At 72.1% G+C, this 57671-nt stretch carries 52 protein-coding genes and 1 riboswitch (2 of these 53 cut by a window edge); of the genes, 45 read left to right on the top strand and 7 right to left on the bottom strand.

Annotated elements, in window-relative coordinates:
- On the bottom strand, nt 1–737 hold the 5' portion of the coding sequence (locus ACIO3P_RS29075) for a DUF349 domain-containing protein (protein WP_401854397.1). 493 nt of this gene lie to the left of the window's left edge; 737 of the gene's 1230 nt are visible here — the first part of the coding sequence; its start codon is at nt 735–737; its stop codon lies off the left edge, out of view.
- Between the two features lie 149 nt (nt 738–886).
- Nucleotides 887–1678, bottom strand: a complete 792-nt coding sequence (locus ACIO3P_RS29070) for a peptidylprolyl isomerase (protein ID WP_401793171.1) — start codon at nt 1676–1678, stop codon at nt 887–889.
- Nucleotides 1679–1881: 203 nt separating this feature from the next.
- Here ACIO3P_RS29070 and ACIO3P_RS29065 point away from each other — a divergent pair, with 203 nt between their 5' ends.
- From ACIO3P_RS29065 to ACIO3P_RS29050, 4 genes are all read left to right on the top strand, one after another.
- A complete protein-coding gene (locus ACIO3P_RS29065) occupies nt 1882–2595 on the top strand; it encodes an MBL fold metallo-hydrolase (RefSeq protein ID WP_329821677.1) in 714 nt (237 codons plus the stop codon).
- Nucleotides 2596–2608: 13 nt separating this feature from the next.
- Nucleotides 2609–3871, top strand: coding sequence for a histidine--tRNA ligase (gene hisS, locus ACIO3P_RS29060; protein ID WP_401854399.1), 1263 nt, complete (start codon nt 2609–2611; stop codon nt 3869–3871).
- Nucleotides 3872–3980: 109 nt separating this feature from the next.
- Nucleotides 3981–4616 carry a vitamin K epoxide reductase family protein gene (locus ACIO3P_RS29055; protein ID WP_401854401.1) on the top strand — a complete coding sequence of 212 codons (636 nt, stop codon included), beginning with the start codon at nt 3981–3983 and terminating at the stop codon, nt 4614–4616.
- An 88-nt stretch (nt 4617–4704) separates the two neighbouring features.
- Complete coding sequence (locus ACIO3P_RS29050; protein WP_329828449.1) at nt 4705–6060, top strand: replication-associated recombination protein A; 1356 nt, start codon at nt 4705–4707, stop codon at nt 6058–6060.
- Between the two features lie 68 nt (nt 6061–6128).
- Here the strand turns inward: ACIO3P_RS29050 and ACIO3P_RS29045 are convergent, their stop codons facing one another.
- Nucleotides 6129–6815: a DUF2470 domain-containing protein gene (locus ACIO3P_RS29045; RefSeq protein ID WP_401854404.1), complete on the bottom strand. Its 687-nt coding sequence runs from the start codon at nt 6813–6815 to the stop codon at nt 6129–6131.
- Nucleotides 6816–7000: 185 nt separating this feature from the next.
- On the opposite strand from ACIO3P_RS29045, the gene rpsD reads away from it, so the two are divergent.
- The 15 genes from rpsD (at nt 7001) to nusB (ending at nt 21442) form a co-directional block, all read left to right on the top strand.
- A complete protein-coding gene (gene rpsD, locus ACIO3P_RS29040; protein ID WP_329828447.1) occupies nt 7001–7615 on the top strand; it encodes a 30S ribosomal protein S4 in 615 nt (204 codons plus the stop codon).
- A gap of 253 nt (nt 7616–7868) precedes the next feature.
- The gene (locus ACIO3P_RS29035; protein WP_329828446.1) at nt 7869–8315 is read left to right on the top strand and encodes a DUF948 domain-containing protein; all 447 of its coding nucleotides are present in this window, start codon (nt 7869–7871) and stop codon (nt 8313–8315) included.
- An 8-nt stretch (nt 8316–8323) separates the two neighbouring features.
- Nucleotides 8324–8650 (top strand): DUF6167 family protein, encoded by a 327-nt coding sequence (locus ACIO3P_RS29030; protein WP_329828445.1) that lies wholly within the window; start codon nt 8324–8326, stop codon nt 8648–8650.
- Entirely contained in the window at nt 8650–11319 is a 2670-nt protein-coding gene (gene alaS / locus ACIO3P_RS29025) for an alanine--tRNA ligase (protein ID WP_401854407.1), read from the top strand. Before ACIO3P_RS29030 ends, alaS begins: the two co-directional genes overlap by 1 nt.
- 12 nt (nt 11320–11331) lie before the next feature.
- Complete coding sequence (gene ruvX / locus ACIO3P_RS29020; RefSeq protein WP_401854409.1) at nt 11332–11805, top strand: Holliday junction resolvase RuvX; 474 nt, start codon at nt 11332–11334, stop codon at nt 11803–11805.
- Nucleotides 11806–11927: 122 nt separating this feature from the next.
- A complete protein-coding gene (mltG, locus tag ACIO3P_RS29015) occupies nt 11928–13718 on the top strand; it encodes an endolytic transglycosylase MltG (RefSeq protein WP_401854412.1) in 1791 nt (596 codons plus the stop codon).
- The gene (locus tag ACIO3P_RS29010; RefSeq protein ID WP_401854414.1) at nt 13718–14542 is read left to right on the top strand and encodes a shikimate dehydrogenase; all 825 of its coding nucleotides are present in this window, start codon (nt 13718–13720) and stop codon (nt 14540–14542) included. The genes mltG and ACIO3P_RS29010 overlap by 1 nt, the downstream gene beginning before the upstream one ends.
- Nucleotides 14543–14698: 156 nt before the next feature.
- Nucleotides 14699–15883, top strand: coding sequence for a chorismate synthase (aroC, locus tag ACIO3P_RS29005; RefSeq protein WP_329828439.1), 1185 nt, complete (start codon nt 14699–14701; stop codon nt 15881–15883).
- Nucleotides 15880–16482 carry a shikimate kinase gene (locus ACIO3P_RS29000; protein ID WP_401854416.1) on the top strand — a complete coding sequence of 201 codons (603 nt, stop codon included), beginning with the start codon at nt 15880–15882 and terminating at the stop codon, nt 16480–16482. The genes aroC and ACIO3P_RS29000 overlap by 4 nt, the downstream gene beginning before the upstream one ends.
- Nucleotides 16479–17573: a 3-dehydroquinate synthase gene (gene aroB, locus ACIO3P_RS28995; RefSeq protein ID WP_329828436.1), complete on the top strand. Its 1095-nt coding sequence runs from the start codon at nt 16479–16481 to the stop codon at nt 17571–17573. Before ACIO3P_RS29000 ends, aroB begins: the two co-directional genes overlap by 4 nt.
- Complete coding sequence (gene aroQ / locus ACIO3P_RS28990; RefSeq protein WP_329828435.1) at nt 17570–18010, top strand: type II 3-dehydroquinate dehydratase; 441 nt, start codon at nt 17570–17572, stop codon at nt 18008–18010. Before aroB ends, aroQ begins: the two co-directional genes overlap by 4 nt.
- Before the next feature lie 128 nt (nt 18011–18138).
- Complete coding sequence (locus ACIO3P_RS28985; protein WP_401793195.1) at nt 18139–19137, top strand: AAA family ATPase; 999 nt, start codon at nt 18139–18141, stop codon at nt 19135–19137.
- Nucleotides 19138–19221: 84 nt separating this feature from the next.
- Complete coding sequence (locus ACIO3P_RS28980) at nt 19222–20325, top strand: aminopeptidase P family protein (RefSeq protein WP_329828432.1); 1104 nt, start codon at nt 19222–19224, stop codon at nt 20323–20325.
- 119 nt (nt 20326–20444) lie between these two features.
- The gene (gene efp, locus ACIO3P_RS28975; protein WP_329828431.1) at nt 20445–21011 is read left to right on the top strand and encodes an elongation factor P; all 567 of its coding nucleotides are present in this window, start codon (nt 20445–20447) and stop codon (nt 21009–21011) included.
- Between the two features lie 2 nt (nt 21012–21013).
- Complete coding sequence (gene nusB / locus ACIO3P_RS28970) at nt 21014–21442, top strand: transcription antitermination factor NusB (protein WP_329828430.1); 429 nt, start codon at nt 21014–21016, stop codon at nt 21440–21442.
- A 207-nt stretch (nt 21443–21649) separates the two neighbouring features.
- On the opposite strand, the gene bldD is transcribed toward nusB, so the two are convergent.
- Nucleotides 21650–22150: a transcriptional regulator BldD gene (gene bldD / locus ACIO3P_RS28965; protein WP_329828429.1), complete on the bottom strand. Its 501-nt coding sequence runs from the start codon at nt 22148–22150 to the stop codon at nt 21650–21652.
- 277 nt (nt 22151–22427) lie between these two features.
- Here bldD and pyrR point away from each other — a divergent pair, with 277 nt between their 5' ends.
- The 14 genes from pyrR to ACIO3P_RS28895 all read left to right on the top strand — a co-directional run bounded on the left by pyrR (nt 22428) and on the right by ACIO3P_RS28895 (nt 39378).
- A complete protein-coding gene (gene pyrR, locus ACIO3P_RS28960) occupies nt 22428–23057 on the top strand; it encodes a bifunctional pyr operon transcriptional regulator/uracil phosphoribosyltransferase PyrR (RefSeq protein WP_329828428.1) in 630 nt (209 codons plus the stop codon).
- A gap of 100 nt (nt 23058–23157) precedes the next feature.
- Entirely contained in the window at nt 23158–24195 is a 1038-nt protein-coding gene (locus ACIO3P_RS28955) for an aspartate carbamoyltransferase catalytic subunit (RefSeq protein ID WP_329828427.1), read from the top strand.
- 2 nt (nt 24196–24197) lie between these two features.
- A complete protein-coding gene (locus ACIO3P_RS28950; RefSeq protein WP_329828426.1) occupies nt 24198–25484 on the top strand; it encodes a dihydroorotase in 1287 nt (428 codons plus the stop codon).
- Complete coding sequence (locus tag ACIO3P_RS28945) at nt 25481–26077, top strand: hypothetical protein (RefSeq protein WP_329828424.1); 597 nt, start codon at nt 25481–25483, stop codon at nt 26075–26077. Before ACIO3P_RS28950 ends, ACIO3P_RS28945 begins: the two co-directional genes overlap by 4 nt.
- Entirely contained in the window at nt 26074–27258 is a 1185-nt protein-coding gene (gene carA, locus ACIO3P_RS28940) for a glutamine-hydrolyzing carbamoyl-phosphate synthase small subunit (RefSeq protein WP_329828422.1), read from the top strand. Before ACIO3P_RS28945 ends, carA begins: the two co-directional genes overlap by 4 nt.
- Nucleotides 27251–30562 (top strand): carbamoyl-phosphate synthase large subunit, encoded by a 3312-nt coding sequence (gene carB, locus ACIO3P_RS28935; RefSeq protein WP_401854422.1) that lies wholly within the window; start codon nt 27251–27253, stop codon nt 30560–30562. The genes carA and carB overlap by 8 nt, the downstream gene beginning before the upstream one ends.
- A gap of 32 nt (nt 30563–30594) precedes the next feature.
- On the top strand, nt 30595–31749 hold the full coding sequence (locus tag ACIO3P_RS28930; protein ID WP_401793388.1) for a quinone-dependent dihydroorotate dehydrogenase: 1155 nt from the start codon (nt 30595–30597) through the stop codon (nt 31747–31749).
- Between the two features lie 23 nt (nt 31750–31772).
- Nucleotides 31773–32627: an orotidine-5'-phosphate decarboxylase gene (gene pyrF / locus ACIO3P_RS28925; protein WP_401854513.1), complete on the top strand. Its 855-nt coding sequence runs from the start codon at nt 31773–31775 to the stop codon at nt 32625–32627.
- 233 nt (nt 32628–32860) lie between these two features.
- A complete protein-coding gene (locus ACIO3P_RS28920; protein ID WP_329828420.1) occupies nt 32861–33184 on the top strand; it encodes an integration host factor in 324 nt (107 codons plus the stop codon).
- A 38-nt stretch (nt 33185–33222) separates the two neighbouring features.
- The gene (gene gmk / locus ACIO3P_RS28915; protein WP_329828419.1) at nt 33223–33786 is read left to right on the top strand and encodes a guanylate kinase; all 564 of its coding nucleotides are present in this window, start codon (nt 33223–33225) and stop codon (nt 33784–33786) included.
- 177 nt (nt 33787–33963) lie between these two features.
- Complete coding sequence (rpoZ, locus tag ACIO3P_RS28910) at nt 33964–34236, top strand: DNA-directed RNA polymerase subunit omega (protein WP_003970369.1); 273 nt, start codon at nt 33964–33966, stop codon at nt 34234–34236.
- A 146-nt stretch (nt 34237–34382) separates the two neighbouring features.
- Entirely contained in the window at nt 34383–35591 is a 1209-nt protein-coding gene (gene coaBC, locus ACIO3P_RS28905) for a bifunctional phosphopantothenoylcysteine decarboxylase/phosphopantothenate--cysteine ligase CoaBC (protein WP_329828418.1), read from the top strand.
- Between the two features lie 302 nt (nt 35592–35893).
- A complete protein-coding gene (gene metK, locus ACIO3P_RS28900; protein WP_329828417.1) occupies nt 35894–37102 on the top strand; it encodes a methionine adenosyltransferase in 1209 nt (402 codons plus the stop codon).
- Nucleotides 37103–37233: 131 nt separating this feature from the next.
- Entirely contained in the window at nt 37234–39378 is a 2145-nt protein-coding gene (locus tag ACIO3P_RS28895) for a primosomal protein N' (RefSeq protein ID WP_401854424.1), read from the top strand.
- A gap of 181 nt (nt 39379–39559) precedes the next feature.
- Here ACIO3P_RS28895 and ACIO3P_RS28890 read toward each other — a convergent pair whose 3' ends face one another.
- Nucleotides 39560–40102: a hypothetical protein gene (locus tag ACIO3P_RS28890; protein ID WP_329828411.1), complete on the bottom strand. Its 543-nt coding sequence runs from the start codon at nt 40100–40102 to the stop codon at nt 39560–39562.
- A 315-nt stretch (nt 40103–40417) separates the two neighbouring features.
- Here ACIO3P_RS28890 and fmt point away from each other — a divergent pair, with 315 nt between their 5' ends.
- The 9 genes from fmt to ACIO3P_RS28845 all read left to right on the top strand — a co-directional run bounded on the left by fmt (nt 40418) and on the right by ACIO3P_RS28845 (nt 51282).
- Nucleotides 40418–41362, top strand: a complete 945-nt coding sequence (fmt, locus tag ACIO3P_RS28885) for a methionyl-tRNA formyltransferase (RefSeq protein ID WP_401854427.1) — start codon at nt 40418–40420, stop codon at nt 41360–41362.
- A 32-nt stretch (nt 41363–41394) separates the two neighbouring features.
- Nucleotides 41395–42828, top strand: a complete 1434-nt coding sequence (locus ACIO3P_RS28880) for a transcription antitermination factor NusB (RefSeq protein WP_329828409.1) — start codon at nt 41395–41397, stop codon at nt 42826–42828.
- Between the two features lie 147 nt (nt 42829–42975).
- The gene (gene rpe, locus ACIO3P_RS28875; RefSeq protein ID WP_329828408.1) at nt 42976–43659 is read left to right on the top strand and encodes a ribulose-phosphate 3-epimerase; all 684 of its coding nucleotides are present in this window, start codon (nt 42976–42978) and stop codon (nt 43657–43659) included.
- A 79-nt stretch (nt 43660–43738) separates the two neighbouring features.
- Nucleotides 43739–44788: a sugar-binding domain-containing protein gene (locus ACIO3P_RS28870; RefSeq protein ID WP_329828407.1), complete on the top strand. Its 1050-nt coding sequence runs from the start codon at nt 43739–43741 to the stop codon at nt 44786–44788.
- A gap of 213 nt (nt 44789–45001) precedes the next feature.
- Entirely contained in the window at nt 45002–46444 is a 1443-nt protein-coding gene (locus tag ACIO3P_RS28865; RefSeq protein ID WP_329828406.1) for a GuaB1 family IMP dehydrogenase-related protein, read from the top strand.
- A gap of 91 nt (nt 46445–46535) precedes the next feature.
- Complete coding sequence (locus ACIO3P_RS28860; protein WP_401854430.1) at nt 46536–46973, top strand: Lrp/AsnC family transcriptional regulator; 438 nt, start codon at nt 46536–46538, stop codon at nt 46971–46973.
- A gap of 186 nt (nt 46974–47159) precedes the next feature.
- Nucleotides 47160–47993, top strand: coding sequence for a carbon-nitrogen hydrolase family protein (locus tag ACIO3P_RS28855; RefSeq protein ID WP_401793233.1), 834 nt, complete (start codon nt 47160–47162; stop codon nt 47991–47993).
- Between the two features lie 87 nt (nt 47994–48080).
- Complete coding sequence (locus ACIO3P_RS28850; RefSeq protein ID WP_329828403.1) at nt 48081–49787, top strand: NAD(P)/FAD-dependent oxidoreductase; 1707 nt, start codon at nt 48081–48083, stop codon at nt 49785–49787.
- A gap of 340 nt (nt 49788–50127) precedes the next feature.
- Entirely contained in the window at nt 50128–51282 is a 1155-nt protein-coding gene (locus ACIO3P_RS28845; protein WP_401854515.1) for a glycoside hydrolase family 6 protein, read from the top strand.
- Here the strand turns inward: ACIO3P_RS28845 and ACIO3P_RS28840 are convergent.
- A complete protein-coding gene (locus ACIO3P_RS28840; RefSeq protein WP_401854432.1) occupies nt 51261–52676 on the bottom strand; it encodes a uracil-xanthine permease family protein in 1416 nt (471 codons plus the stop codon). The genes ACIO3P_RS28845 and ACIO3P_RS28840 overlap by 22 nt on opposite strands.
- A gap of 171 nt (nt 52677–52847) precedes the next feature.
- Nucleotides 52848–54125 (bottom strand): MFS transporter, encoded by a 1278-nt coding sequence (locus ACIO3P_RS28835; RefSeq protein ID WP_401854434.1) that lies wholly within the window; start codon nt 54123–54125, stop codon nt 52848–52850.
- Between the two features lie 132 nt (nt 54126–54257).
- Here ACIO3P_RS28835 and ACIO3P_RS28830 point away from each other — a divergent pair, with 132 nt between their 5' ends.
- The 3 genes from ACIO3P_RS28830 to ACIO3P_RS28820 form a co-directional block, all read left to right on the top strand.
- Nucleotides 54258–55439 (top strand): ROK family transcriptional regulator, encoded by a 1182-nt coding sequence (locus tag ACIO3P_RS28830; protein ID WP_401854436.1) that lies wholly within the window; start codon nt 54258–54260, stop codon nt 55437–55439.
- Between the two features lie 294 nt (nt 55440–55733).
- Nucleotides 55734–55864, top strand: a riboswitch (FMN riboswitch).
- Nucleotides 55865–56049: 185 nt separating this feature from the next.
- On the top strand, nt 56050–57234 hold the full coding sequence (gene ribD, locus ACIO3P_RS28825) for a bifunctional diaminohydroxyphosphoribosylaminopyrimidine deaminase/5-amino-6-(5-phosphoribosylamino)uracil reductase RibD (protein WP_401854517.1): 1185 nt from the start codon (nt 56050–56052) through the stop codon (nt 57232–57234).
- Nucleotides 57235–57671, top strand: the 5' portion of a protein-coding gene (locus ACIO3P_RS28820) for a riboflavin synthase (protein ID WP_329828399.1). It continues 184 nt past the right edge of the window; only the first 437 of its 621 coding nucleotides appear in the window; it begins with the start codon at nt 57235–57237; its stop codon lies beyond the right edge, outside the window.

The following is a 57671-nucleotide window of genomic DNA, read 5'->3' as shown; positions in this document are numbered from 1 at the left end:
AGATCGTCCTCGGCCTCGCGCTGTGCGCGGCCCGCCGCCTTCCAGTCCGTCATCAGCTCGCGGTAGCGCGCCGCCGTACCGCCCCAGTCGGTGGAGCCGGAGAGCGACTCCGCCTCGGCGACCAGCTTCTCCTTGGCCTTACGGGCCTCCTCGCGCTGCGCGTCGAGCGCCGCGAAGTGGGCCTTGCGCCGCTTGGAGAACGCCGAGCGCGCGTGCGAGAAGCGGTGCCACAGCTCGTCGTCGGACTTCCGGTCCAGCCTGGGCAGGCCCTTCCAGATGTCCACCAGCGCCCGCAGCCGCTCACCGGCCGACCGCCACTGGTCGCTCTGCGCCAGCTCCTCCGCCTCGGTGACCAGCGCCTCCTTGGCGTGGCGCGCCTCGTCGGTCTGCTTGGCCCGCTGCACTTTGCGCGCCTCGCGGCGCGCCTCGACCGTGGCGACCAGCGCGTCGAGCCGCGTCCGCAGCGCGTCGAGATCACCGACGGCGTGGTGCTCCTCCACCTGCCCGCGCAGATGGTCGATGGCCGTCGTCGCGTCCTTCGCGGACAGGTCGGTGGTCTTCACGCGCTTTTCCAGGAGGCCGATCTCGACCACCAGGCCCTCGTACTTGCGCTCGAAATAGGCCAGAGCCTCTTCCGGAGATCCTGCCTGCCACGATCCGACGACCTGCTCGCCCTCGGCCGTCCGCACGTACACGGTGCCCGTCTCGTCGACGCGGCCCCACGGGTCGCTGCTCACAGCGCCTCCTCCACCTGATGCCCGTGAGGGGAATGGCCCCCGGGCATCATCCACAGTTCCTGGGACGGGCTGCGCCCGCCCTGCACAACGCCAATCTAGGCGACCGGCCGCCCGGCTGTCCGCACTCAGCGCGGCCGAAATTCACAGGGTCACGCCGTGTCGACCGTGCCCTTCTCCACGGTGACGGTCTTCTTGGGCGCGCCGTCGCCCGCCCCACCGTCCACGCCGGCCTTCCCCACGGCCTCCACGGCCTTCAGCCCGGCCTCGTCCATGGTCCCGAACGGGGTGTAGCTGGGCGGCAGTTTGGTGTCCTTGTAGACCAGGAAGAACTGGCTGCCACCGGTGTGCGGCTGGCCGGTATTGGCCATGGCCACCGTGCCCGCCGGATACGTCACGCTGCCGTCCGCGCCGGCCTTGCCGAGGGACGTCAGGTTCTCGTCCTCGATCGTGTAGCCGGGGCCGCCGGTCCCGTCACCCTTCGGGTCGCCGCACTGGAGGACGAAGATCCCCTCGGTGGTCAGCCGGTGGCACTTCGTCTTGTCGAAGTACCCCTTGTCGGCGAGCGCCTTGAACGAGTTCACCGTGTGCGGTGTCTTCTTCGCGTCCATGGCGATCGCGATGTCACCCTGGCTGGTCTTGAGGTCCAGCGTGTACTTCGCGTTCTTGTCGATGGTCATCTTCGGCTCGGGCGCGGCGCTCTCGCTCTCCGAGGGCGACGCCGACGGGCTCGCCTCCGACGCGGCGTCGTCCTTCGAGCCGTCGCCGTCGCTCAGACCGATGGAGAAGTACGCCGCGCCTCCCGCGAGCACCACCACGGCCAGTACGGAAGCGATGATCGCGTTGCGCCGCTTCGCCTTCTGCCGGGCCTCAACCCGCCGCTGCTGCTGCCGCTCGAACTTCTCCCTGGCGAGCTGCCGCCGCCGCTGATCGCTCTTGACCACCGGGTCCACTCCTCGTGTCTGTGTGTGATCCTGTTCGGTCCCATCCGGCCTGACCAGTGCCACGACCGGGCAAACCTTTCCGGGAGGGGCACCGGATGCGTACGGTATATGGGTTGGCTGTGGAATGAGGAGCGCCGGTATCCTCTCCGAACAGCCGCATTCTCCGCCGGACCATGCGCGCCGGACGACATATAAGGACGATCGTGCTCATTGCCGGGTTCCCCGCCGGAGCCTGGGGGACCAATTGCTATCTGGTCGCCCCCGCCGCGGGTGAGGAGTGCGTGATCATCGACCCGGGCCACCAGGCCGCCCCAGGGGTCGAGGAAGCGGTCAGGAAGCACCGTCTCAAGCCCGTCGCGGTCATCCTCACCCACGGGCACATCGACCATGTCGCCTCCGTCGTCCCGGTGTGCGGCGCGCATGACGTACCGGCGTGGATCCACCCCGCCGACCGCTACATGATGAGCGACCCGGAGAAGTCCCTCGGCCGTTCGATCGGGATGCCGCTCATGGGCGAGCTGACGGTCGGCGAGCCGGACGACGTGCGGGAGCTCACCGACGGCGCCGGGCTGGCGCTGGCGGGCCTGGAGTTCACCGTCGCCCACGCGCCCGGCCATACGAAGGGGTCGGTGACCTTCGCGATGCCCGAGGCCGCGGACATTCCGCCGGTCCTCTTCTCGGGCGATCTGCTCTTCGCCGGCTCCATCGGACGCACCGACCTGCCCGGCGGTGACCACGGAGAGATCCTGGCGTCGCTGGGCCGCGTGTGCCTGCCGCTCGACGACTCGACCGTGGTGCTCTCCGGCCACGGCCCCCAGACGACCATCGGCCGGGAGCGCGCCACCAACCCGTATCTCCGGGACGTGGCCACCGGCCAGGGAGACGGCACGCACGCCGCTCCGCGACGAGGAATGTGAAACACCGATCTCCATGAGCACTTTCCAGGCACCCAAGGGCACCTACGACCTGATCCCGCCCGTCTCGGCGACCTTCCTCGCCGTACGCGAGGCGATCGCCGCGCCGCTGAAGAACTCCGGCTACGGCTATGTCGAGACGCCCGGATTCGAGAACGTCGAGCTGTTCGCCCGCGGCGTCGGCGAGTCCACCGACATCGTCTCCAAGGAGATGTACGCCTTCGAGACCAAGGGCGGCGACAAGCTGGCCCTGCGCCCCGAAGGCACCGCCTCCGTCCTGCGCGCCGCGCTGGAGGCCAACCTCCACAAGGCCGGCAACCTCCCGGTCAAGCTCTGGTACTCCGGCTCGTACTACCGCTACGAGCGCCCCCAGAAGGGCCGCTACCGCCACTTCTCCCAGGTCGGCGCCGAGGCGATCGGTGTCGAGGACCCCGCGCTCGACGCCGAGCTGATCATCCTCGCCGACCAGGCGTACCGCTCGCTGGGCCTGCGGAACTTCCGCATCCTCCTCAACTCGCTGGGCGACAAGGAGTGCCGCCCCGTCTACCGCGAGGCCCTTCAGGGGTTCCTGCGCAGACTCGACCTGGACGAGGAGACGCGCCGCCGGATCGAGATCAACCCCCTGCGGGTCCTCGACGACAAGCGCGCCGACGTGCAGAAGCAGCTCGTCGGGGCGCCGATGCTGCACGACTACCTGTGCGACGCGTGCAAGGCGTACCACGAAGAGGTACGCGAGCTGCTGACCGTCCAGGGCGTCGCCTTCGAGGACGACGAGAAGCTCGTCCGCGGCCTCGACTACTACACCCGCACCACCTTCGAGTTCGTCCACGACGGCCTCGGGGCGCAGTCCGCGGTGGGCGGCGGCGGCCGGTACGACGGGCTCTCGGAGATGCTGGGCGGCCCCGCGCTCCCGTCGGTCGGCTGGGCGCTCGGCGTAGACCGTACGGTACTGGCGCTGGAGGCCGAGGGCGTCGAGCTGGACATCCCGCCGGCCACCAGCGTGTACGCGATCCCGCTCGGCGAGGAGGCGCGCCGGAAGCTGTTCGGCGTCGTCACGGAGCTGCGCGCGGCCGGCGTCGCGACGGACTTCGCGTTCGGCGGCCGGGGCCTCAAGGGCGCCATGAAGTCCGCGAACCGCTCGGGCGCGCGTTACACGCTCGTCGCGGGGGAGCGGGACCTTGAGGAGGGCGTCGCCCAGCTCAAGGACATGGAGAGCGGCGAGCAGACGGCGATCGCGCTCGACACCCTGGTGGCCGAGGTGACCCGGCGGCTCGGCTGAGCCCGACGCTCCTGCCGGAGCGCCTTTATCCCCGGCGAACGCCGGTCGCGGGAGCCTGTACGGCAGAATGAGCCTGCCCGTACAGGCCCCTCAGCGATGGAACGGCGATATGACGAGTGCAGCGGTTGACGACGTCTCCTCCGACCGGGACGGCGGGAAGGTCCCCGGCACGGTCGGCGGCGGACGGGCGCTGGCCCTGCTCCTGGTGGTCACGGGTGCGGCGGGGCTGCTGGCCGCGTGGGTGATCACGATCGACAAGTTCAAGCTGCTGGAGGACCCGGACTTCACGCCGGGGTGCAGTCTGAATCCGGTGGTGTCCTGCGGCAACATCATGAAGAGCGCGCAGGCGTCGGTGTTCGGTTTCCCCAACCCGATGCTGGGCCTGGCCGCTTACTCCGTGGTCATCGCCATCGGGATGGGGCTGTTGGCCGGGGCCCGTTACCGGGGCTGGTTCTGGCTGGGGCTGAACGCGGGGACGCTCTTCGGCGTCGGGTTCTGCACCTGGCTCCAGTACCAGTCGCTGTACAGCATCAACTCGCTCTGCCTCTGGTGCTGCCTGGCGTGGGTCGCGACGATCCTGATGTTCTGGTACGTCACCGCCCACAACGTCCGTCACCGGACACTGCCGGCCCCCGCCTGGCTGCGCGGCTTCTTCGCCGAGTTCACCTGGGTCCTGCCGGCCCTGCACATCGGGATCATCGGGATGCTGATCCTGACCCGCTGGTGGGACTTCTGGACGAGCTGACCGCCCGGCCCGACCCGGGCGTTGACGGCGTTGTCAGTGCTGTCAACGCTGTCAGTGCTTGTCAGGGGGGTGGCATAGGCTTTCACGCGTGGAGCCCGACCTCTTTACCGCAGCCGCGGAAGACCGCCAGGAGAAGGACCCGTCCGCCAGCCCGCTGGCCGTACGGATGCGTCCCCGTGTCGTCGACGAGGTCGTCGGCCAGAAACATCTGCTGAAGCCGGGATCCCCGCTGCGCCGGCTGGTGGGCGAGGGCAGCGGCGGTCCCGCCGGCCCCTCGTCCGTGATCCTCTGGGGCCCGCCGGGCACCGGAAAGACGACCCTCGCCTATGTCGTCTCCAAGGCCACCAACAAACGCTTCGTCGAGCTGTCGGCGATCACCGCGGGCGTCAAGGAGGTCAGGACCGTCATCGACGGGGCGCGGCGCGCCTCCGGCGGCTTCGGCAAGGAGACGGTCCTCTTCCTCGACGAGATCCACCGCTTCAGCAAGGCCCAGCAGGACTCCCTGCTGCCCGCGGTGGAGAACCGCTGGGTGACGCTGATCGCCGCCACCACGGAGAACCCGTACTTCTCGGTGATCTCCCCGCTGCTCTCCCGCTCCCTGCTGCTCACGCTGGAGCCGCTCACGGACGAGGACCTGCGCGCCCTGCTGCGGCGCGCGCTCACCGAGGAGCGCGGCCTCGGAGGCGCTGTCACCCTGCCCGAGGACGCCGAGGCGCATCTGCTGCGCATCGCGGGCGGCGACGCCCGGCGGGCGCTGACCGCGCTGGAGGCGGCGGCCGGCGCCGCGCTCGCCAAGAGCGAGCGGGAGATCACCCTCCTGACGGTGGAGGAGACCGTCGACCGCGCGGCGGTGATGTACGACCGGGACGGCGACCAGCACTACGACGTGGCGAGCGCCCTCATCAAGTCGATCCGCGGCTCCGACGTGGACGCGGCGCTGCACTATCTGGCCCGGATGATCGACGCGGGGGAGGACCCCCGCTTCATCGCCAGACGGCTGATGATCTCGGCGAGCGAGGACATCGGCCTCGCCGATCCGACCGCACTGCCGATCGCGGTCGCCGCCGCCCAGGCCGTGGCCATGATCGGCTTCCCGGAGGCCGCCCTCACGCTCAGCCACGCCACCATCGCGCTGGCCCTCGCCCCCAAGTCCAACGCCGCCACGATGGCGGTCCAGGCGGCCCTGGAGGATGTGAAGAAGGGGTTGACGGGGCAGGTCCCGGCGCATCTGCGGGACGGCCACTACAAGGGCGCGGCCAAACTCGGCCATGCCCAGGGCTACATCTATCCGCACGACGTCCCGGGCGGGATCGCGGCCCAGCAGTACGCACCGGAAGCGGTGCGCGACAGGCGTTACTACGAGCCCACGCGGTACGGCGCGGAAGCGCGCTACGCGGACGTGGTCGACAAGGTGCGCGAGCGGCTGCGCGGCGACTCCGGCTGAGACCTCCGCGTACCGGATCTCCGCGTACCGGATCCCCGGGTGTGCGCTCCCCGAGACACCCCGCCGTGCTATTGGGCGGCCGCGTCGAAGAGGGTGTGCATCGCGTAGCGCAGCTCGTTGACGTTCCGGACCGGCTCGGGGAAGTCGAAGCGGGCGTCGAAGCACTGGACCCCGGTGAAGCGCACCCGCAGTCCGAAGCGGTCGATCCCGACCGGTACGGCCGCGGTGATGGACGCGGCCTCGGTCCGCTCGCCGAGCAGCCCGCGCAGGGACTGGACCTCGGCGCTGTGTGCGGAGTGGAGGTGCTGCAGCAGCTCCGCCTCGTGCTCGACCAGCGGGTCGGGGGTCGCCTGCACGAAGTCCTCGGGCTCCACGGACTCGGCGCCCCACAGGTCGTCCACGCACGCCTCGCCGACCTCCAGGCGCAGCGTCATCCGGCCGGCGTCCGCCAGGTCGGGTTCGCGGGTGAGCCAGCCGGAGAGCCAGGCCCGGCCGCGGATACGGTGGGGTACGGAGACGGGCGCCACGTCCGTGAGCTCCAGTACCGCGGTGAGTTCGTCGTCCTGTGCGTGGGTGGCGGCCCGTACCGCGGGGGAGTCCGAGGGGAAGACGAGGAACACCTCGCCGTCCGGGCCCACGGACCGTACGTCGGGCATGAGCTGGTAGGGCCTGGCCCCGTCCAGGCCCGGGATGAGCAGCACCGCCGAGCATGTACCCTGTACGAGAGTTCGTGTGCGTTCGGCTGCTGACGGCATCCGATCGATTTCAAGCCCGCTGGGACGCGGCTGACCATGAGCTGATCGGACCTCCGTCGATTCGTCGCTCTCCGCGCCGAGCTTGTCTGTGATGTCTGTGATGCGCGTGGTGTTCCCAGGGCGAGACATGCGATCTCCTTAAGTAAGGTGAGCCTAACCTAACCTACAACGGAGGTCTGGAGAACGTGCCTAACCAGTCGCGTCCCAAGGTCAAGAAGTCACGTGCGCTCGGTATCGCGCTGACGCCCAAGGCTGTCAAGTACTTCGAGGCCCGTCCTTACCCGCCGGGTGAGCACGGTCGTGGACGCAAGCAGAACAGTGACTACAAGGTCCGTCTGCTGGAGAAGCAGCGCCTGCGCGCCCAGTACGACATCAGCGAGCGCCAGATGGCCCGCGCCTACGACCGCGCCAAGAAGGCCGGCGGCAAGACGGGCGAGGCCCTGGTCGTCGAGCTGGAGCGCCGTCTCGACGCGCTCGTCCTGCGGTCGGGCATCGCCCGCACCATCTACCAGGCCCGTCAGATGGTCGTGCACGGTCACATCGAGGTCAACGGCGGCAAGGTCGACAAGCCGTCGTTCCGTGTCCGTCCCGACGACGTCGTGATGGTCCGCGAGCGCAGCCGTGAGAAGGTCCCCTTCCAGGTCGCCCGCGAGGGTGGCTACGACACGGACGGCGAGACCCCGCGCTACCTCCAGGTCAACCTGAAGGCGCTGGCGTTCCGCCTGGACCGCGACCCGAACCGCAAGGAAATCCCGGTCATCTGCGACGAGCAGCTCGTCGTCGAGTACTACGCCCGCTGACCCGGACGCGGTAGCTCCACCACGCTTCAGCCCGCCGTCTCCCCGCCCCTCGTGGCCGGAGAGCCGGCGGGCTTTCGCGTGGGCCTCCGCACCGCCCCGCGCGCCGCTAATCCGGTACGGGGCCGGGCCCTCGGCGCGATAGGGTCGGAGGACGACTTTCCAGTCGCCTGGCAGTTGTCAGTTCCGTCGCCGCCCCAGGTGTCAGCGACCTTTCAGTTGTCAGCGACCTTCGACGATCAGGGAGCGGTGCGGCGTGACCGGTGGAGAGGTTGCCGGAATCCTGGTGGCCGTGTTCTGGGCCATCCTGGTCTCCTTCCTGGCCGTGGTGCTGGTGAGGCTGGCGCAGACGCTCAAGGCGACCACCCGGCTGGTGGCGGACGTCACCGAACAGGCCGTCCCCCTGCTCGCGGACGCGTCCGCGACGGTCCGCTCCGCGCAGACCCAGCTCGACCGGGTCGACGCCATCGCGTCGGACGTCCAGGAAGTCACCTCCAACGCCTCGGCGCTCTCCACCACGGTCGCCTCGACGTTCGGCGGCCCCCTCGTCAAGGTCGCGGCGTTCGGCTACGGCGTACGCCAGGCCATGGGACGCCGGGGCGCCCCCGACGCAGGGAGCGAGCCCGCGGAGCGGGCCACCCGCCGTACGGTCGTCGTCGGCCGTACGCTCCCCGCCGCCCGGTTCCGGAAGAAGAAGGGCTGACCGCAGCGATGTTCCGCCGTACGTTCTGGTTCACCGCGGGCGCCGCCGCCGGCGTCTGGGCCACCGCCAAGGTCAACCGCAAGCTCAAGCAGCTCACCCCGGAGAGCCTCGCCGCCCAGGCGGCGAACAAGGCGATCGACGCCGGGCACAAGGTCAAGGAGTTCGCCGTCGACGTCCGCTCCTCCATGGTGCGGCGCGAGGCCGAACTCGGCGAGGCGCTGGGCCTGGACGCACCCGCGGACCACGCGCTGCCCGCCCCGCGGCGGCTCGCCGCGATCGACCGCCCCCGGACCACGCACTCCTACAACCCGCACAACCGGAATGAGGACCACTGATGGAGTCGGCTGAAATTCGTCGCCGCTGGCTGAGCTTCTTCGAGGAGCGCGGTCACACCGTCGTCCCTTCGGCGTCGCTCATCGCGGACGACCCGACTCTGCTGCTGGTCCCGGCGGGCATGGTGCCCTTCAAGCCGTACTTCCTCGGCGAGGTCAAGCCTCCGTACGACCGCGCCACCAGCGTGCAGAAGTGCGTCCGCACCCCGGACATCGAAGAGGTCGGCAAGACCACCCGGCACGGCACGTTCTTCCAGATGTGCGGCAACTTCTCCTTCGGCGACTACTTCAAGGAAGGCGCCATCACCCTCGCCTGGGAGCTGCTGACCAGCTCCGTGGCGGACGGCGGCTACGGACTCGACCCGGAGCGCCTGTGGGTCACCGTCTACCTGGACGACGACGAGGCCGAGCAGATCTGGCGCGAGAAGATCGGCGTCCCCGCCGAGCGCATCCAGCGCCTCGGCAAGAAGGACAACTACTGGTCCATGGGCGTGCCGGGCCCCTGCGGCCCCTGCTCGGAGATCAACTACGACCGCGGCCCCGAGTTCGGCGTCGAGGGCGGCCCCGCCGTCAACGACGAGCGCTACGTGGAGATCTGGAACCTGGTCTTCATGCAGTTCGAGCGCGGCCCCGGCGAGGGCAAGGACGACTTCCCGATCCTCGGCGAGCTGCCCTCCAAGAACATCGACACCGGCCTCGGCCTCGAACGTCTCGCCATGATCCTCCAGGACGTACAGAACATGTACGAGACCGACACCCTGCGGGTCGTCATGGACAAGGCCACCGAGCTGACGGGCGTACGGTACGGCGCCGACCACGGCTCGGACGTCTCGCTGCGCGTGGTCGCCGACCACATCCGTACGTCCACGATGCTCATCGGCGACGGCGTCACCCCCGGCAACGAGGGACGCGGCTACGTACTGCGCCGCATCATGCGCCGCGCCATCCGCAACATGCGCCTCCTCGGCGCCACCCAGCCGGTCGTCGCCGAGCTGATCGACGTGGTCATCAGGACCATGGGCGAGCAGTACCCGGAGCTGGAGACCGACCGCAAGCGCATCGAGACCGTCGCCCTCGCCGAGGAGGCCGCCTTCCTCAAGGCCCTCAAGGGCGGCACGAACATCCTCGACACCGCCGTCACCGAGACCAAGGCCGCCGGCGGCCGGGTGCTCCCCGGCGACAAGGCGTTCCTGCTCCACGACACCTGGGGCTTCCCCATCGACCTCACCCTGGAGATGGCCTCGGAACAGGGCCTCTCCGTGGACGAGGACGGCTTCCGGCGGCTCATGAAGGAGCAGCGGGAGCGGGCCAAGGCCGACGCCAAGGCCAAGAAGTCCGGCCACGCCGACCTCTCCGCCTACCGCTCGGTCGCGGACACCAGCGGCTCCACCGAGTTCACCGGCTACACCGCCACCGAGGGCGAGTCGACCGTCGTCGGCCTGCTCGTCGACGGGGTGCCCTCGCCGGCCGCCACCGAGGGCGACGACGTCGAGATCGTCCTCGACCGCACACCGTTCTACGCCGAGGGCGGCGGCCAGCTCGCCGACCAGGGCCGGATCCGGCTCGACAGCGGCGCCGTCGTCCAGATCCGCGACGTCCAGCAGCCGGTCCCCGGTGTCTCCGTACACAAGGGAACGGTGCAGGTCGGCGAGGTGACGGTGGGCGCCTCCGCCTACGCCGCCATCGACCTGACCCGCCGCCGGGCCATCGCCCGCGCCCACAGCGCCACCCACCTCACCCACCAGGCCCTGCGTGACGCCCTCGGCCCGACGGCCGCCCAGGCCGGTTCCGAGAACTCCCCGGGCCGCTTCCGCTTCGACTTCGGCTCGCCCGCCGCCGTACCCGGCACGGTGCTCCTCGACGTCGAGCAGAAGATCAACGAGGTGCTCGCCCGGGAGCTGGACGTCCAGGCCGAGGTCATGTCGATCGACGAGGCCAAGAAGCAGGGCGCCATCGCCGAGTTCGGCGAGAAGTACGGCGAGCGGGTCCGCGTCGTCACCATCGGCGACTTCTCCAAGGAGCTGTGCGGCGGCACGCACGTCCACAACACCGCCCAGCTCGGCCTGGTGAAGCTGCTCGGCGAGTCGTCGATCGGCTCCGGGGTCCGGCGTATCGAGGCCCTGGTGGGTGTGGACGCGTACAGCTTCCTCGCCAAGGAGCACACCGTCGTCGCCCAGCTCCAGGAGCTGGTCAAGGGCCGCTCCGAGGAGCTGCCCGAGAAGATCGCGGGCATGCTCGGCAAGCTGAAGGACGCCGAGAAGGAGATCGAGAAGTTCCGCGCGGAGAAGGTGCTCGCCGCCGCCGCCGGACTGGCCGGCTCCGCCAAGGACGTACGGGGCACCGCCCTGGTCACCGGGCAGGTCCCGGACGGCACCTCCGCCGACGACCTGCGGAAGCTGGTCCTCGACGTGCGTGGCCGGATCAGCGGCGACCGGCCGGTGGTCGTCGCCCTGTTCACCACGGCGGGCGGACGCCCGCTGACGGTCATCGCCACCAACGAGGCCGCCCGCGGGCGCGGGCTCAAGGCCGGTGACCTGGTGCGCACCGCCGCCAAGACCCTCGGCGGCGGTGGCGGCGGCAAGCCGGACCTCGCCCAGGGCGGCGGCCAGAACCCGGAGGCCATCGGGGACGCCGTCGCCGCCGTCGAGCGCCTCGTCGCCGAGACGGCCTGAGGCCGGCGCCGGATGAGCGCCATGCGCAGAGGACGCCGGCTCGCGGTCGACGTCGGGGACGCCCGGATCGGGGTCGCCTCGTGCGACCCCGACGGGATCCTCGCCACGCCGGTGGAGACCGTGCCGGGACGCGACGTCCCGGCCGCCCACCGGCGGCTGCGGCAGATCGTCGAGGAGTACGAACCCGTCGAAGTGCTGGTCGGGCTGCCGCGCTCCCTCAACGGGGGCGAGGGGCCCGCCGCCGCGAAGGTACGTGTGTTCGCCCAGGAGCTCGCACGGGGGGTCGCCCCCCTGCCGGTACGACTGGTCGATGAGCGAATGAGCACAGTGACGGCCAGTCAGGGACTGCGCGCTTCGGGCGTTAAGTCCAAGAAAGGGCGGTCCGTTATCGACCAAGTGGCGGCAGTTGTCATCCTCCAGGGCGCGCTGGAGGCCGAACGGGTATCAGGTAATCCTCCCGGCGAGAGCGTCGAAGTGGTCATCTGATCGCGGTACGGTAACGTTCCGCGCGATGCGGCGGTGTTCGAACAGCCGCCGCACAGCAAAGAGGCGAAACGGACGCCGTGCCACTGAGCTCAGCGGTCACGCCTCGCGGCTCAAGGGGATCGATGACTGACTATGGCCGGGGCCCGGGCCCCGAACCGTGGCACCCTGGGGACCCTCTCTACGGAGACCCGGGGTGGGCGGCACAGCAGGCCACCGACGGCAGCGGCTCCTCCTACGGAGGACAGCAGCAGTACCCGCAGCAGCCGCAGGCCCAGGCGCAGGCGCAGTACGGGGCGGCGCAGGACCCGTACCAGCAGCAGTACCAGCCGCAGCACCCTCAGTACCAGGGCGGCCGGCCCGAGTACGGTGCGCAGCAGTACGGCGACCAGCAGTACGGGACGCAGCAGCAGCCTCAGCACCCCCAGCAGCAGTACGGGGAGCAGCGGTACGCGCCGCAGCAGGCCCCGCAGCAGTACGGCGATCCGCAGTACAACGACCCGCAGTACAACGGCGGTTGGGACAACGGCCAGCAGGCCGAGATGCCGTACGGGGCGAACTCCTCGGCCCCCTACGCGGGCGAGTACGGCACCTACGCGGAGAACCACGACCAGTACGGCACCCCGGACGCCTACCCGCCCCCGCAGCCCCCCGGCCTGCGCCAGGCCGAGCCTGAACCCCAGGCGGAACCCGAGCAGGCCGAGGCCGCCGAGGACGCGCCGGAGAAGGAGACGCACCCCTTCTTCACCGGTGAGGGCGGCGACGACAAGGACGACGACGCGGGCACGGGCCGCGGCGGCGGGGGCCGCGAGCGCCGGGGCAAGACGAAGAAAAAGAAGAGCCGCAACGGCACCGCCTGCCTCGTCGTCGCCGTGGTCTTCCTGGGCGGCGCCGGTGGCATCGGCTATGTCGGCTACCAGTTCTGGCAGAGCAAATTCGGCCCCCCGCCGGACTTCGCGGGCGCGGGCTCCGGCGATATCGAGGTGGAAATCCCCTCGGGGGCCGGTGGATACGAGATCGGTGCCATTCTGGTGAAGAACGGCGTGGTGAAGAGCCAGCGCGCCTTCGTCGCCGCACAGAACCAGAATCCCAAGGGGAATACCATCCAGGCGGGCGTCTACATTCTCGGCAAGGAGATGTCGGCGCGGAACGCGGTCACGAAGATGCTCAGCCCGAGCAGCAGGAACGCGCTGATCTTCCCCGAGGGCAAGCGCAACGAGTTCGTCTACGAGCAGATCGACAAACGGCTCGGACTCAAGAAGGGCGAGACCGCGGCCATCGCCAAGGCGCAGGCGAAGAACCTGGGCCTGCCGAAATGGGCCAACGACAACAAGGGCATAAAGGATCCGCTGGAGGGCTTCCTCTTCCCGGCGAGCTACCCGGTCGCCAAGGGAACGAAACCGGAGAACGTCCTCAAGAAGATGGTCGCCCGCGCCAAAGCCGAATACGAGAAGCAGGACATCGAGGCCGAGGCGAAGAAGCTGAAGCTGAGTTCGCCGCTCCAACTGCTCACCATCGCGAGCCTCGTGCAGGCGGAGGGCAAGTACAAGCACGACTTCGACAAGGTCGCCCGCGTCGTCTACAACCGCCTGCAGCCGGAGAACACCGAGACCGTCGGGCGTCTCGAATTCGACTCCACCGTCAACTACATCAAGGCCCAGAGCAGACTGGATCTCGGTGCGGTCGACGACCTGCGCAGGATCAAGGACCCGTACAACACCTACGACATCAAGGGCCTTCCGCCCGGGCCCATCGGAAACCCGGGTGCCGACGCCCTGCACTCGTCGATCAACCCGGCGGAAGGCCCCTGGTACTACTTCGTCTCGGTGACCTCGGACAAGACGCTCTTCGCCGTCACCAATGAGGAGCACGAGGAGAACCGCCAGGAGTACGAGAGGGAAGCCAAGAAACAGTGATGTCACATCGGCGGGCGGCGGTCCTCGGATCGCCCATCGCTCACTCCCTCTCCCCGGCGCTGCACCGCGCCGCGTATGCGGAGCTCGGCCTGAGCCAGTGGACGTACGACCGTTTCGAGGTGGACGAGGCCGGGCTGCCCGGCTTCCTCGAAGGGCTGCGGGGCGATCCCGCCTGGGCGGGGCTGTCGCTGACCATGCCGCTCAAACGGGCGGTCATCCCGCTGCTGGACGAGGTCACCGACACCGCGGCCTCCGTGGAGGCGGTGAACACCGTCGTCCTCGGCGACGACGGGCGGCGCACCGGTGACAACACCGACATCCCCGGCATGATCGCCGCCCTGCGTGAGCGGGGCGTGGAGAAGGTGGAGTCCGCGGCGATCCTGGGGGCCGGGGCGACCGCGTCGTCCGCCGTCGCCGCGCTCTCCCGTATCTGCACGGGTCCGGTCACCGCGTACGTACGGACCAAGGCGCGCGCCGCCGAGATGCGCGGCTGGGGCGAACGCCTCGGGGTCGACATCAGGATCGCCGACTGGGCGGAGGCCGACCGGGCGCTGCACGCGCCGCTGGTGATCGCCACCACCCCGGCGGGCACCACCGACGCCCTCGCCGACGCGGTCCCCGAGGCGGCCGGCACGCTCTTCGACGTGCTGTACGAGCCGTGGCCGACGGCGCTCGCCTCGGCCTGGGCGCGGCGCGAGGGGGCTCTGGTGAGCGGACTCGACCTGCTGGTCCACCAGGCGGTGCTCCAGGTGGAGCTGATGACGGGGCGCTCGCCCGCGCCGCTCGCCGTGATGCGGGAGGCGGGCGCCGCGGCGCTCGGCTGAGCCGTACCGCGCCGGGGCGCCCCGGCGCGGTGGTGGTCCGCTCCGCGGACCGCTGCCCGCCGCTGATCCCCGCCGTGGGAGAATCGGACATGGCGGGCCAGGGCCGCGCACCCGGTCGCGCCGTTGTCGTCCCAGGCGCGAGTATGAGGAGCACCGTTGAGCAGGTTGCGCTGGCTGACCGCGGGGGAGTCCCACGGACCCGCACTCGTGGCGACGCTGGAGGGTCTTCCCGCCGGTGTGCCCATCACCACGGAGATGGTGGCGGACCACCTGGCCCGGCGCCGCCTCGGCTACGGCCGCGGTGCTCGGATGAAGTTCGAGCAGGACGAGATCACCTTCCTCGGCGGTGTACGGCACGGCCTGACCATGGGCTCGCCCGTCGCGATCATGGTGGGCAACACCGAGTGGCCCAAGTGGGAGCAGGTCATGTCGGCCGATCCGGTCGACCCCGCCGAGCTGGCCAAGCTGGCCCGTAACGCCCCGCTGACCCGCCCCCGGCCCGGTCACGCGGACCTCGCGGGCATGCAGAAGTACGGCTTCGACGAGGCCCGTCCCGTCCTGGAGCGCGCCAGCGCCCGGGAGACCGCCGCGCGGGTCGCGCTCGGCGCCGTGGCGCGCTCGTACCTGAAGGAGACGGCCGGGATCGAGATCGTCTCCCACGTCGTCGAGCTGGCCGCGGCCAAGGCCCCCTACGGGGTCTACCCGGAACCCTCCGACGTGGCGAAGCTGGACGCGGACCCGGTGCGCTGCCTGGACGCCGACGCGAGCAAGGCGATGGTCGCGGAGATCGACCAGGCCCACAAGGACGGCGACACCCTCGGCGGCGTCGTCGAGGTGCTGGCGTACGGCGTGCCGGTCGGGCTCGGTTCGCACGTCCACTGGGACCGCAGGCTCGACGCCCGGCTCGCCGCCGCGCTCATGGGCATCCAGGCCATCAAGGGCGTCGAGGTCGGCGACGGCTTCGGGCTCGCCCGGGTGCCGGGCTCGCAGGCGCACGACGAGATCGTCCCGACCCCCGACGGCATCCGGCGCGCCTCCGGCCGCTCGGGCGGCACCGAGGGCGGGCTGACCACCGGTGAGCTGCTGCGCGTACGGGCCGCGATGAAGCCGATCGCGACCGTGCCGCGCGCGCTGGCCACTGTCGACGTGGTCACCGGCGAGGTGACCAGCGCCCACCACCAGCGCTCCGACGTGTGCGCCGTGCCGGCCGCCGGCATCGTCGCCGAGGCCATGGTCGCGCTGACCCTCGCGGACGCGGTCGCGGAGAAGTTCGGCGGCGACAGCGTCACGGAGACCCGTCGCAACGTCACCTCGTACCTCGACAACCTCCAGATCCGATGAGCACCCCGGACCCGGCGAGCGGGCCGGGGAACGGGCCGGCCGTCGTGCTCGTCGGCCCCATGGGCGTCGGCAAGTCCACCGTCGGTGAACTGCTCGCCGCGCGGCTCGGTACCGCCTTCCGCGACAGCGACGCCGACATCGTCGCCGCCCAGGGACGGTCCATCGCCGAGATCTTCGTGGACGACGGCGAGACGCACTTCCGCGGGCTGGAGCGCGAGGCGGTACGGCGCGCGCTCCACGAGCACACCGGGGGCGTTCTCGCGCTCGGCGGCGGCGCGATCCTCGACGACGCCACCCGCGCGGAGCTGACCGGGCTGCCGGTCGTCTACCTCTCGATGGAGGTCGGCGAGGCGGCCCGGCGCACCGGGCTGAACACGGCGCGCCCGCTGCTGGCCGTCAACCCCCGCCAGCAGTGGAAGCTGCTGATGGAGGGGCGCCGTCATCTGTACACGGAGGTGGCCCGGGTCTCCGTCGCCACCGACGACCGCACGCCCGAAGAGGTCGTGGACGCCGTCCTCGACGCGCTGGAGCTCACCTCCCCTCCGGCGCAGGAGCTCAGGATCCCCGGCACGACCCCCGGCAAGGAGAACCCCGTATGACGGAGCAGGCAGTCACCCGTATCCAGGTCGGCGGCACCGCGGGACACGACCCGTACGAGGTGCTGGTCGGCCGGCAGCTCCTGGGCGAGCTGCCCGCCCTGATCGGGCCGCGGGTCCGGCGGATCGCCGTCATCCACCCCGAGGCGCTGGAGGGGACCGGTGAGGCGCTGCGCGCCGACCTCGCCGAGCAGGGGTACGAGGCCGTCGCGATCCAGGTGCCGAACGCCGAGGAGGCGAAGACCGCCGAGGTCGCCGCGTACTGCTGGAAGGCGCTCGGGCAGACCGGCTTCACCCGCAGCGATGTGATCATCGGCGTGGGCGGCGGAGCCACCACAGACCTGGCCGGATTCGTCGCCGCGACCTGGCTGCGAGGGGTGCGCTGGATCGCCGTACCGACGACCGTGCTCGCCATGGTCGACGCGGCCGTGGGCGGCAAGACGGGCATCAACACCGCCGAGGGCAAGAACCTCGTCGGCGCCTTCCACCCGCCCGCCGGGGTGCTCTGCGACCTCGCCGCGCTGGACTCCCTGGGCGTCAACGACTACGTCAGCGGCATGGCGGAGATCATCAAGGCGGGGTTCATCGCGGACCCGGCCATCCTGGAGCTGGTCGAGTCCGACCCGCAGGGCGCCCGTACGCCCGCGGGGCCGCACACCGCCGAGCTGATCGAGCGTTCGATCCGGGTCAAGGCCGAGGTCGTCTCCAACGACCTCAAGGAGTCCGGCCTGCGGGAGATCCTGAACTACGGCCACACCCTGGCGCACGCCATCGAGAAGAACGAGCGCTACAAGTGGCGGCACGGCGCGGCCGTCTCCGTCGGCATGGTCTTCGCCGCCGAACTGGGGCGGCTGGCCGGCCGGCTCGACGACGCGACCGCCGACCGGCACCGCGCCGTACTGGAGTCCGTCGGCCTTCCGCTGACCTACCGCGGCGACCAGTGGCCCAAGCTGCTGGAGACGATGAAGGTCGACAAGAAGTCCCGCGGCGACCTGCTGCGCTTCATCGTGCTCGACGGCCTCGGCAAGCCGACCGTGCTGGAGGGCCCGGACCCGGCGGTGCTGCTCGCCGCGTACGGGGAGGTGTCGGCGTGACCCGTCGGGTCCTCGTCCTCAACGGGCCCAACCTGGGCCGCCTCGGCTCGCGCGAACCCGATGTGTACGGGGAGACCTCGTACGCCGGGCTGGTGGACGCCTGCCGGACGCTCGGCAAGGAGCTGGGGCTCGACGTCGACGTACGGGAGACGAACGACGAGGGCGAGCTGATCCGCTGGCTCCACGAGGCCGCGGACGGCGCCGTGCCGGTCGTCCTCAACCCGGGCGCGTTCACCCACTACTCGTACGCGATGCGGGACGCGGCGGCCCAGCGCACGGCGCCGCTGATCGAGGTGCACATCTCGAACCCGTACGCGCGCGAGGAGTTCCGGCACACCTCCGTGGTCGCGGCCGTCGCCAGCGGTACGGTCGCGGGCTTCGGCATCGGCTCGTACCGGCTCGCGCTGCGCGCCCTCGCGGAGGAGCTGACCGCCTGACGGGGCGCCCCCGGCGCCCCTCACGCGTCCCGGCCGTTCCCACGGGGACGGCCGGGGGCGGTACCGTTCGGTAGCGCGGCCCGCGGGGCCGCCGACAGCGTCAGTCGCACGAGACGGAGTGGCACCGGATGCAGCACTCAGTGGGGGCTCCGTTGCCGCCTCCCCAGGGACCGGGGCACGGAACCGGATGGGCCCCCGGGACACCGGGCGTCCATCAGACACCGGGCGTCCACCCGGCGCACGGAGCGCACCCGGCACAGGGGGCGCACCAGGCGCATGGAGCGCACCCGGCACAGGGACCTCAGCCGGTGCAGGGATCCCACCAGCCCCCTGGCGCCCCTCAGCCCTCAGGGCCTCCTGGGCCGCCCCAGCCCCCGGGACAGCCCCCCATTCCCGGGCAGCACCCCGGACCGGCGCACGGGCCCGCACAGGGGCACGGACACGGCCCCGTACCGCCGCCCGGCGCGCCGACCGGACAGCCCCCCGCCGATGTCACCGGACATGTCCGGCTCCCGCCCGGCGGCCCCGTGCCGGTCCCCGCCGCGCCGCCCGCCGACAGCGGTACGGGCACGGCGACCCTCGCCGTCCTGCTCATCGGGCCCGCGGGCGCGGGCAAGACCACCGTGGCCCGGCACTGGGCGAGCAGCCGCCGGGTTCCCACCGCGCACATCAGCCTGGACGACGTACGCGAATGGGTCTGCGCCGGGTTCGCCGACCCGCAGTCCGGCTGGAACGACCACTCCGAGGCGCAGTACCGGCTGGCCCGCCGCACCTGTGGCTTCGCCGCCCGCAACTTCCTCGCCAACGGCATCTCCTGCATCCTCGACGACGCGGTCTTCCCGGACCGCCCGGTCGTCGGACTCGGCGGCTGGAAGCGCCATGTCGGCCCCGGACTGCTCCCGGTCGTCCTGCTCCCCGGTCTGGAGATCGTGCTGGAGCGCAACGCCGAGCGCAGCGGCAACCGCCGGCTGGCGGACGAGGAGGTCGCCGGCATCCACGGCCGGATGGCCGGCTGGTACGGCTCGGGGCTGCCCATCATCGACAACTCCAAGTACGACGTGGAGACCACCGCCCGGGTCCTGGACGACGTCCTGGCCCGCGCCGTGGCCTCCCCGCCGAGCTGGTGAACCGGCCGCCCCGGCGGCCACGGAGGTTCCCCGGTCGGACGCGCTGAACCGGCCGGGTGAGGCGGCCACTCGTACGCTCGGGTCATGTCAGACGTGTATGCGGTCCGCCGCGCGCGGCTGCGTGACCGGTGCGCCGCCGCGGGCAACCCGGCGGCCCTGGTCTCCCGGCCCGCCAACGTCCGCTACCTCGCGGGCGGGGCGCCGCCCGGCGCCGTACTGCTGCTCGGCCCGGACGACGACGACACGCTGCTCTGCCCCCGCCTGCCCGGCCTCGAAGGACCCGAAGGGATCGACGAGCGGCTGCGTCTGACCGCCGTACCCACCAGCGGGGACCCCGCCGTGGCCGCCGCGGGGATCCTCACCCCCTCGTCCGCCGGATCCCTCGCCGTCGAGGAGCACCACCTGACCGTCGCCCGCCACCGGGCCATCGGCGCCGTCGTACCCGGGCTGCGCCTCACCGACCTCGGCTGCGCCGTCGAGCAGCAGCGGATCGTCAAGGACGAGGCGGAGATCGCCTGTCTGCGGATCGCCGCCGAGATCGCCGACCACGCGCTGGGGGAGCTGCTGGAGTCGATCCTGGTGGGCCGCACGGAGCGGCATCTCGCGCTGGAGCTGGAGCGCCGGCTCGTCGACCACGGCGCCGACGGCCCGGCCTTCCCGACCGTCGTGGCCACCGGGCCGCACTCGGGCCGCCCCGGGCACCGTCCCTCGGACCGCCGGGTCGAGGAGGGTGATTTCCTCTCCGTCGGCCTCGGCGCGGACTACCGCGGATACCGGTGTCTCATCGGCCGTACCTTCGTCATCGGAACCTCCCCGGCCGACTGGCAGATCGAGCTGTACGAGCTGGTCTTCGCGGCACAACGGGCAGGTCGGGAAGGTCTCGTGCCGGGCGCGGGCTACCGCGACGTGGACCGCGCGACGCGGCATCCGCTGGAGGCGGCCGGGCACGGCGAGGGGCTCGCACCCCGTACGGGACACGGTGTCGGACTCGAAATCGACGAGGACCCGCAGCTCGCCCCCGCGGCCATGGGTAAACTGGACGCTTGTGTGCCGGTCACCGTCGGACCGGGGGTCCACCTCCCGGGCCGGGGCGGTGTCCGGATCGATGACACGCTCGTCGTCCGCCCCGAGGCGGACGGCGGACCCGAGCTACTCACCATCACGACCAAGGAGCTGCTCGCGCTCTAGTCCGGCGCCTGTGCCCAGGCACGGCCCGCGCCATGGCGCGGGCGCCGCCCGGGTATCCGCCGGGGCGGCGCGCGGCCCTCGGTCGTCCACCTGCTTTCAGTCCAGGAGATTCCGCAACCGTGGCTTCCACGAACGACCTCAAGAACGGCCTGGTGCTCAAGCTCGACGGAGGCCAGCTCTGGTCCGTCGTCGAGTTCCAGCACGTCAAGCCCGGCAAGGGCCCGGCCTTTGTGCGCACCAAGCTGAAGAACGTGCTCTCCGGCAAGGTCGTCGACAAGACCTTCAACGCCGGCGTGAAGGTCGAGGTGGCCACCGTTGACCGCCGCGACATGCAGTTCTCGTACATGGACGGCGAGTACTTCGTCTTCATGGACATGAGCACCTACGACCAGCTCATGATCGACCGCAAGTCGGTCGGTGACGCGGCGAACTTCCTGATCGAGGGCTTCACCGCCACGGTCGCCACGCACGAGGGCGAGGTGCTCTACGTCGAGCTGCCCGCCGCGGTCGAGCTGGTCATCCAGCACACCGACCCGGGCGTCCAGGGCGACCGCTCCACCGGTGGCACCAAGCCGGCGACACTGGAGACCGGTTACGAGATCGGTGTCCCGCTCTTCATCACCACCGGCGAGAAGATCAAGGTCGACACCCGTACGGGCGACTACCTCGGCCGGGTGAACAGCTAACCGTGGCTGCCAGGAGCAATGCCCGTAAGCGCGCGTTCCAGATCCTCTTCGAGGCCGATCAGCGCGGTACGTCCGTACAGAACGTTCTCGCGGACTGGATCAGGCACTCTCGCTCCGACGACCGTCAGCCGCCGGTCAATGAGTTCACCATGGAACTGGTCGAGGGGTACGGGGAGCACGTGGCCCGTATCGACGAACTCATCGCCACCTACGCGGTGGACTGGGACCTCGACCGGATGCCGGTCGCCGACCGCAACATCGTCCGGCTCGGCACGTACGAACTGATCTGGCTGGACGGGACCCCGGACGCCGTGGCGATCGACGAGGCGGTCCAGCTCGCCAAGGAGTTCTCCACCGACGACTCCCCGTCGTTCGTGAACGGCCTTCTCAGCCGTTTCAAGGACCTCAAGCCGAGTCTGCGCCGCGCCTGAGCGGCGGTCTGCCCTCACGCGCCGGACGGGATCAAGCAAGCCCGCCCGGTACGTGAGGGCATCCGTGTCCCCGGACACGGTGCGCGGAGGCCGGACGGGCCACGGCACGGCCTCGGACGCGCCGGAGGGCGGTCCCGTACACGCGTACGGGACCGCCCTCCGGGAGGTGACGTTTCTGCCGATCCGCGAGCCGGGCCCGCGGGGCGGTCAGCTCTCGTCGTGCGCGACCGCGCGCCGCGCGTCCGCGTCCAGCACACCCCAACTGATGAGCTGCTCGGTCAGGACCGACGGCGACTGGTCGTAGATGACGGCCAGGGTGCGCAGATCGTCCTGGCGGATCGACAGCACCTTGCCGTTGTAGTCGCCCCGCTGGCTCTGGATCGTCGCCGCGTACCGCTGGAGCGGGCCGGCCTTCTCCTGCGGCACGTGGGCCAGGCGCTCCAGGTCGAGAACGAGCTTCGGCGGCGGCTCGGCGGCACCGCCGGGCGTCGTGCCGGGAAGAAGTTCCTGCACCGGGACACCGTAGAAGTCCGCCAGCTCGGCGAGGCGCTGCACCGTGACGGCACGGTCTCCACGCTCGTACGAACCCACCACGACGGCCTTCCAGCGGCCCTGGGACTTCTCCTCCACGCCATGGAGCGAGAGGCCCTGCTGGGTGCGGATGGCGCGGAGTTTGGCCCCGAGCTGCTTTGCGTATTCGCTGGACATATAGCTCCCCGGACGAAGTCTGGTAACTCACTGTGAGGTTACGCAGCGTTACTTGGATGCGTCAAGCCGGGGGAGCCGTACCGGGGTCCGTACCGGCCTCCGTACCGCTGTCCGTACCGCGCTCCGTACCGCGCCCGCACCGCCTCCCGGCGCCTTCCGGCAGGGGGTGGCACCGAATCGGCCGCGGACCCCCTGCTAGCCTGGGTGGCGTAGTTTCTGGCGTTTCCGACGTCCTTTAAGGTCCGTCCCGTGAGGCGGAGAAGGAGGTCCGTTTCTTATGGACACAAGCAAGAACGCAAGCACGGACGTGAGCGGCGACGCGAGCGACACCGACACGACGGCCGGATCCGGTGCGGCACGCCCCGTTCTGGAGGCCCCCGACATCGCCCGGGTCCTGACCCGTATCGCCCACGAGATCGTCGAACGCGCCAAGGGCGCCGACGACGTGGTGCTGCTCGGCATTCCGACCCGCGGGGTCTTCCTGGCCCGCAGGCTCGCCGGGAAACTCGCCGAGATCACCGGCCGCACCATCCCGGTGGGCTCCCTCGACATCACCATGTACCGCGACGACCTGCGGCTGCGGCCCGCCCGCGCGCTGGCCCGCACCGACATCCCCGCGGACGGGGTCGACGGACGGCTGGTCGTCCTCGTCGACGACGTGCTCTTCTCCGGCCGGACCATCCGCGCCGCCCTCGACGCCCTCGGCGACATCGGCCGTCCGCGCGCCGTCCAGCTCGCGGTCCTCGTCGACCGCGGCCACCGCGAGCTGCCGATCCGCGCCGACTACGTCGGCAAGAACCTCCCTACCTCGCTGCGGGAGACGGTCAAGGTCCAGCTCGCCGAGGAGGACGGCCGCGACACCGTGCTGCTCGGCCTCCAGCGGCCCACCGCGTCCGGCGAGCGGTAGCGGAGCCCCCGAGCCCGCCCGTACGTCCTCCACACCCTGTACGGATGCCTCCGCGCGCCCGCACGCCCGCACACCCCACCACACCGGAGCCCTCTTTCCGATGCTGCGTCTTCCCGGGGCGAACCCCCGCACACCCGGCCACCTGATCTCCGCCGCCGATCTCAGCCGCGACGACGCCGTGCTGATCCTCGACACCGCGGAGGAGATGGCCCGGGTCGCCGACCGGCCCATCAAGAAACTGCCGACCCTGCGCGGCCGTACCGTCGTCAACCTCTTCTTCGAGGACTCGACCCGCACCCGGATCTCCTTCGAGGCCGCCGCCAAGCGCCTCTCCGCCGATGTGATCAACTTCTCGGCCAAGGGCTCGTCCGTCTCCAAGGGCGAATCGCTCAAGGACACCGCGCTCACCCTGGAGGCGATGGGCGCCGACGCCGTCGTCATCCGGCACGGCGCCTCCGGCGCCCCGTACCGCCTCGCCACCTCCGGCTGGATCGACGGCGCGGTCGTCAACGCGGGCGACGGCACCCACGAACACCCGACCCAGGCCCTCCTGGACGCCTTCACGCTGCGCCGCAGGCTGGTCGGCGCTGACGCGGGGATCGGCCGGGACCTGGCAGGGCAGCGGGTCACGATCGTCGGCGACGTGCTGCACAGCCGCGTCGCCCGCTCCAACGTCCTGCTGCTGCACACGCTCGGCGCCCACGTCACGGTGGTCGCGCCGCCCACGCTCGTGCCGATCGGCGTCGAGCACTGGCCCTGCGAGGTCAGCTACGACCTGGACCGGGTGCTGCCCGCCTCCGACGCCGTGATGATGCTGCGGGTGCAGCGCGAGCGGATGAACGCCGCCTTCTTCCCGACCGAGCGCGAGTACTCCCGGCGCTACGGCCTGGACGGCGAGCGGATGCGCCGGATGCCCGGCAACTCCGTCGTCATGCACCCCGGGCCGATGAACCGCGGCATGGAGATCACCGCGGAGGTCGCCGACTCCGACCGCTGCACGGCCGTCGAGCAGGTCGCCAACGGCGTCTCCACCCGGATGGCCGTGCTCTACCTGCTGCTGGGCGGCAACGAGCCCGCCGTCACCACGTCCCGCACCTCACCCGAGACGTCCCGCCCGTCACCCGAGGAGAACAAGTAACCATGAGCAAGATCCTGATCCGGGGCGCCCAGGTGCTCGGCGGCGACGTCCAGGACGTACTGATCGACGGCGAGGTCATCGAGGCGGTGGGCACGGGCCTGGACGCCGGTGACGCCACCGTCGTCGAGGCCGCGGGACAGATCCTGCTGCCCGGCCTGGTCGACCTCCACACCCATCTGCGGGAGCCCGGCCGCGAGGACTCCGAGACGGTCCTGACCGGCACCAAGGCCGCCGCCATCGGCGGCTTCACCGCCGTCCACGCCATGGCCAACACCTTCCCCGTCGCCGACACCGCCGGCGTCGTCGAGCAGGTCTGGCGGCTCGGCAAGGAGTCCGGCTACTGCGACGTGCAGCCCGTCGGCGCCGTCACCGTCGGCCTGGAGGGCAAGCACCTCGCCGAGCTGGGCGCCATGAACGACTCCGCCGCCAACGTCCGGGTCTTCTCCGACGACGGCAAGTGCGTCGACGACGCGGTGATCATGCGCAGGGCGCTGGAGTACGTGAAGGCGTTCGACGGCGTCGTCGCCCAGCACGCCCAGGAGCCGCGGCTCACCGAGGGCGCCCAGATGAACGAGGGCGTCGTCTCCGCCGAGCTGGGCCTCGGCGGCTGGCCCGCCGTCGCCGAGGAGTCGATCATCGCGCGCGACGTGCTGCTCGCCGCGCACGTCGACTCCCGCGTCCACATCTGCCACCTCTCCACCGCGGGCTCGGTCGAACTGGTCCGCTGGGCGAAGTCCAAGGGGTGGAACGTCACCGCCGAGGTCACCCCGCACCACCTCCTCCTCACCGACGAACTCGTACGGTCGTACAACCCCGTCTACAAGGTGAACCCGCCGCTGCGCACCGAGGCCGACGTCCTCGCCCTCCGCGAAGCCCTCGCGGACGGCACGATCGACTGCGTCGCCACCGACCACGCGCCCCACCCGCACGAGGACAAGGACTGCGAGTGGGCGGCGGCGGCCATGGGCATGGTCGGCCTGGAGACCGCCCTGTCCGTGGTCCAGGACACGATGGTCGACACCGGACTGCTGGACTGGGCGGGCGTCGCCGACCGGATGTCGTTCCGCCCGGCGCGCATCGGCCGCCTCGAAGGCCACGGCCGGCCCGTCTCGGCAGGCGAGCCCGCCAACCTCACCCTGGTCGATCCGGCATACCGTGGAGCCGTGGACCCCGCGGGCTTCGCCTCCCGCAGCCGTAACACCCCCTACGAGGGGCGTGAGCTGCCGGGACGCGTGACCCACACCTTCCTGCGGGGCCGTGCCACGGTCGTCGACGGGAATCTGGCGTGACAACTGCGAACCTTCTCCTTCCCCTGGCCGCCGAGCAGAAATCGGCGGACGTGACCGACTGGGCCGCCCGGATCGGCTGGGTGGCCGGTCTGCTGCTCTTCGTCGCCCTCGTGTACTGGCTGATGCGCCAGGGCTGGAAGTGGCGCGGCAGCCTCCAGTCGGACCTGCCCGAGCTCCCTGCCGCGCCGGACGCCCCCGGCGAGGCGAGACTGACGCTGGAGGGCCGCTACCACGGCTCCACGACCGCCGGGCAGTGGCTCGACCGGATCGTGGCCCACGGTCTCGGCACCCGCAGCCGCGTGGAGCTGACGCTCACCGACGCCGGGCTCGACGTCGTACGCCCCGGCGCGAACGACTTCTTCGTACCGGCGGAGCGGCTGCGCGAGGCCCGGCTCGACAAGGGCATCGCGGGCAAGGTCCTCGCCGAGGGCGGGCTGCTGATCGTCACCTGGGAGCACGGGGACCGGCTGATCGACTCCGGCTTCCGCTCCGACCGCTCCGCCGAACACGCCGCCTGGGTCGACGCCGTCAACTCCATGAGCCGGCCCCTCACCACGCACCACACCAGCACTACGGAAGGCCCCGCACGATGACCACCTCGCCCCCAGTCGTCGGCCGAGGCACCGGCCGCGGAACCGCCCGCGTAAAGGCGTCCCCCGCCGTACTCGTCCTGGAGGACGGCCGCAGCTTCCGCGGCCGCGCCTACGGGGCCGTGGGGGAGACCTTCGGCGAGGCCGTCTTCTCCACCGGCATGACCGGCTACCAGGAGACCCTCACCGACCCGTCGTACCACCGCCAGGTCGTCGTGATGACGGCCCCGCACATCGGCAACACCGGCGTGAACGACGAGGACCCCGAGTCCGCGCGGATCTGGGTCTCCGGCTACGTCGTACGGGACCCCGCGCGCACCCCGTCCAACTGGCGCTCGCGCCGCTCCCTCGACGACGAGCTGGTCGCCCAGGGCGTCGTCGGCATCAGCGGCGTCGACACCCGCGCCCTCACCCGCCACCTCCGCGAGCGCGGCGCCATGCGCGTCGGCATCTTCTCCGGGGAGTCCCTGGCGGACGAGGCGGCGCTGCTCGCCCGGGTCCGGCAGGCCCCGGAGATGACCGGCGCGAACCTCTCCGCCGAGGTCGCCACCGAGCAGCCGTACGTCGTCCCCGCGATCGGCGAGAAGCGCTTCACCGTCGCCGCGCTCGACCTCGGCATCAAGGGCATGACCCCGCACCTGATGGCCCGGCGCGGCATCGAGGTGCACGTCCTGCCCGGCACCGCCACGCTGGACGAGGTGTACGCGACCGCGCCCGACGGGGTGTTCCTCTCCAACGGGCCCGGCGACCCGGCCACCGCCGACCTCACCGTCGTCCGGGGCGTGCTGGAGCGCGGCACGCCGCTCTTCGGCATCTGCTTCGGCAACCAGCTCCTCGGCCGCGCGCTGGGCTTCGGCACGTACAAGCTGAAGTACGGGCACCGGGGCATCAACCAGCCCGTGCAGGACCGCACGACCGGCAAGGTCGAGGTCACCGCGCACAACCACGGCTTCGCCGTCGACGCCCCGCTCGACCGGGTCACCGACACCCCCTACGGCCGCGTCGAGGTCTCCCACGTCTGTCTCAACGACAACGTGGTCGAGGGGCTCAGGCTGCTCGACCGGCCGGTCTTCAGCGTCCAGTACCACCCCGAGGCGGCTGCGGGCCCGCACGACGCCGCGTACCTCTTCGACCGCTTCACCTCTTTGATGAACACAGCCCTGTTGGAGGACCAGCGTGCCTAAGCGCACCGATATCCAGTCCGTCCTGGTCATCGGTTCAGGACCGATCGTCATCGGCCAGGCCGCTGAATTCGACTACTCCGGTACCCAGGCGTGCCGCGTCCTCAGGTCCGAGGGCCTGCGCGTCATCCTGGTCAACTCCAACCCCGCCACGATCATGACGGACCCGGAGATCGCCGACGCCACCTACGTGGAGCCGATCACCCCCGAGTACGTCGAGAAGATCATCGCGAAGGAGCGCCCCGACGCGCTGCTGCCCACCCTCGGCGGCCAGACCGCGCTGAACACCGCGATCTCCCTCCATGACTCCGGCACGCTCGACAAGTACGGCGTCGAGCTGATCGGCGCCAACGTCGAGGCGATCAACAAGGGCGAGGACCGCGACCTCTTCAAGGACGTCGTCAAGGCCGTGTACGAGAAGATCGGCCACGGCGAGTCCGCCCGCTCGGTCATCTGCCACTCCATGGACGACGTCCTCGCCGGCGTCGACACGCTCGGCGGCTACCCCGTCGTCGTCCGCCCCTCCTTCACCATGGGCGGCGCCGGCTCCGGCTTCGCCCACACCGAGGAGGACCTGCGCCGGATCGCCGGACAGGGCCTGATGCTCTCGCCGACCACCGAGGTGCTCCTGGAGGAGTCCATCCTCGGCTGGAAGGAGTACGAACTGGAGCTGATGCGCGACAAGCACGACAACGTCGTGGTCGTCTGCTCCATCGAGAACTTCGACCCGATGGGCGTGCACACCGGCGACTCGATCACCGTCGCGCCCGCGATGACGCTCACCGACCGCGAGTACCAGATCCTGCGGGACGTCGGCATCGCCGTGATCCGCGAGGTCGGCGTCGACACCGGCGGCTGCAACATCCAGTTCGCGATCAACCCGGACGACGGCCGCGTCATCGTCATCGAGATGAACCCGCGCGTCTCCCGCTCCTCCGCGCTCGCCTCCAAGGCCACCGGCTTCCCGATCGCCAAGATCGCCGCCCGGCTCGCCGTCGGCTACACGCTGGACGAGATCCCCAACGACATCACCGAGAAGACCCCGGCGTCCTTCGAGCCCACGCTCGACTACGTCGTCGTCAAGGTGCCCCGGTTCGCCTTCGAGAAGTTCCCGGCCGCCGACGCCTCCCTCACCACCACCATGAAGTCCGTCGGCGAGGCCATGGCCATCGGCCGCAACTTCACCGAGGCCCTCCAGAAGGCGCTGCGCTCGCTGGAGAAGGCCGGCAGCCAGTTCGCCTTCACCGGGGACCCGGGCGACCGCGCCGAGCTGCTGGAGACCGCGAAGATCCCCACCGACGGCCGGATCAACACCGTCATGCGGGCCATCAGGGCCGGGGCCACCCCCGAGGAGGTCTTCGACGCCACGAAGATCGACCCGTGGTTCGTCGACCAGCTCTTCCTGATCAAGGAGTACGCGGACGAGCTGGCCGCCGCCGAACGGCTCGACCCCGACCTGCTCGCCGAGGCCAAGCGGCACGGCTTCTCCGACGCCCAGATCGCCGCGATCCGCGGGCTGCGCGAGGACGTCGTACGCGAGGTCAGGCACGCGCTGGGCGTCCGCCCCGTCTACAAGACGGTCGACACCTGCGCCGCCGAGTTCGCCGCGAAGACCCCGTACTTCTACTCCTCGTACGACGAGGAGAGCGAGGTCGCGCCCCGCGAGAAGCCCGCCGTGATCATCCTCGGCTCCGGTCCCAACCGGATCGGCCAGGGCATCGAGTTCGACTACTCCTGCGTCCACGCCTCCTTCGCGCTGAGCGACGCCGGGTACGAGACCGTGATGGTCAACTGCAACCCGGAGACCGTCTCCACCGACTACGACACCTCCGACCGGCTCTACTTCGAGCCGCTCACCCTGGAGGACGTCCTGGAGATCGTGCACGCCGAGACCCTGGCGGGACCGATCGCGGGCGTCATCGTCCAGCTCGGCGGCCAGACCCCGCTGGGCCTCGCCCAGGCCCTCAAGGACAACGGCGTGCCCGTCGTCGGCACACCCCCCGAGGCGATCCACGCCGCCGAGGACCGGGGCGCCTTCGGCCGGGTCCTCGCCGAGGCCAGCCTGCCCGCGCCCAAGCACGGCACCGCCACCACCTTCGCCGGGGCCAAGGCGATCGCGGACGAGATCGGCTACCCGGTCCTCGTCCGGCCGTCGTACGTCCTCGGCGGACGCGGCATGGAGATCGTCTACGACGAGACCAGGCTCTCCTCGTACATCGCCGAGTCCACCGAGATCAGCCCCACCCGCCCGGTGCTGGTGGACCGGTTCCTCGACGACGCCATCGAGATCGACGTGGACGCCCTCTACGACGGTACGGAGCTGTACCTCGGCGGCGTCATGGAGCACATCGAGGAGGCCGGCATCCACTCCGGCGACTCGGCGTGCGCCCTGCCGCCCATCACGCTCGGCGGCTTCGACATCAAGCGGCTGCGCGCCTCCACGGAGGCCATCGCGCGCGGTGTGGGCGTGCGCGGACTGATCAACATCCAGTTCGCGATGGCCGGCGACATCCTCTACGTCCTGGAGGCCAACCCGCGTGCCTCCCGTACCGTCCCCTTCACCTCGAAGGCGACCGCCGTACCGCTGGCGAAGGCCGCCGCCCGTATCTCGCTCGGCGCCACCGTCGCCGAGCTGCGCGCGGAGGGGCTGCTGCCCGCGCAGGGCGACGGCGGCACGCTGCCGCTCGACGCGCCGATCTCCGTCAAGGAGGCCGTGATGCCGTGGTCGCGTTTCCGCGACATCCACGGACGCGGCGTCGACACCGTCCTCGGCCCGGAGATGCGCTCCACCGGCGAGGTCATGGGCATCGACTCCGCCTTCGGCACGGCGTACGCCAAGTCGCAGGCCGGGGCGTACGGCCCGCTGCCCGTCAAGGGCCGCGCCTTCATCTCCGTCGCCAACCGCGACAAGCGCTCGATGATCTTTCCGGCGCGCGAGCTGGTCGCCCACGGCTTCGAACTGCTGGCCACCTCCGGCACCGCCGAGGTCCTCAGGCGCAACGGCATCAACGCCACCGTCGTACGCAAGCAGAGCGAGGGCGAGGGCCCGGACGGCGAGAAGACCGTCGTCCAGCTCATCCACGACGGAGTGGTCGACCTCATCGTCAACACCCCGTACGGCACCGGCGGCCGGCTCGACGGCTACGACATCCGTACGGCGGCCGTGGCGCGCGGCGTCCCCTGCCTCACGACGGTCCAGGCGCTGGCCGCCGCCGTCCAGGGCATCGACGCCCTGAAGCACGGCGACGTCGGCGTCCGCTCCCTCCAGGAGCACGCGCGCCACCTCACTGCGGCCCGCGAGGACTGAACCCCATGCACATCACGAACCTCATGGACACCATGTACCGGATCCTCTTCCGGCTGGTCTTCCGGCGCATGGACCCCGAGCAGGCGCACCACCTGGCCTTCCGGTGGATCCGGCGCGCCGCCCGCGTCCCCGTCCTGCGCACCTTCGCCGCCGCCGCGCTCGCCCCCCGCTTCGAGGAGCTGCGCACCGAGGCGTTCGGGCTGCGCATGCACGGCCCCTTCGGGCTCGCGGCCGGGTTCGACAAGAACGCCGTGGGCATCGACGGACTCGCCATGGCCGGCTTCGACCATGTCGAGATCGGCACCGTCACCGGCGAGCCGCAGTCCGGCAACCCGAAGCGGCGGCTCTTCCGGCTCGTCCCCGACCGGGCGCTGATCAACCGCATGGGCTTCAACAACGAGGGCTCCGCCGCCGTGGCGGAGCGCCTCGCGGCCCGTACGGCGCGTGGGCCCGTCTTCAGGACGACCGTCGGCGTCAACATCGGCAAGACCAAGGTCGTCCCCGAGAGTGAGGCCGTCGCCGACTACGTGCTCTCCACGGAGCGCCTGGCCCGCCACGCCGACTACCTCGTGGTCAACGTCAGCTCGCCCAACACCCCCGGGCTGCGCAGCCTCCAGGCCGTCGACCAGCTCAGGCCGCTGCTCACCGCCGTACGCGAGGCCGCCGACCGCACCGTCACCCGGCGCCGCGTCCCGCTCCTGGTCAAGATCGCGCCCGACCTCGCGGACGAGGACGTCGACGCCGTCGCCGACCTGGCCGTGGAGCTGGGCCTGGACGGCATCATCGCCACCAACACCACCATCGCCCGCGAGAGCCTCGGCCTCGCGTCCGACCCGGCTCTGACCGCCGAGACCGGCGGACTGTCCGGCGCGCCCCTCAAGGAGCGCTCGCTGGAGGTGCTGAGCCGCCTGTACGCGCGTGTGGGCGACCGGATCACCCTGGTGGGCGTCGGGGGCGTGGAGGACGCCGAGGACGCCTGGCAGCGCATCCTGGCCGGTGCCACGCTCGTCCAGGGGTACAGCGCGTTCATCTACCGGGGCCCGTTCTGGAGCCGCGAGATCCACCAGGGGCTCGCGGCCCGGCTCGCGCGCTCCCCGTACGCCACCCTCGCCGAGGCCGTGGGCGCTGCCACCAGGTCCACCGGGGCCACCGGGGGCCCCGAGAACCGGAAGAAGGCCGACGCGTGACCGCTCCGACCCCTTCGCGGCCCCTGGTCCCCTTCGGCGCGCGGCTCCGGCAGGCGATGGACCGCCGCGGCCCGCTCTGCGTGGGCATCGACCCGCACGCCTCGCTCCTCACCGACTGGGGCCTGAACGACGACGTCGCGGGCCTGGAGCGGTTCACCCGTACGACGGTGGAGGCGCTGGCCGACCGGGTCGCCGTACTCAAGCCGCAGTCGGCGTTCTTCGAACGGTTCGGGTCGCGCGGCATCGCCGTCCTGGAGAAGGCCGTCGCGGAGGCCCGGGCGGCCGGGGCGCTGGTCCTGATGGACGCCAAGCGCGGCGACATCGGCTCCACGATGGGCGCGTACGCGGCGACCTACCTGGATCCGGCCTCGCCGCTCTTCTCGGACGCCGTGACGCTCTCGCCGTACCTCGGCTTCGGCTCGCTGCGCCCGGCGCTGGACGCGGCCTCGGCGGCCGGCTGCGGGGTCTTCGTCCTGGCGCTGACCTCCAACCCGGAGGGCGCCGAGGTGCAGCGCGGCACCGCCGCCGACGGCCGTACCCTCGCACGGCTCATGCTCGACCACATGGCCGCCGAGAACGCGGGCGCGACGCCGCTCGGTTCGGTCGGCGCGGTCGTCGGGGCCACCCTCGGGGACCTGGGGGAGGCGGGCGTGGATCTCGCGATCAACGGGCCGCTGCTGGCGCCAGGGATCGGCGCGCAGGGCGCGACGCCCGCCGATCTGCCCGGCGTCTTCGGCGCGGCGGTCGGCAACGTCGTTCCGAGCGTCAGCCGGGGTGTTCTCCGTCACGGTCCCGACACCGCGGCCCTGCGGAATGCCGCGGACCGCTTCGCGGACGAGGTGAGAACGGCTGTCGGCGGCGGCACGGCGGGCAGGTGACGGAGGCAATGAGCGGCTTCCTGTCCAAAAAGTTGGGCAAAATGACCAAAATGTCACCCCTGATCGATGCTGACCAGGACTTTTCGTCTGTTCTCGCTGACTCGGACGGACTTGGCCGCTAGTCTCCGTCGAGAGTCAACGCGCAGTTCGTTGCCCGTTGCTCGCCTGGTGTGGGGCGATTAGGTTCCTCACCGGTCCGTATCCGACAGTTCGACATCCGAGGTGACGTAGGCGTGGCTCTTCCGCCCCTTACCCCTGAACAGCGCGCAGCCGCGCTCGAAAAGGCCGCCGCGGCTCGCCGGGAGCGGGCCGAGGTCAAGAATCGACTCAAGCATTCCGGCGCTTCGCTCCATGACGTGATCAAGCAGGGTCAGGAGAACGACGTCATCGGGAAGATGAAGGTCTCCGCCCTCCTTGAGTCGCTGCCCGGCGTGGGCAAGGTCCGTGCCAAGCAGATCATGGAGCGGCTCGGGATCTCCGAGAGCCGCCGCGTGCGGGGTCTTGGCTCCAACCAGATCGCGTCCCTGGAGCGCGAGTTCGGCGGTGGTGGCGCCTGACGTTTCCGGGCACCCCCGGGAACCTGGATAATCGCCGCATGGCAGCAGACGTACGACCGCGGCTGACCGTGCTCTCCGGCCCCTCCGGGGTCGGCAAGAGCACGGTCGTCGCCCATATGCGCAAGGTCCACCCCGAGGTATGGCTCTCGGTGTCGGCCACCACGAGAAAGCCGCGCCCCGGTGAGCGTCACGGGGTCCAGTACTTCTTCGTCACCGACGACGAGTTCGACAAGTCGGTGGCCAACGGAGAACTGCTGGAATGGGCGGAGTTCGCGGGCAACCGGTACGGGACCCCCCGGCAGGCGGTCCTGGACCGGCTGGCCGCGGGTGAGCCCGTACTCCTGGAGATCGACCTCCAGGGAGCCCGGCAGGTCAAGGAGTCGATGCCGGACTCCCGGCTGGTCTTCCTGGCCCCGCCGAGCTGGGACGAGCTGGTGCGCCGGCTCACCGGCCGGGGCACGGAGTCGGCCGAGGTGATCGAGCGCAGGCTCGCCGCCGCGAAGGTGGAACTGGCCGCCGAGGCGGAGTTCGACACGACCCTGGTCAACACCTCGGTCGAGGACGTCGCACGCGAGCTGCTAGCCTTGATGGCAGTTGCATGATCTTTAGTGTGCTGTCCTTGTGGACTGCCCGGCCCGCCGGGGAGGCGAGAATTCCTCGGTCCACAGGATTTCCTCGGTCCACAGGATGTCCCTCGTTCCGGGATTTCCCCCGTCCGCGGGGATACGACAGCACACGACCACCTGTTTTTCCCTGAATTTTCTTCGGAAGGCAAGAGAGTGTCCTCTTCCATCACCACGCCCGAGGGCATCATCAACCCGCCGATCGATGAGCTGCTCGAGGCCACGGACTCGAAGTACAGCCTCGTGATCTACGCGGCCAAGCGCGCGCGCCAGATCAACGCGTACTACTCGCAGCTCGGTGAGGGCCTGCTCGAGTACGTCGGTCCGCTGGTGGACACCCACGTCCACGAGAAGCCGCTCTCGATCGCCCTGCGCGAGATCAACGCGGGTCTGCTGACCTCCGAGGCCATCGAGGGCCCGGCCCAGTAGACGCCCCACGTCACACGCTTTCTCACCACAGGCCCGGCAGAGCGACTGCCGGGCCTGTGGTGTGTCATGGGAGCTGTCACGATCGTGCGGGACAGCCGGTCCGGTCGGTTTCGGCCGGGCTCTGGACAGCGGAGGGGAGAGACACGGTGGACAAGCCGAAGGTCGTTCTGGGGGTCGCCGGGGGGATCGCCGCGTACAAGGCGTGCGAGCTGCTGCGCCGGCTGACCGAATCGGGCCATGACGTACGGGTCGTACCGACCGACTCCGCGCTCCACTTCGTCGGGGCGGCGACCTGGTCGGCGCTCTCGGGCCGTCCGGTCTCCACCGAGGTCTGGTCCGACGTCCACGAGGTGCCGCACGTACGGATCGGCCAGAGCGCCGACCTCGTCGTCGTCGCCCCGGCCACCGCCGACCTGCTCGCGAAGGCGGCGCACGGCCTCGCGGACGACCTGCTGACCAACACGCTCCTCACGGCCCGCTGTCCGGTCGTCTTCGCGCCCGCCATGCACACCGAGATGTGGGAGCACCCCGCCACCCAGGAGAACGTCGCGACGCTGCGCGCGAGGGGCGCCGTCGTGATCGAACCCGCCGTGGGCCGTCTCACCGGCGTCGACACCGGCAAGGGGCGGCTGCCGGACCCGGGCGAGATCTTCGAACTCTGCCGCCGGATCCTGGCCCGTGGCGTACCGGAGCCCGACCTGGCGGGGCGCCATGTGGTGATCAGCGCCGGGGGGACGCGGGAGCCGCTCGACCCGGTCCGCTACCTGGGCAACCGCTCCTCGGGCAAGCAGGGGTACGCCCTGGCCCGTACGGCCGTGGCCCGCGGTGCCAGGGTCACGCTCATCGAGGCGAACACCGGGCTGCCGGACCCGGCGGGCGTCGACCTGGTCCACGTCGGTACGGCGCTCCAGCTCCGCGAGGCTGTGCTGAAGGCGGTCGCCGAGGCCGACGCGGTGGTCATGGCGGCGGCCGTGGCCGATTTCCGTCCCGCCGTCCGGGCCGATGGCAAGATCAAGAAGAAGGACGGCGAGGAGCCCGCGCCGGTCGCCCTCGTCCGCAACCCGGACATCCTCGCCGAGCTGGCCGCCGAGCGGGCCCGCCCCGGACAGGTGGTCGTCGGCTTCGCTGCGGAGACGGACGACGTCCTCGCCAACGGCCGGCGCAAGCTGCGGCGCAAGGGATGCGACCTCCTCGTCGTCAACGAGGTGGGGGAGCGCAAGGTGTTCGGCACGGAGGAGAACGAGGCGGTCGTCCTCGCGGCGGACGGCACCGAGACACCCGTACCGTACGGACCGAAGGAGGCCCTGGCGGACGTGGTCTGGGACCTGGTGGCCCCCAGGATCGTGTCCGGATGACGACGGTGCGGGCGAGAGGGAAAGCCGTGGACCTCCGGCCGTATGAATTCTTCATTACGTCCCCTTTCCTCCCCTTCGCCGCTTCTGCGCCCTTCGTCACATCTCGCTCGGGGCTCTGGCCAGGGGCGATCACCGTGGCGCATAATGCGAGACCGCGAGCCCGGGGGCTCCCACAGATCGAGACACTTGCCCCCGTGGCCCGATTCGACCGATAAAGTGGTCGAGGAACGTCGCGGGGCGTGCAGCGCCCCGTACGATCCGCCAATGATCAGCCAGCAGCCGCTGCAACCTCAGGGAGCGATGTGTCCCGCCGTCTCTTCACCTCGGAGTCCGTGACCGAAGGTCACCCCGACAAGATCGCTGACCAGATCAGCGACACCATTCTTGACGCGCTCCTCCAGGAGGACCCGTCCTCCCGGGTCGCCGTGGAAACCTTGATCACCACCGGTCTGGTGCATGTCGCCGGCGAGGTCACCACCAAGGCGTACGCGCCGATCGCCCAGCTCGTGCGGAACAAGATCCTGGAGATCGGCTACGACTCGTCGAAGAAGGGCTTCGACGGCGCCTCCTGCGGCGTCTCGGTGTCCATCGGCGCGCAGTCTCCCGACATCGCACAGGGCGTCGACACGGCGTACGAGAAGCGGGTCGAGGGCGATGAGGACGAGCTGGACAAGCAGGGCGCCGGCGACCAGGGCCTGATGTTCGGCTACGCCTGCGACGAGACCCCCGAGCTGATGCCGCTCCCGATCCACCTCGCGCACCGGCTCTCGCGCCGCCTCTCCGAGGTCCGCAAGAACGGGACCATCCCGTACCTGCGCCCCGACGGCAAGACCCAGGTGACCATCGAGTACGACGGCGACAAGGCCGTACGCCTCGACACGGTCGTCGTCTCCTCGCAGCACGCGTCCGACATCGACCTGGACTCGCTGCTCGCCCCCGACGTCCGCGAGTTCGTCGTCGAGCACGTGCTCAAGGAACTGGTCGACGACGGCATCAAGCTCGACACCGACGGCTACCGCCTCCTGGTCAACCCGACCGGACGCTTCGAGATCGGCGGCCCGATGGGCGACGCCGGCCTCACCGGCCGCAAGATCATCATCGACACGTACGGTGGCATGGCCCGCCACGGCGGCGGCGCCTTCTCCGGCAAGGACCCGTCCAAGGTCGACCGCTCCGCCGCGTACGCGATGCGCTGGGTCGCCAAGAACGTCGTGGCCGCGGGCCTCGCCGCGCGCTGCGAGGTCCAGGTCGCGTACGCCATCGGCAAGGCCGAGCCGGTCGGCCTCTTCGTCGAGACCTTCGGCACGGCCACGGTCGAACCCGAGAAGATCGAGCAGGCCATCGGCCAGGTCTTCGACCTCCGCCCGGCCGCGATCATCCGCGACCTCGACCTGCTGCGCCCGATCTACGCCCAGACGGCGGCGTACGGCCACTTCGGCCGCGAGCTGCCGGAATTCACCTGGGAGCGCACGGACCGCGTGGACGCGCTGCGCGCGGCCGCGGGCGTCTGAGCCGCGGGCTGATTCTCCGAGTGGGGCCCCGGACACCGCATCGGTGTCCGGGGCCCCACTGTCGTGTCCGCACGGCGGTCCCGATCTCCGTGGATGCCGGGGTGTCGGTGGCGTCTGGTAGGTATGAAGCTGTGAGCAGCGACAACGAGCGGCCCGACGATCCCGCCGGTGGTGGGCCCGAGCAGCTTGCGCTCATTCGGGAGAGTGTGCGGAAGGCGAAGGTGCCGCGGGCGAAGCCGCGGACGTGGCGGGGGGCCGCGCTGGCCGGGGGGTTGCCGGTGGCGCGGGTGGTGGTGAACAAGGGGGTGCTCCATCTCGACCAGTTCTTCGACTACGCCGTGCCCGAGGAGCTGGACGAGGCGGCGCAGCCCGGGGTGCGGGTGCGGGTGCGGTTCGGGGCCGGGGCGCGTCAGGTGCGGGGCGGGCGGCGTGAGGGCGGGCGGCTGATCGACGGGTTCGTGGTCGAGCGGCGCGCCGACTCGGACTACGCGGGGCCGCTCGCCGCGCTGGCGGGTGTCGTGTCCACCGAGCCCGTGCTCAGCGCCGAGCTGCTGGGGCTGGCGCGGGCCGTCGCCGACCGGTACGCGGGGAGCCTCGCGGATGTGCTCCAGCTCGCCGTCCCGCCGCGGAACGGGCGGGCGGAGGCGAAGCCGTCGCCCGATCCGGCCCCGGCGCCCGCCGCACCGGAGCCGGGGAGCTGGGAGCGGTACGTGAACGGGCCGGCGTTCCTCGGCGCGCTCGCCGGGGGCGGTGCGCCGCGGGCCGTGTGGACCGCGCTGCCCGGGCCGCTCTGGGCGGAGGAGCTGGCGCGCGCCGTCGCCGCGACGCTCGCCTCCGGGCGGGGGGCGCTCGTCGTCGTACCGGACGGGCGGGTCGCCGGGCGGGTCGACGCGGCGCTCACCGCGCTGCTGGGCGAGGGGCGGCACGCGCTCCTCACGGCGGAGGCGGGGCCCGAGAAGCGCTACCGGGAGTGGCTGGCGGTACGGCGCGGCGCGGTGCGGGCGGTCGTCGGGACACGGGCGGCCATGTTCGCGCCGGTCCGTGACCTGGGCCTGGTCGTCCTCTGGGACGACGGCGACTCCAGCCACAGCGAGCCGCACGCCCCCCAGCCGCACGCCCGTGAGGTGCTGCTGCTGCGTGCCGCGCATGACAAGTGCGGCTTCCTGCTGGGCGGTACGGCGTGCACGGTCGAGGCGGCCCAGCTCGTCGCCACGGGGTGGGCGCTGCCGCTGGCGGCCGACCGGGAGCAGGTGCGTCACGCCGCTCCGCTGGTGCGCACGATCGGTGACGGCGAGCTGGCCCGGGACGAGGCGGCGCGGGCGGCCCGGCTGCCCAGCCTCGCCTGGCAGGCCGTCAGGGACGGGCTGAAGAGCGGCCCGGTGCTGGTGCAGGTGCCCCGGCGCGGCTATGTGCCCCGGCTGGCCTGCGAGCTCTGCCGTACGCCGGCCCGGTGCCGGCACTGCGCGGGGCCGCTGGAGGCGCCGCGCGAGCGGGAGTTGCTCTGCGGCTGGTGCGGGCGCGAGGAGCCGGGCTGGCACTGCGCGGCCTGCGGGAGCCCCCGGCTGCGCGCGCGGATCGTGGGGGCGCGGCGTACGGCGGAGGAGCTGGGCCGGGCGTTCCCGGCCGTCCCGGTCCGTACGTCGGGACGCGACCATGTGCTCGACTCCGTGCCGGGGCGCCCCGCGCTCGTGGTCAGCACGCCGGGCGCCGAGCCGGTCGCGGAGGGAGGGTACGCGGCGGCGCTGCTGCTCGACGGCTGGGCGATGCTCGGCCGCCCCGATCTGCGGGCGGGCGAGGAGGCGCTGCGCCGCTGGACGCAGGCGGCGTCCCTGGTCCGGGGGCAGGGCGAGGGCGGCACGGTGGTCGTGGTCGCGGAGCCGACGCTCCGTCCGGTGCAGGCGCTGGTCCGCTGGGACCCGGTGGGGCACGCGCGGCGCGAGCTGGCGGAGCGGGCCGAGCTGGGGTTCCCCCCGGTGTCGCGGATGGCCTCGGTGGCCGGGCCCACGGAGGCGGTGGGGACGTTCCTGGCCTCGGCCGAACTGCCGGGCGACGCCGAGGTGCTGGGCCCCGTACCGCTGCCGCTGACCGACCCGGGCCGGCCGCGCAGACCGGGCGATCCGCCGCCGGGGGAGCGCTGGGAGCGTGCCCTGCTGCGGGTGCCGCCGGGCAGTGGCGCCGCGCTGGCCGGGGCGCTGAAGGCGGCGCAGGCGGCGCGGATGTCCCGGGGCGGCGGCGATCCCGTACGGATCAGGATCGATCCGCCCGACATCGGCTGAGGCCACCTTGCAGGGGGAGGGGGAGGGCGGTGCGGCCGGGCGGCTGCCGGCCGCACCGCGCTCTGCTGCCCGTGCCCGCCGCGCCGCGCCGGGCGGCGCGTGGGGGTGCGGTACGGGCCGACTCGTCGCGCCGGCGCCGGGTGACCGGTTCCGGCGCGCCGGCAGGGGAGAGGGGGGAGGGTCAGCCGCCACGCGGTCCGGGGAAGGCCCTCGGGAGGCTCTCCTCGCGGAGCGACGGGACGCTCGCCGAGGGCTGCGGCGGCATCGAGCGGGCCGCCGGTACCGCGGGTACGGTGCTCGGTACGGCCGGCAGCGGGGAGCGGGGGACACCGGGGTCCTGCGCGCGGTCCACCTCGGCCGTACCCGGCTGCTGCGTGGCCCGCCGGGTACCGTAACGCCGGTGCACCGCCTGCTTGGTGACGCCCAGTGCCGAACCCACCGCGTCCCACGAGAACCCGAGCGAGCGGTCGAAGTCCACCGCCGCGGTCACCAGCGTCTCGACGCTGTCCCTCAGCTCCTGCGCGAGACGGACGGTCGGGGCGGGCGCCCTGCCGTAGACGACGAAGCCCGTGGAGGGTCCCGAGCGCCGTGGGCGGTAGACATTGCCCAACTGGGCGGTGAGCGTGCGCAGCGCGTCCACCTGCCGCCTGACCCGCTCGATGTCCCGCACCAACAGGTGCAGACTTGCCCGGGCTTGTGCGTCGTGGGTTGCGTGGTCGGCCATGAACAAGCCTCTCGAACCGGCGTGGAAAAGGATCCGGGCCGCACCGGTGCGGCCCGCGTTGGTCAATCTCTCTTGACAACGCTTCATCGGGCGATGTGGTCACGCTACGGAGGCGTATACGCATATGCGCGGGGCGCGCAGGCCGTCGTACGCCCCCCACGGCCCGGTCCTGGACGGGCGGATCCCACGTCCCGCGGACCGGGACGACGGACGTACCCCTCTAGACTGTTCCGGCCGTCGGACCCGTGCCGTTCCGCCGTTCGACCACCAGTCCGACACCAGTCCGACATCAGTCCGAGAGGTAGTCAGCCACCGATGAAGCTCGTCTTCGCCGGCACCCCCGAGGTCGCCGTACCCGCCCTGGACGCACTCATCGCCTCGGAGCGGCACGACGTCGTCGCCGTCGTGACCAGGCCCGACGCGCCCGCCGGGCGGGGCCGCAGGCTGGTCGCCAGCCCCGTCGCCCAGCGCGCGGAGGAAGCGGGCATCGAGGTGCTCAAGCCCGCGAAGCCGCGGGACGAGGACTTCCTCGCCCGGCTGCGCGAGATCGGCCCCGACTGCTGCCCGGTCGTCGCGTACGGCGCCCTCCTGCCGAAGAGCGCCCTCGGCGTGCCCGTCCACGGCTGGGTGAACCTGCACTTCTCGCTGCTGCCCGCCTGGCGCGGCGCCGCGCCCGTGCAGCACGCCGTCATGGCGGGCGACGAGATGACCGGCGCGGCCACCTTCCAGATCGAGGAGGGGCTCGACTCCGGGCCCGTCTACGGCGTGATCACGGAGCACGTCCGGCCCACCGACACCAGCGGCGACCTGCTGACCCGGCTCGCGTTCGCCGGCTCCGGGCTGCTCTCCGCGACCATGGACGGCATCGAGGACGGCACCCTGGTCCCCGTACCGCAGCCCGCCGACGGCATCTCGCTCGCCCCGAAGATCACCGTCGAGGACGCGCAGGTGGAGTGGGCGGCCCCCGCGCTCCGCGTCGACCGCGTCGTCCGCGCCTGCACCCCCGCGCCCGGCGCCTGGACCGTCTTCCGCGGCGAGCGGCTCAAGCTGGTCCAGGCCGCGCCGGCGCCCGACGTCACCGGCCTGGCCCCTGGGGAACCGGCCGTCGGCAAGAACGCCGTGCACATCGGCACCGGCTCGCACGCCGTCGAACTGCTCTGGGTCCAGCCGCAGGGCAAGAAGCCGATGCGCGCCGCCGACTGGGCACGCGGGGTCCGGATCGCCCCGGGCGAGCGCCTGGGAACCGCCGACGTAGGCTGAGAGGGATCGACTCTTCTCACCGCGGAGCACCTTTGAACGAGCAGGCCACCCGCCGCCCCTCCCAGCCCTACCGCCGCCCCAAGAAGGACCCCGTACGGCTGCTCGCCTTCGAGGTGCTCAGGGCCGTCGACGAGCGGGACGCCTACGCCAACCTCGTGCTGCCGCCGCTGCTCAAGAAGGCCCGCGAGAACAGCGACTTCGAGGCGCGGGACGCGGCGCTCGCCACCGAGCTGGTGTACGGGACGCTGCGCCGCCAGGGCACGTACGACGCGATCATCTCGGCGTGCGTCGACCGGCCGCTGCGGGAGGTCGACCCGCCGGTGCTCGACGTGCTCGCGCTCGGCGCCCACCAGCTCCTCGGCACCCGGATCCCCACCCACGCCGCGGTCTCCGCCAGCGTGGACCTGGCCCGGGTGGTGCTCGGCGACGGGCGCGCCAAGTTCGTCAACGCCGTGCTGCGCAAGATCTCCAAGGACGATCTGGACGCCTGGCTGGAGCGGGTCGCCCCGCCCTACGACGAGGACGCCGAGGACCATCTCGCGGTCGTCCACTCCCACCCCCGCTGGATCGTCTCGGCGCTCTGGGACGCGCTGGGCGGCGGGCGCGCCGGGATCGAGGACCTGCTGGAGGCCGACAACGAACGGCCCGAAGTGACCCTCGTCGCCCGGCCTGGCCGCTCGACCACCGAGGAACTGACCGACCTGCTCGGCGCGGACACCGTGCTGCCCGGACGCTGGTCGCCGTATGCCGTACGGCTCGCCGAGGGCGGCGAACCCGGCGCCGTCGAGGCCGTAAGGGACGGCAGCGCCGGGGTCCAGGACGAGGGCAGCCAGCTCGTCGCCCTGGCCGTGGCCAACGCCCCGCTGGAAGGGCCCGACGCGCGCTGGCTCGACGGCTGCGCCGGCCCCGGCGGCAAGGCCGCGCTGATGGCCGCGCTCGCCGCCGGGCGCGGCGCCTTCCTGCTCGCCGCCGAGAAGCAGCCCCACCGCGCCCGGCTCGTCGAACGCGCCCTCGCCGGGAACCCGGGCCCGTACCAGGTCATCGCCGCCGACGGCACCCGCCCGCCCTGGCGCCCCGGCTCCTTCGACCGCGTCCTGGTCGACGTCCCCTGCTCGGGCCTGGGCGCGCTGCGCCGCAGGCCGGAGGCGCGCTGGCGGCGCCGCCCCGCCGACCTGGACGGCTTCGCGCCGCTCCAGCGCGGACTGCTGCGCGAGGCGTTCCAGGCCGTACGGGTCGGCGGCATCGTCGGCTACGCGACCTGCTCCCCGCATCTCGCCGAGACCCGGGTCGTCGTCGAGGACGTCCTGAAGGGCCGCGGCGGCGCGCCCGTCGAGGCCGAGTGGGTCGACGCCAGGCCCCTGATGCCGGGCGTCCCCGCGCTGGGTGACGGACCGGACGTCCAGCTCTGGCCGCATCTGCACGGCACGGACGCCATGTATCTGGCCCTGCTGCGCCGTACCGCCTGACCCGTCAAGCCGATCTTTCCGTACACCCGGATCTGTCCACGGAAACGCGAGGATTGCGCGGACTGTGCCCATTCCCGTACGGGATTGGTCCGTACCCGGGTTCGCAGGGCGGTCAGGAAGTGCCCCGGAGCATGGCAGGCTTGGCACATGGCCCAGATCAACCCCAGCATCCTGTCCGCGGACTTCGCACGCCTCGCCGAGGAGGCGAAGGCGGTCGACGGAGCCGACTGGCTCCATGTCGATGTCATGGACAACCACTTCGTGCCCAACCTGACCCTGGGCGTGCCCGTGGTCGAAGCGCTCGCGCGGGCCACGGACACGCCGCTGGACTGCCATCTCATGATCGAGGAGCCCGACCGCTGGGCCCCGCAGTACGTCGAGGCGGGCGCCGGTTCCGTGACCTTCCACGCGGAGGCCGCGGCGGCCCCCGTACGGCTGGCGCGGGAGATCAGGGCCAAGGGCGCCAAGGCGTCGATGGCGCTGAAGCCCGCCACACCGATCGAGCCGTACGAGGACCTGCTCCCCGAACTCGACATGCTGCTGATCATGACGGTGGAGCCGGGCTTCGGCGGACAGGCGTTCCTGGACATCATGCTGCCGAAGATCCGCCGTACCCGGGAGCTGATCTCCAAGCACGGGCTCGAACTGTGGCTCCAGGTCGACGGCGGGGTCTCCGCGACCACCATCGAGCGCTGCGCGGAGGCCGGTGCGGACGTCTTCGTCGCCGGATCCGCGGTGTACGGCACGGACGATCCGGCGGCCGCGGTACGGATGCTGCGCAACCAGGCGACCGAGGCGACCGCCGCGGCCTCCTGGGCCTGCGGCCACTGAGCCACAGGTACGTGAACGGGGCCTTACGGGGCCGATCGAGGACCGCTGGATCTGACAGGATGAACAGCGAGTCCAGAGTGTGAACAAAGATGAGGAGATCGCGGTGTCTGGTATGTCGGCGGGTCGGCCAGCCCTGCGGATGGGACCCGCGGAACTGGTACAGGCGGCGGCCATGGCCCGCCGCTTCTACCTGGAGGGCAAGTCCAAGATCCAGATCGCCGAGGAGTTCGGCGTCAGCCGCTTCAAGGTGGCCCGGGTCCTGGAGACCGCGCTGGAGCGCGACCTCGTACGGATCGAGATCCGCGTCCCCGCCGAACTCGACGCCGAGCGCTCCGACGCGCTGCGCGCCCGCTACGGCCTGCGCCACGCGGTCGTCGTCGAGTCCCCCGCTGAGGGCGAGGACGAGTCGCCCGACCCGGAGAACCTCGGTGAGGTCGCCGCCGACCTGCTCGGCGAACTGGTCGTCGAGGGCGATGTCCTCGGCCTCGCCTGGGGCCGCTCCACCATCCACATGGCCGCCGCGCTCGACCGGCTGCCGCCCTGTACGGTCGTCCAGCTCACCGGCGTGTACGACGCGGGCACCGCGGAGCGCGGCTCCGTCGAGGCCGTACGGCGCGCCGCCCAGGTCTCCGGCGGCGAGGCGCACCCCATCTACGCCCCGATGCTGCTGCCCGACCCGGCGACCGCCGCCGCGCTGCGCAGCCAGACCGGGATCGCCCGCGCCTTCGAGTACTTCGACAAGGTCACCGTCGCGGCCGTCTCCATCGGCTCCTGGGAGCCCGGCATCTCCACGGTCCACGACATGATCACCGAGGAGGAGCGCACCCACTACGCCTCCCTCGGGGTCGCCGCCGAGATGTCCGCGCACCTCTTCGACGCGGAGGGCCGCAGGGTCGGCCGCGACCTCGGCGAGCGCTGCATCACCGTCGAGGCGGACCGGCTGCGCCGTATCCCGGAGGTCGTGGCGATCGCGGGCGGGCTGCGCAAGGCCGAGGCGATCGGCGCCGTACTCCGCTCGGGGCTGGTCACCAGCCTGGTCACGGACACCGCAGCGGCGGACTTCCTGCTGACGGAGTTCACGCCGGCGCCGCATCCCGCGCTGGAGCGCGCGGACCCGGACGACGACTGAGACGTCGGTCCCCCGCCCGGTGGGCGGGGGTTTCGGACGATGCTTCGAAGATCACCACCGGCCCCCTGGCGGAACGTACAGAGCCGGTCGTCAGGTTCGCCATTCCGCCGCCGTATCGGTGATGATGGCGTAGGAGCCGCAGCCGGGGCCGACCGGGCCCGTCGCTGACTCCCCACCCGCCCCTCAAGCGAAACAGCAGGTGAGAGAGTCAGTATGCGTTTCCTCAACGACGTCACGCCCACGCACGACCTGACGTACGACGATGTCTTCATGGTGCCGAGCCGCTCGGCCGTGGGCTCCCGCCAGGCCGTGGACCTCTCCTCGCCGGACGGTACGGGCACCACCGTCCCGCTCGTCGTCGCGAACATGACGGCGATCGCGGGCCGCCGGATGGCCGAGACCGTCGCCCGGCGCGGCGGACTCGTCGTGATCCCGCAGGACATCCCGATCGAGGTCGTCACCGACGTCATCTCCTGGGTCAAGACACGCCACCTCGTGCTCGACACCCCGATCGTGCTCACCCCGTTCCAGACCGTCGGCGACGCGCTCTCCCTGCTGCCCAAGCGGGCCCACGGCGCGGGCGTCGTGGTCGACGGCGACCGCAAGCCCGTCGGCATCGTCACGGACCACGACCTGACCGGCGTCGACCGCTTCACCCAGCTCTCCGAGGTCATGTCGAAGGACCTGGTGCTGATCTCCGCCGACCTGGACCCGGGCGAGGCGTTCCACACCCTCGACAACGCCAACCGCAAGCTCGTCCCGGCCGTCGACGCCGAGGGCCGCCTCGCCGGTGTCCTCACCCGGAAGGGCGCGCTGCGCGCGACCCTCTACACGCCCGCAACCGACGACCGGGGCCGGCTGCGGATCGCCGCCGCCGTCGGCGTCAACGGCGACGTCGCCGGCAAGGCCGCGCAGCTTCTCGACGCGGGCGTCGACACCCTGGTCGTCGACACCGCCCACGGCCACCAGGAATCGATGATCAGCGCCGTCAAGGCGGTCCGCGCGCTCGACCCGAAGGTCCCGGTCGTCGCGGGCAACGTGGTCGCAGCGGAAGGCGTACGGGACCTGATCGAGGCCGGCGCGGACATCGTCAAGGTCGGGGTCGGCCCCGGCGCCATGTGCACCACCCGCATGATGACCGGTGTGGGACGTCCGCAGTTCTCCGCCGTGCTGGAGTGCGCCGCCGAGGCGCGGAAGGCCGGGAAGCACGTCTGGGCCGACGGCGGGGTCAGGCACCCGCGCGATGTCGCCATGGCGCTGGCCGCGGGCGCGTCGAACGTCATGATCGGCTCCTGGTTCGCCGGTACGTACGAGTCGCCCGGCGACCTCCAGCAGTCCCCCGACGGACGGCTCTACAAGGAGTCCTTCGGCATGGCCTCCGCCCGCGCCGTACGCAACCGTACGAGCGAGGAGTCGGCGTACGACCGGGCGCGCAAGGCGCTCTTCGAGGAGGGCATCTCCACCTCACGGATGTTCCTGGACCCGCAGCGCCCCGGCGTCGAGGACCTGATCGACTCGATCATCGCGGGCGTCCGCTCGTCGTGCACCTACGCGGGCGCCAACTCCCTGGCGGAGTTCACGGAGAAGGCGATCGTCGGCGTCCAGAGCGCCGCCGGATACGCCGAGGGCAAGCCGCTGCACGACAGTTGGAGCTAGGGCCTTCCCGCACCAGATCCTTTTCCGGGCCGCCGGTGTCCCGGCGGCCCGGAACCGGACCGGCCCCGCGCAGAGAAATGAACCACCAGCCGTGCGACTGAACGAACTCGACGAACGCATCGTCCACGCCCTCGCCGAGGACGCCCGCCGCTCCTACGCCGACATCGGCTCCCTCGTCGGGCTCTCCGCGCCCGCCGTGAAGCGGCGCGTCGACCGGCTGCGCGCCATGGGCGCGATCACCGGTTTCACCGTACGGGTCGACCCCGCCGCGCTCGGCTGGGAGACCGAGGGGTTCATCGAGATCTACTGCCGCCGCAACACCTCGCCCGACGCCATCCAGCGGGGCCTGGAGCGGCTGCCCGAGGTCGTGGCGGCCTCCACCGTGACCGGGGAGGCGGACGCCGTCGTGCAGGTCTTCGCCGCCGACATGCGCCACTTCGAACAGGTCCTGGAGCGGATCGCGGGCGAACCGTACGTGGAGCGTACGAAGTCGGTGCTCGTCCTGTCCCCGCTGCTGCGCCGCTACTGAGGCCCCGGGAATTGGCTCCTCGCACCCGCGCGCAACGAATCGCCGACAGGGCGGCCGATCACACAACAGATCGATGGTTCGCGCGCAACGGACGCGTCTTGTCCCGCCCGGCCGCCGGACCGTAGCGTCAAGGCTGTCCCGGCGGACTCCCGCCGGACCCCCTTCGCACCCCGCCCGAGGTCAGCCATGCCCCCGCTCCGCACCGCCCTGCTCCAGAGCTCGGGACGGCCCGGCTCCGTCGACGGCGGTCTGCGCGTGCTCGACGAGGCCGCGGGCCGGGCCGCGGCGGCCGGGGCCGGGCTGCTCGTCTGCCCCGAGATGTTCCTGACGGGCTACGCGATCGGCGACGCCGTGGACCGGCTGGCCGAGACCGCCGACGGACCCGGCTCCGCCGCGGTCGCGGAGATCGCCGTACGCCACGGGCTCGCGGTGCTCTACGGCTACCCCGAGCGGGACCCCGCGCCGGCGAGCGGCGCGATCTACAACTCCGCGCAGTTGATCGGCCCCGACGGCGGCCGCCTCGCCAACTACCGCAAGACGCACCTCTTCGGCTGCTTCGAGCGCACCTGGTTCACCCCGGGCGAACACCCCGTCGTCCAGGCGGAACTGGCCGGGCTGCGGATCGGGATCATGATCTGTTACGACGTGGAGTTCCCCGAGAACGTCCGCGCCCACGCCCTCGCCGGCACCGATCTGCTGCTGGTGCCCACGGCCCAGATGCACCCGTTCCAGTTCGTCGCCGAATCGATGGTGCCGGTCCGGGCCTTCGAGAACCAGATGTACGTGGCATACGTGAACCGCACCGGCGAGGAAGGCACGGCCGGCGCCGGTGCGGAGGGCGCGTTCGAGTTCGTCGGGCTGAGCTGCCTCGCCGGTCCCGACGGGGCCGTCCGGGTGCGCGCGGGGCGCGGCGAGGAGCTGCTCCTCGGGGAGGTCGACGGCGCGCTCCTGGCCGCCTCCCGGGAGGCCAATCCGTATCTGGCCGACCGCCGTCCCGGTCTCTACACGGCGCTGGGCTGACCTCCCGGTATCCGAGGAACCGTCCCGCCGCCCCCTGTCCCGTACCTGCCCGCGTTCCCTTACCTGCCCGCGAGGAGTCCGTACCCCATGACGTCCACGGTGCCCACCGCCGTCCAGCACACCGACGCGCAGCCGCCGATCACCATGGCCGGTCCCGACTTCCCCTACGCGTACGACGACTTCCTCGCCCACCCCGCCGGGCTCGGCCAGATCCCCGCGACCGAGCACGGCACGGAGGTCGCCGTCATCGGCGGCGGGCTCTCCGGCATCGTCACCGCGTACGAGCTGATGAAGATGGGGCTCAAGCCCGTCGTGTACGAGGCCGATCAGATCGGCGGACGGCTGCGCACGGTCGGCTTCGACGGCTGCGACCCCTCACTGACCGCCGAGATGGGCGCGATGCGCTTCCCGCCGTCCTCCACCGCGCTGCGCCACTACATCGACCTGGTGGACCTGGAGACCCGGCCCTTCCCCAACCCGCTGGCCCCCGGCACCCCGTCCACCGTGGTCGACCTCAAGGGCACGTCCCACTACGCGCGGACCGTCGACGACCTGCCGCCGGTCTTCCACGAGGTGATGGACGCCTGGAACACCTGTCTGGAGGAGGGCGCCGACTTCTCCGCCATGAACCGCGCGCTGCGCGAACGCGATGTGCCGCGGATCCGGGAGATCTGGGCCGAGCTGGTCGAGAAGCTCGACAACCAGACCTTCTACGGCTTCCTCTGCGACTCCCCGGCCTTCGCGTCCTTCCGGCACCGGGAGATCTTCGGCCAGGTCGGCTTCGGCACCGGCGGCTGGGACACCGACTTCCCCAACTCCATCCTGGAGATCCTGCGGGTCGTCTACACCGAGGCCGACGACCACCACCGCTCCATCGTCGGCGGCAGCCAGCAGCTTCCGCTGCGACTCTGGGAGCGCGCGCCCGGCAAGCTCACGCACTGGCCCGCCGGAACCTCGCTCGCCTCGCTGCACGACGGCGCGCCGCGCCCCGCGGTGACCCGGCTGCACCGTACGGCGGGCAACCGGATCACGGTGACGGACGCCTCGGGCCGGATCCGTACCTACCGCGCCGCGGTCTTCACCGCCCAGTCCTGGCTGCTGCTCTCCAAGATCGCCTGCGACGACTCGCTCTTCCCGATCGACCACTGGACGGCGATGGAGCGCACCCACTACATGGAGTCGTCCAAGCTGTTCGTGCCGGTGGACCGGCCGTTCTGGCTGGACGAGGCGGTCGACGACCGGGGCGAGCCGACCGGGCGGGACACGATGTCGATGACGCTCACCGACCGGATGACCCGGGGCACGTATCTGCTGGACGACGGGCCCGACCGGCCCGCGGTCATCTGTCTCTCGTACACCTGGTGCGACGACAGCCTCAAGTGGCTGCCGCTGTCGCCGGAGGAGCGGATGGAGGTCATGCTGGCCTCGCTCGGCGAGATCTATCCGAAGGCCGACATCCGCAAGCACCTCATCGGCGGCCCGGTGACCGTGTCCTGGGAGAACGAACCCTGGTTCATGGGCGCCTTCAAGGCCAACCTGCCCGGCCACTACCGCTATCAGCGGCGCCTGTTCACCCACTTCATGCAGGACCGGCTCCCCGCCGACCAGCGGGGCATCTTCCTCGCCGGGGACGACATCTCGTGGACGGCGGGCTGGGCGGAGGGCGCGGTGCAGACCGCGCTCAACGCGGTGTGGGGCGTGATGCGCCACTTCGGCGGCGCCACGGACCCCACGAACCCCGGGCCCGGCGACCTGTTCGACGCACTCGCGCCCGTGGAACTCCCGGAGGACTGAGGGCCGCCCGCGGCCCCCCAGATCATCCTCGTACGACAGGTGTCCACCGGCCGCCCGCGCCGGGACGGAGGCCCGGGTGCGCAGCGGGGCCGAGCGCCGCCGGCCCCGGGCGACCGAAGCGGGCGTACATCGGTACGGCGCCCCCTGGTCAGGGCCGTGGAACCGCTGATCCGGGCCCGTAAGCCCCGCCCACCGGCATAGGCTCGCGCACCCCAGGACCGGCACCACGCCCGGCCGGGCACCGTGCGAAGGGGGAGTCCAGGTGGCGGGAACAGGGGTGCGGCGCTCCGTGGCACAGCGCGAACGGGTCGAACGGCGCCGGGCCGTCCGGCATCACGCCATGACCGTCGCGGCCTCGGCGGTCGTCGCCGTCTCCACCGTCACCGGCGTGCTGACCGCCACCAGGGGAGGGGACGAGCGGGACACGGCCAGGCCGGAGACCACCCGGTCGCCGCTGGTCGCGCCGCTGCCCGCGGTGCCCACCCCGGCCGCCGCGACCTCACCCGTACCGTCGCCGTCGCCCTCGCCGTCGGCCGTCACGCTGTCGGCGCCGCCGCGTCCCTCCCGTACGTCCGCGCCGCCCGCACCGCCCAACTCGTCGGCCGCCGGGGAGAGCCGGACCGCCGGGCCCGCGGACGCCCCGCTCTACCGGCATCCCGCGTCCCAGGTCCTCGACTGGATCACCACGCACCGCGACGATCCCCGGCGTCCGCTGATCGAGTCACGGATCGCGGCGCGGCCTGCGGCGGTCTGGTTCGCCGCGTACAACCCCGGAGCCGTCACGGGCGAGGTGCGCGCGGTGACGGCCGGGGCCGCCGAAGCGGGCCGGGTGCCCGTCCTCGTGCCGTACGCGATCCCCGACCGGGACTGCGGCGGCGCCTCGCAGGGCGGCGCGCCCGATCTCGACGCGTACGACGACTGGATCCGGGAGTTCGCGGCCGGGCTCGGCGGGGGAGCGTCGATCGTCGTCCTCGAACCCGACTCGGTCGCGCTCTCCGACTGCCTCGACGAGGCGGCGCGCGCCGCCCGGTACGCCTCGCTGGCCCGCGCCGCCCGTACGATCCACGCCGCCGCCCCGGAGGCGAGGGTCTACTTCGACGCGGGCCACTCCGGCTGGCATCCGGCGCAGCGGCAGGCGGAGCTGCTGCGTGCCGCCAGGGCCGCGAGCAGCGGTGACGGCATCTTCACCAACGTCTCCAACTTCCACCGCACCGCCGACGAGGCGGCGTACGCCCGGCAGGTACTGGCCGCGCTGGGCGGCCCGGCGCGGCTCGGCGCGGTGATCGACACCAGCCGCAACGGCAACGGGGCGCCGGCCGCCGGGCAGTGGTGCGATCCGGCGGGGCGGGCGCTGGGCCGGGCGCCGACGACCGACACGGGCGAGGCGCGGATCGACGCGTACCTGTGGGTGAAGCTGCCGGGGGAGTCCGACGGCTGCAAGGGGGCCGCGGGCTCGTTCACCCCCGACTACGCCTACGAGCTGGCGACGGGCTGAGCGGGCTCGTCGGGACCCTGGGGCTCCCCGGGTCCCTGGGGCTTCTCGGGTCCCTCGGGTCCCTCGGGTCCCTTGAGGTGGGCCGGGGCGAAGGCGCGCAGCACGTGGTAGCCGGTGATCACGACGATCGTGCCGAGCGCGATCCCGCCGATCTCGAAGGTGTCGGAGAACTTCAGGCTCACCCCGCCGACCCCGATGATGATGCCCGCGGCCGTCGGCACCAGATTGAGCGGATTGCGCAGATCCACCCCGGCGTTGGTCCAGATCTGCGCGCCGAGCAGGCCGATCATGCCGTACAGGATGACGGTGATCCCGCCGAGCACCCCGCCCGGGATCGCGGCCACGACCGCGCCGAACTTGGGGCAGAGCCCGAAGAGCAGGGCGAAGCCCGCGGCGGCCCAGTACGCGGCGGTGGAGTAGACGCGGGTGGCGGCCATGACGCCGATGTTCTCGGAGTACGTGGTGTTGGGCGGGCCCCCGACGGCGGTGGAGAGCATCGAGGCGGCGCCGTCCGCCGCGATCGCCGTGCCCAGTTCGTCGTCGAGCGGGTCCCCGGTCATCTCACCGACGGCCTTCACATGGCCCGCGTTCTCCGCGATCAGCGCGATCACGACCGGCAGGGCGAGCAGGATCGCCGACCACTCGAAGCTCGGCCCGTGGAAGTCCGGCAGCCCGACCCAGGGGGCCTTGCCGACCCCCGACAGGTCCAGCCGCCAGTGGTCGACGGCCTCGGCGCCGCCCGCGGGGGAGTGGATCCGGCCGAAGACCTGGTCGAAGACCCAGGAGATCCCGTACCCGAAGACCAGCCCGAGGAAGATCGCGATCCGGGACCAGAAGCCGCGCAGACAGACCACGGCGAGCCCGGTGACCACCATGACCAGCAGCGCGGTCCACTGGTCCTGCGGCCAGTACGTGGCGGCCGTCACCGGCGCCAGGTTGAAGCCGATCAGCATCACGACCGCGCCGGTCACCACGGGCGGCATCGCGGCGTGGATGATCCGGGCGCCGAAGCGCCGTACCGCGAGCCCGGCCAGGAGGAGCACGCCGCCGACGACCAGGATCGCGCCGGTGACGGTGGCGCTGTCGCCGCCCGAGGCCCGGATGGCGGCGGCCACGCCGACGAACGAGAGCGAACACCCCAGATAGCTCGGCACCCGGCCACGGGTCGCCAGCAGGAAGATCACCGTCGCGACGCCGGACATCATGATCGCGAGGTTGGGGTCCAGCCCCATCAGGACCGGGGCGACGAACGAGGCGCCGAACATCGCCACCACGTGCTGGGCGCCGAGTCCGGCCGTACGGGGCCACGACAGCCGCTCGTCGGGGCGGACGACGGCGCCCGGTGCGGGCGTGCGCCCGTCTCCGTGCAGGGTCCAGCGCACGCCGAGCTTCATGGGTGGGGCTCCACTTCTGGGTCGCGTCCGGTGCGGTGACCGGCGCCGCCACGGCCGGGTCCGGTCCGGGCTCCCTCGACCGGACGGCTGCGTGGCTGAAAAGATCAGCGCCCATCGTAGTGCCGCGAGTGCGCCGCGCCCGCCGTGGCCGTCCCGCCCGGCGTCCGCCGCTCAGGCCAGGGGGTCGGGCGCCGCCGCCTGACCGCCGGCCCGTTCGCCGCCCGTGGCGCGCTCCCCGACGTCATCCCCGACGCCGTCACCCCCGCCGTCCCCGCCCGCGACGGCGCGCCGGTCGCCCGTACGCAGCACCCCCGCGCCCACGATCAGCCCGCAGGCGAGCACCGTCACCAGCCCGAACGAGGCCACCAGCGACGTCGCGTCGGCGACCGCGCCGATCGCCGAGGGGGCGATCAGCCCCGAGGTGTACGTGATGGTGGCCACCCCCGCGATGGCCTGGCTCGGGTTCGGTCCCGAGCGTCCGGCCGCCCCGAAGGCCAGCGGCACGACGACCGCGACCCCGAGCCCCAGCAGTCCGAAACCGGCCATGGCGACCAGCGGGTCCGGCGCGACCACCACCAGCAGGCCGCCCGCCGCGGCCAGCACCCCGCCGGTGCGCACCGTCCGTACCGCGCCGAACCGGTCGATCACCCGGTCCCCGGAGAGCCGGGTGATCGCCATGGTGAGCGCGAAGGCCGTCGTGGACGCGGCGGCCACCCCGGGCGAGGTGTCCAGGACGTCCCGCAGGTAGACCGCCGACCAGTCCAGGCTCGCGCCCTCCGCGAAGACCGCGCAGAACCCGACGACCCCGATGAGCAGCGCGGACCGGGGCGGCAGCGCGAACCTCGGCGGGGCCTCGGCCTCGGGTGCGCTGCGTACGTCCAGCACGCCCTGGCAGGCGATCAGGCCCAGCGCCGTGAGCACCAGGGCGGCGAGGAGATGGTGCAGCCGCGCGTCGGCGCCGAGATGGGCCGCGAGGGCGCCGGCCGCCGACCCGATCAGGGCGCCGGCGCTCCACATGCCGTGCAGGCTGGAGATGATCGACCGGTCGAGCCGGGCCTCGGTCTCCAGACCGACGGCGTTCATCACCACGTCCGACATGCCGGACGAGGCGCCGAAGACGAACAGCGCCGCGCACAGGGCGACGAGGTTCGGCGCGAGGGACGGCAGGATCAGCGCGAGCGTCCACAGGGCGAGCAGCCCGCGCAGCGCGGTGCGCGCGCCGAAGCGGTGGCTGATGGCCCCCGCGACCGGCATCGCGGTCACGGAGCCGATCGCGGGAAAGGCGAGTGCGAGACCGAGCTGCCCCGCGCTGAGGCCGGTGTGCTCCTGGATCCAGGGGACCCGGGTGGCGAAGCTGCCGGTGACCGAGCCGTGCACACAGAAGACGACGGCGATGGCGATCCGGGCCCGCCGCAACCCCCGCTTGTCGTGGACCGCTTCCGCTCGCATACCGTTCCGTCCTCCTCCGAGGGGGTCCCCCTTCGCGGGCGTCCCGTTGGTCCAGGGCCACCCCGTGACACACCTCCTCCGGTGCGCGAGTAAACTATCAGGAACCCTGCCTGATAAATAGAGGATTCCGCCATGGCCGCATCCCCGAGCACCGCCCGGGCCATCAACGACCGGCTGGCCCTGCGACTGCTCCAGCGGGAAGGCCCGCTGACGGCGGGACAGCTCAAGACGCTGACCGGGCTCTCCCGCCCCACCGTCGCCGACCTCGTGGACCGGCTCCAGGAATCGGGCCTGGTCAGGGTCGTCGGCGAGACCGGCGACCGCCGCCGGGGCCCCAACGCCCGGCTGTACGGGATCGTCGCGGACCGCGCGCATCTCGCCGCCCTGGACGTACGGACCGACAGCGTCGCCGTCGTCGTCGCCGATCTGCTCGGTGTCACCCTCGCCGAGGCCGTTCTGCCCATCGGCAGCGACACCGCCACGGAACCCGCCGTCGAACAGGCCGCCGCGCTGCTGGAACGCACCGCCCGGCAGGCCGGCGCCGTACCCCTGCACAGCGTCGGCATCGGCGCCCCCGGGCTGGTCGACGTCACCGGCGAACTCCGCGACAGCACCGGGCTGCCGGAGTGGCACCGGCGGCTCGTGTCCGTACTCCAGGAGCGGCTGCCCGCCACCGTCCTGGTCGAGAACGAGACCAACCTCGCCGCCCTCGCCGAGCAGCGCCTCGGCGCCGCCCGCGGCCAGAACACCTTCGTGCTGCTCTGGATCGGCCACGGCATCGGCGCGGCCGTCGTGCTCGACGGCCGGCTCCGCAGGGGTGCCTCGGGCGGCGCGGGCGAGATCGGCTTCCTGCCCGTGCCGGGCACCTCGGGGCTGCCCTCGGCGACGACCTGCGACGGCGGCTTCCACAGCCTGGCGGGGTCGGCCGCCGTCTGTGAACTCGCCGAGGGGTACGGGATCGTGCCCGCCCCGGGCGCGCCCCAGGAGCCGCCGTCCGCCGCGCTGGTACGCGCCGCCACCGGGGACGCGCGGCCCGGCGCCGCGGCGTTCCTCGACGCCCTCGCCGACCGGCTGGCCATCGGCGCCGCGGCGGTCGCTGCGGTCCTCGACCCCGGCCGGATCGTGCTGGCCGGGGAGGTCGGCCACGCGGGCGGCGAGGCGCTGGCGGCCCGCGTCGAGGACCGGCTCGCCGCGATGTCCCCGCTCCGTACGGAGGTCAGACCCGGCACGCTCGGCGGCGCCGCGGTGCTCCGGGGCGCGCTGCTCACGGCGCGCGACGCGGCGCAGGACGCGCTGTTCGCGCCGGGCACCTGAGGCCGGGACCTGAGGCCGGGACCTGAGGCCGGGCACCTGAGGCCGGGGGCCTGAGGCCGGGAGCCGGTGCGCCGTACCAGGTTTCCGCCCGGTATATGAGACGCCGGACCCCGGGCCGGCCCCGGGCCACCGCCGTCGCCCCGTCCCCGAGCGGTCGGCGCCCCGGCGGAGGTGCAGGTGAGAGGGGTGGAGCGCAAGCCCCCGGCGGCATTCCCGGCCGTTCTGTGAGTCAGCCCACAGCGCTCGCCCGGAACGCCGACGATCAGCCGTGGCACACTGGTCGCGTACCAGCAGCAGCGCACTCCGGGGTCGGTGTAATTCCGAACCGGCGGTTACAGTCCGCGACCCGGCCGCATCCAGTGGCCGGTTGACCAGGTGAGATTCCTGGACCGACGGTGAAAGTCCGGATGGGAGGCAGTGCGCGGCGGGCCCTCGCGGGTTACGCCGTACCGGGCGGTTCGTCCATCGACGAGCCGGTTCCTCGGCCTCGGCGTTCCCCTGTGGTGTTCCCGTTTCTCTGTCGTCATCGACAGGCCCCGGAGTCCGTGCCCGAAGAGGCAGGAGGACCCGGGTGGCCACCCAAGCCGAACGCGTCACCGACGCGGACGCCATGCGACGAGCCGTCGCGCTCGCCGCCCGCGGACTCGGCTCCACCAGCCCCAATCCGGTCGTCGGATGCGTGATCCTGGACGCCTCGGGACACCTCGCGGGCGAGGGCTTCCACCAGCGCGCCGGCGGACCGCACGCCGAGGTCCACGCCCTGCGCGCGGCGGGATCCCGGGCCCGGGGCGGCACCGCGTACGTCACCCTCGAACCCTGCGCCCACACCGGCCGCACAGGACCCTGCGCCCAGGCGCTGATCGACGCCGGGATCGCCCGCGTCCACTACGCGGTCCCCGACCCGAACCCGCAGGCCGCCGGGGGCGCCGCCACCCTGCGCGCCGCCGGGGTCCCCGCCGCGCCGGGGCTGCTCGCCGCCGAGGCCGAGGCGGGCAACACGGCCTGGCTCACCTCCGTACGCCGGGGCCGCCCGTACGTCCTGTGGAAGTACGGGGCCACCCTCGACGGCCGGATCGCCGCCGCCGACGCCACCAGCCGCTGGATCACCTCCGCCGAGGCCCGCGCCGACGTCCACCGGCTGCGCGCCGAGGCCGACGCGGTCGTGGTCGGCTCCGGCACCGCCCGCGCCGACGATCCCCACCTCGCGGTCCGCGGCGTCGAGGGCGCCGTCCAGCCGCTGCGGGTCGTCGTGGACACCGAGGCCACCGCCGTGCGGCCCGGTGCCCGGGTCCTGGACGGTGCCGCGCCCACCCTGATCGCCGTCGCCGAGGACGCCGACGCGCGCCATCTCCCCGACGCCGTACGGCTGCCCCGCGCGGCCGGGGGCCGGGGGCTCTCCGTCCCCGCCCTGCTGGCCGCCCTGCACGAGCGCGGCGTCCGCTCCGTACTCCTCGAAGGCGGCCCGGCCCTGGCCGGCTCCTTCGTCGCCGCCGGAGCGGTCGACAAGGTCGTCGGCTATCTCGCCCCGGTCCTCCTCGGCGCCGGTCCCGCCGCGCTGGGCGACGCCGGAATCACCACGATCGCCGGGGCGTTGCGCCTGCGGATGACGGAGACCGTACGGATCGGCCCCGACCTGCGGATCACCGCGATCCCCGAAACGACCGGCGAGACACCCGAAACCCCCGAGATCACCGGGACCTCTGAAACCTCCGAGACCCCCGAGACCAGCGAGACCCCCGAAACCTCCGTCGCCCGGGCCGCCGAGCCCGCCGCGACCGCCACGAAGGAGCGTTGAGTGTTCACCGGAATCGTCGAAGAACTGGGTGAGGTCACCGCCGTGGAGAACCTCGGTGACTCCTCCCGCTTCCGTCTGCGCGGACCCGTCGTCACCGAGAACGCCCGGCACGGCGACTCCATTGCCGTCAACGGTGTCTGTCTGACGGTCGTGGAGTCCGGGGACGGCGAGTTCACCGCCGATGTGATGGCCGAGACGCTCGACCGGTCCAGCCTCGGCGCCCTCGGGGCCGGCTCCCGCGTCAACCTGGAGCGGCCGATGGCCCTCGGCGGGCGGCTCGGCGGACACATCGTCCAGGGCCATGTCGACGGCACCGGCACCATCGTCGAGCGCACGCCCTCCGAGCACTGGGAGATCGTCAAGATCTCGCTGCCCGCCGCCCTGACCCGCTACGTCGTGGAGAAGGGCTCCATCACCGTGGACGGCGTCAGCCTCAC

The sequence above is a fragment of the Streptomyces sp. NPDC087310 genome (assembly GCF_044744405.1).
Lineage (GTDB): Bacteria > Actinomycetota > Actinomycetes > Streptomycetales > Streptomycetaceae > Streptomyces.
Note: the sequence above shows the minus strand (reverse complement) of the source record. Positions and strands in the feature narration are given on the sequence as shown.

Excerpts from the sequence above, each read along its gene's own strand:
- ACIO3P_RS28930 (WP_401793388.1), top strand. The coding sequence starts at position 30,595 with ATGTACCGGATCCTCTTCCGGCTGGTCTTCCGGCGCATGGACCCCGAG.
- ACIO3P_RS28835 (WP_401854434.1), bottom strand. The coding sequence starts at position 54,125 with ATGCGAGCGGAAGCGGTCCACGACAAGCGGGGGTTGCGGCGGGCCCGG.
- fmt (WP_401854427.1), top strand. The coding sequence starts at position 40,418 with ATGAAGCTCGTCTTCGCCGGCACCCCCGAGGTCGCCGTACCCGCCCTG.
- ACIO3P_RS28955 (WP_329828427.1), top strand. The coding sequence starts at position 23,158 with ATGCTGCGTCTTCCCGGGGCGAACCCCCGCACACCCGGCCACCTGATC.
- hisS (WP_401854399.1), top strand. The coding sequence starts at position 2,609 with ATGAGCACTTTCCAGGCACCCAAGGGCACCTACGACCTGATCCCGCCC.
- rpe (WP_329828408.1), top strand. The coding sequence starts at position 42,976 with ATGGCCCAGATCAACCCCAGCATCCTGTCCGCGGACTTCGCACGCCTC.
- alaS (WP_401854407.1), top strand. The coding sequence starts at position 8,650 with ATGGAGTCGGCTGAAATTCGTCGCCGCTGGCTGAGCTTCTTCGAGGAG.
- ribD (WP_401854517.1), top strand. The coding sequence starts at position 56,050 with ATGCGACGAGCCGTCGCGCTCGCCGCCCGCGGACTCGGCTCCACCAGC.
- ACIO3P_RS28950 (WP_329828426.1), top strand. The coding sequence starts at position 24,198 with ATGAGCAAGATCCTGATCCGGGGCGCCCAGGTGCTCGGCGGCGACGTC.
- ACIO3P_RS28855 (WP_401793233.1), top strand. The coding sequence starts at position 47,160 with ATGCCCCCGCTCCGCACCGCCCTGCTCCAGAGCTCGGGACGGCCCGGC.
- aroB (WP_329828436.1), top strand. The coding sequence starts at position 16,479 with ATGACGGAGCAGGCAGTCACCCGTATCCAGGTCGGCGGCACCGCGGGA.
- ACIO3P_RS28845 (WP_401854515.1), top strand. The coding sequence starts at position 50,128 with ATGACCGTCGCGGCCTCGGCGGTCGTCGCCGTCTCCACCGTCACCGGC.
- ACIO3P_RS29055 (WP_401854401.1), top strand. The coding sequence starts at position 3,981 with ATGACGAGTGCAGCGGTTGACGACGTCTCCTCCGACCGGGACGGCGGG.
- ACIO3P_RS28840 (WP_401854432.1), bottom strand. The coding sequence starts at position 52,676 with ATGAAGCTCGGCGTGCGCTGGACCCTGCACGGAGACGGGCGCACGCCC.
- ACIO3P_RS29045 (WP_401854404.1), bottom strand. The coding sequence starts at position 6,815 with ATGCCGTCAGCAGCCGAACGCACACGAACTCTCGTACAGGGTACATGC.
- gmk (WP_329828419.1), top strand. The coding sequence starts at position 33,223 with ATGGCAGCAGACGTACGACCGCGGCTGACCGTGCTCTCCGGCCCCTCC.
- ACIO3P_RS29030 (WP_329828445.1), top strand. The coding sequence starts at position 8,324 with ATGTTCCGCCGTACGTTCTGGTTCACCGCGGGCGCCGCCGCCGGCGTC.
- mltG (WP_401854412.1), top strand. The coding sequence starts at position 11,928 with ATGACTGACTATGGCCGGGGCCCGGGCCCCGAACCGTGGCACCCTGGG.
- ACIO3P_RS28980 (WP_329828432.1), top strand. The coding sequence starts at position 19,222 with ATGTCAGACGTGTATGCGGTCCGCCGCGCGCGGCTGCGTGACCGGTGC.
- bldD (WP_329828429.1), bottom strand. The coding sequence starts at position 22,150 with ATGTCCAGCGAATACGCAAAGCAGCTCGGGGCCAAACTCCGCGCCATC.
- ACIO3P_RS28890 (WP_329828411.1), bottom strand. The coding sequence starts at position 40,102 with ATGGCCGACCACGCAACCCACGACGCACAAGCCCGGGCAAGTCTGCAC.
- ACIO3P_RS28865 (WP_329828406.1), top strand. The coding sequence starts at position 45,002 with ATGCGTTTCCTCAACGACGTCACGCCCACGCACGACCTGACGTACGAC.
- ACIO3P_RS28830 (WP_401854436.1), top strand. The coding sequence starts at position 54,258 with ATGGCCGCATCCCCGAGCACCGCCCGGGCCATCAACGACCGGCTGGCC.
- ACIO3P_RS28850 (WP_329828403.1), top strand. The coding sequence starts at position 48,081 with ATGACGTCCACGGTGCCCACCGCCGTCCAGCACACCGACGCGCAGCCG.
- ruvX (WP_401854409.1), top strand. The coding sequence starts at position 11,332 with ATGAGCGCCATGCGCAGAGGACGCCGGCTCGCGGTCGACGTCGGGGAC.
- ACIO3P_RS29010 (WP_401854414.1), top strand. The coding sequence starts at position 13,718 with ATGTCACATCGGCGGGCGGCGGTCCTCGGATCGCCCATCGCTCACTCC.
- ACIO3P_RS28985 (WP_401793195.1), top strand. The coding sequence starts at position 18,139 with ATGCAGCACTCAGTGGGGGCTCCGTTGCCGCCTCCCCAGGGACCGGGG.
- pyrR (WP_329828428.1), top strand. The coding sequence starts at position 22,428 with ATGGACACAAGCAAGAACGCAAGCACGGACGTGAGCGGCGACGCGAGC.
- ACIO3P_RS29000 (WP_401854416.1), top strand. The coding sequence starts at position 15,880 with ATGAGCACCCCGGACCCGGCGAGCGGGCCGGGGAACGGGCCGGCCGTC.
- carA (WP_329828422.1), top strand. The coding sequence starts at position 26,074 with ATGACCACCTCGCCCCCAGTCGTCGGCCGAGGCACCGGCCGCGGAACC.